Origin of the sequence: Nitrospira sp. (assembly GCA_005116745.1) — a bacterium.
Classification (GTDB): Bacteria; Nitrospirota; Nitrospiria; order Nitrospirales; family Nitrospiraceae; genus Nitrospira_D.
Window position 1 is genome coordinate 338,432 of sequence record SWDS01000010.1, and the last position, 57,671, is coordinate 396,102.

The 57,671-nt window shown below is 54.7% G+C and carries 51 protein-coding genes, 1 tRNA gene and 1 pseudogene (1 of these 53 cut by a window edge); 34 read left to right on the forward strand and 19 right to left on the reverse strand.

The features are described from left to right. Positions 1-295: 295 nt before the first annotated feature. Complete coding sequence (locus E8D52_16440) at positions 296-1,273, reverse strand: transposase family protein (protein ID TKB65970.1); 978 nt, start codon at positions 1,271-1,273, stop codon at positions 296-298. Between E8D52_16440 and E8D52_16445 the strand changes: the two genes are divergently transcribed. From E8D52_16445 to E8D52_16460, 4 genes are all read left to right on the forward strand, one after another. Then, the gene (locus E8D52_16445; GenBank protein ID TKB65971.1) at positions 1,240-1,452 is read left to right on the forward strand and encodes a hypothetical protein; all 213 of its coding nucleotides are present in this window, start codon (positions 1,240-1,242) and stop codon (positions 1,450-1,452) included. The two genes, E8D52_16440 and E8D52_16445, sit on opposite strands and share 34 nt — an antisense overlap. Positions 1,453-1,504: 52 nt before the next feature. After that, a tRNA-Leu gene (locus E8D52_16450) sits at positions 1,505-1,591 on the forward strand. A gap of 214 nt (positions 1,592-1,805) precedes the next feature. After that, positions 1,806-2,564 (forward strand): hypothetical protein, encoded by a 759-nt coding sequence (locus E8D52_16455; GenBank protein ID TKB65972.1) that lies wholly within the window; start codon positions 1,806-1,808, stop codon positions 2,562-2,564. Between the two features lie 149 nt (positions 2,565-2,713). After that, the gene (locus E8D52_16460; protein ID TKB65973.1) at positions 2,714-2,974 is read left to right on the forward strand and encodes a sulfurtransferase TusA family protein; all 261 of its coding nucleotides are present in this window, start codon (positions 2,714-2,716) and stop codon (positions 2,972-2,974) included. Here E8D52_16460 and E8D52_16465 read toward each other — a convergent pair. Further along, entirely contained in the window at positions 2,938-3,741 is an 804-nt protein-coding gene (locus E8D52_16465; protein TKB65974.1) for an rRNA small subunit methyltransferase 1, read from the reverse strand. The two genes, E8D52_16460 and E8D52_16465, sit on opposite strands and share 37 nt — an antisense overlap. A 62-nt stretch (positions 3,742-3,803) precedes the next feature. Between E8D52_16465 and E8D52_16470 the strand changes: the two genes are divergently transcribed. From E8D52_16470 to mtnA, 14 genes are all read left to right on the forward strand, one after another. Continuing rightward, entirely contained in the window at positions 3,804-4,595 is a 792-nt protein-coding gene (locus E8D52_16470) for a c-type cytochrome biogenesis protein CcsB (GenBank protein TKB65975.1), read from the forward strand. A 31-nt stretch (positions 4,596-4,626) separates the two neighbouring features. Further along, positions 4,627-6,018, forward strand: coding sequence for a glutamyl-tRNA reductase (locus E8D52_16475; protein ID TKB65976.1), 1,392 nt, complete (start codon positions 4,627-4,629; stop codon positions 6,016-6,018). A gap of 33 nt (positions 6,019-6,051) precedes the next feature. Beyond that, a complete protein-coding gene (hemC, locus tag E8D52_16480; GenBank protein TKB66371.1) occupies positions 6,052-6,993 on the forward strand; it encodes a hydroxymethylbilane synthase in 942 nt (313 codons plus the stop codon). Between the two features lie 2 nt (positions 6,994-6,995). Further along, the gene (gene cobA / locus E8D52_16485; GenBank protein ID TKB65977.1) at positions 6,996-8,561 is read left to right on the forward strand and encodes a uroporphyrinogen-III C-methyltransferase; all 1,566 of its coding nucleotides are present in this window, start codon (positions 6,996-6,998) and stop codon (positions 8,559-8,561) included. Further along, positions 8,476-9,003, forward strand: coding sequence for a CBS domain-containing protein (locus E8D52_16490; GenBank protein ID TKB65978.1), 528 nt, complete (start codon positions 8,476-8,478; stop codon positions 9,001-9,003). Before cobA ends, E8D52_16490 begins: the two co-directional genes overlap by 86 nt. Before the next feature lie 8 nt (positions 9,004-9,011). Further along, on the forward strand, positions 9,012-9,983 hold the full coding sequence (gene hemB / locus E8D52_16495) for a porphobilinogen synthase (protein TKB65979.1): 972 nt from the start codon (positions 9,012-9,014) through the stop codon (positions 9,981-9,983). Positions 9,984-9,989: 6 nt separating this feature from the next. Then, positions 9,990-10,937: a riboflavin biosynthesis protein RibF gene (gene ribF / locus E8D52_16500; GenBank protein TKB65980.1), complete on the forward strand. Its 948-nt coding sequence runs from the start codon at positions 9,990-9,992 to the stop codon at positions 10,935-10,937. After that, on the forward strand, positions 10,915-12,390 hold the full coding sequence (tilS, locus tag E8D52_16505; GenBank protein TKB65981.1) for a tRNA lysidine(34) synthetase TilS: 1,476 nt from the start codon (positions 10,915-10,917) through the stop codon (positions 12,388-12,390). Before ribF ends, tilS begins: the two co-directional genes overlap by 23 nt. Positions 12,391-12,409: 19 nt before the next feature. Continuing rightward, the gene (gene hpt, locus E8D52_16510; protein ID TKB65982.1) at positions 12,410-12,952 is read left to right on the forward strand and encodes a hypoxanthine phosphoribosyltransferase; all 543 of its coding nucleotides are present in this window, start codon (positions 12,410-12,412) and stop codon (positions 12,950-12,952) included. Between the two features lie 99 nt (positions 12,953-13,051). Then, a complete protein-coding gene (locus E8D52_16515) occupies positions 13,052-14,863 on the forward strand; it encodes an ATP-dependent metallopeptidase FtsH/Yme1/Tma family protein (GenBank protein ID TKB65983.1) in 1,812 nt (603 codons plus the stop codon). Between the two features lie 221 nt (positions 14,864-15,084). After that, complete coding sequence (gene folP / locus E8D52_16520) at positions 15,085-15,894, forward strand: dihydropteroate synthase (protein ID TKB66372.1); 810 nt, start codon at positions 15,085-15,087, stop codon at positions 15,892-15,894. Next, positions 15,887-17,236, forward strand: coding sequence for a phosphoglucosamine mutase (locus tag E8D52_16525; GenBank protein ID TKB66373.1), 1,350 nt, complete (start codon positions 15,887-15,889; stop codon positions 17,234-17,236). Before folP ends, E8D52_16525 begins: the two co-directional genes overlap by 8 nt. 34 nt (positions 17,237-17,270) lie before the next feature. Next, positions 17,271-19,796 (forward strand): DNA internalization-related competence protein ComEC/Rec2, encoded by a 2,526-nt coding sequence (locus E8D52_16530; protein ID TKB65984.1) that lies wholly within the window; start codon positions 17,271-17,273, stop codon positions 19,794-19,796. A 403-nt stretch (positions 19,797-20,199) separates the two neighbouring features. Continuing rightward, positions 20,200-21,234, forward strand: coding sequence for an S-methyl-5-thioribose-1-phosphate isomerase (gene mtnA / locus E8D52_16535; GenBank protein TKB65985.1), 1,035 nt, complete (start codon positions 20,200-20,202; stop codon positions 21,232-21,234). Between the two features lie 24 nt (positions 21,235-21,258). On the opposite strand, the gene E8D52_16540 is transcribed toward mtnA, so the two are convergent. Together E8D52_16540 and pyk are read right to left on the reverse strand one after the other, a co-directional pair. After that, the gene (locus E8D52_16540; protein TKB65986.1) at positions 21,259-21,693 is read right to left on the reverse strand and encodes a hypothetical protein; all 435 of its coding nucleotides are present in this window, start codon (positions 21,691-21,693) and stop codon (positions 21,259-21,261) included. Positions 21,694-21,844: 151 nt separating this feature from the next. Beyond that, positions 21,845-23,293, reverse strand: a complete 1,449-nt coding sequence (gene pyk, locus E8D52_16545; protein TKB66374.1) for a pyruvate kinase — start codon at positions 23,291-23,293, stop codon at positions 21,845-21,847. 235 nt (positions 23,294-23,528) lie between these two features. On the opposite strand from pyk, the gene E8D52_16550 reads away from it, so the two are divergent. Next, a complete protein-coding gene (locus E8D52_16550) occupies positions 23,529-24,602 on the forward strand; it encodes a MinD/ParA family protein (protein ID TKB65987.1) in 1,074 nt (357 codons plus the stop codon). Between the two features lie 515 nt (positions 24,603-25,117). On the opposite strand, the gene E8D52_16555 is transcribed toward E8D52_16550, so the two are convergent. Further along, positions 25,118-25,567: a hypothetical protein gene (locus E8D52_16555; protein ID TKB65988.1), complete on the reverse strand. Its 450-nt coding sequence runs from the start codon at positions 25,565-25,567 to the stop codon at positions 25,118-25,120. Between the two features lie 297 nt (positions 25,568-25,864). Continuing rightward, positions 25,865-26,332 (reverse strand): hypothetical protein, encoded by a 468-nt coding sequence (locus E8D52_16560; protein ID TKB65989.1) that lies wholly within the window; start codon positions 26,330-26,332, stop codon positions 25,865-25,867. Between the two features lie 456 nt (positions 26,333-26,788). Here E8D52_16560 and E8D52_16565 point away from each other — a divergent pair, with 456 nt between their 5' ends. Beyond that, positions 26,789-27,559: a hypothetical protein gene (locus E8D52_16565; GenBank protein ID TKB65990.1), complete on the forward strand. Its 771-nt coding sequence runs from the start codon at positions 26,789-26,791 to the stop codon at positions 27,557-27,559. Positions 27,560-27,977: 418 nt separating this feature from the next. Here E8D52_16565 and E8D52_16570 read toward each other — a convergent pair whose 3' ends face one another. From E8D52_16570 to E8D52_16590, 5 genes and pseudogenes are all read right to left on the reverse strand, one after another. Further along, the gene (locus tag E8D52_16570) at positions 27,978-28,955 is read right to left on the reverse strand and encodes a hypothetical protein (GenBank protein ID TKB65991.1); all 978 of its coding nucleotides are present in this window, start codon (positions 28,953-28,955) and stop codon (positions 27,978-27,980) included. Between the two features lie 15 nt (positions 28,956-28,970). Continuing rightward, entirely contained in the window at positions 28,971-29,714 is a 744-nt protein-coding gene (locus E8D52_16575; protein ID TKB65992.1) for a hypothetical protein, read from the reverse strand. Between the two features lie 95 nt (positions 29,715-29,809). Continuing rightward, positions 29,810-30,544: a twin-arginine translocation pathway signal protein gene (locus tag E8D52_16580; protein TKB65993.1), complete on the reverse strand. Its 735-nt coding sequence runs from the start codon at positions 30,542-30,544 to the stop codon at positions 29,810-29,812. Between the two features lie 231 nt (positions 30,545-30,775). Next, positions 30,776-31,327 (reverse strand): annotated as a pseudogene (locus E8D52_16585) (hypothetical protein). Between the two features lie 9 nt (positions 31,328-31,336). Further along, entirely contained in the window at positions 31,337-32,245 is a 909-nt protein-coding gene (locus tag E8D52_16590) for a porin family protein (GenBank protein ID TKB65994.1), read from the reverse strand. 36 nt (positions 32,246-32,281) lie between these two features. On the opposite strand from E8D52_16590, the gene E8D52_16595 reads away from it, so the two are divergent. Together E8D52_16595 and E8D52_16600 are read left to right on the forward strand one after the other, a co-directional pair. After that, on the forward strand, positions 32,282-32,686 hold the full coding sequence (locus E8D52_16595; GenBank protein ID TKB65995.1) for a DUF937 domain-containing protein: 405 nt from the start codon (positions 32,282-32,284) through the stop codon (positions 32,684-32,686). Between the two features lie 67 nt (positions 32,687-32,753). Next, the gene (locus tag E8D52_16600; GenBank protein TKB65996.1) at positions 32,754-33,239 is read left to right on the forward strand and encodes a hypothetical protein; all 486 of its coding nucleotides are present in this window, start codon (positions 32,754-32,756) and stop codon (positions 33,237-33,239) included. A 16-nt stretch (positions 33,240-33,255) separates the two neighbouring features. Here the strand turns inward: E8D52_16600 and E8D52_16605 are convergent, their stop codons facing one another. The 3 genes from E8D52_16605 to bioF form a co-directional block, all read right to left on the reverse strand. Continuing rightward, complete coding sequence (locus tag E8D52_16605) at positions 33,256-34,431, reverse strand: PilT/PilU family type 4a pilus ATPase (protein ID TKB65997.1); 1,176 nt, start codon at positions 34,429-34,431, stop codon at positions 33,256-33,258. A 24-nt stretch (positions 34,432-34,455) separates the two neighbouring features. After that, positions 34,456-35,514 (reverse strand): type IV pilus twitching motility protein PilT, encoded by a 1,059-nt coding sequence (locus E8D52_16610; protein TKB65998.1) that lies wholly within the window; start codon positions 35,512-35,514, stop codon positions 34,456-34,458. 117 nt (positions 35,515-35,631) lie between these two features. Further along, complete coding sequence (bioF, locus tag E8D52_16615) at positions 35,632-36,792, reverse strand: 8-amino-7-oxononanoate synthase (GenBank protein TKB65999.1); 1,161 nt, start codon at positions 36,790-36,792, stop codon at positions 35,632-35,634. Positions 36,793-36,945: 153 nt separating this feature from the next. On the opposite strand from bioF, the gene E8D52_16620 reads away from it, so the two are divergent. Further along, entirely contained in the window at positions 36,946-37,716 is a 771-nt protein-coding gene (locus E8D52_16620; GenBank protein ID TKB66000.1) for a tetratricopeptide repeat protein, read from the forward strand. A 61-nt stretch (positions 37,717-37,777) separates the two neighbouring features. On the opposite strand, the gene E8D52_16625 is transcribed toward E8D52_16620, so the two are convergent. Then, positions 37,778-39,079, reverse strand: a complete 1,302-nt coding sequence (locus E8D52_16625; protein TKB66001.1) for a LysM peptidoglycan-binding domain-containing protein — start codon at positions 39,077-39,079, stop codon at positions 37,778-37,780. Between the two features lie 271 nt (positions 39,080-39,350). Here E8D52_16625 and E8D52_16630 point away from each other — a divergent pair, with 271 nt between their 5' ends. From E8D52_16630 to E8D52_16670, 9 genes are all read left to right on the forward strand, one after another. Next, positions 39,351-40,493 carry an alanine--glyoxylate aminotransferase family protein gene (locus E8D52_16630; GenBank protein ID TKB66002.1) on the forward strand — a complete coding sequence of 381 codons (1,143 nt, stop codon included), beginning with the start codon at positions 39,351-39,353 and terminating at the stop codon, positions 40,491-40,493. A gap of 32 nt (positions 40,494-40,525) precedes the next feature. After that, entirely contained in the window at positions 40,526-42,109 is a 1,584-nt protein-coding gene (locus E8D52_16635) for a phosphoglycerate dehydrogenase (GenBank protein TKB66375.1), read from the forward strand. Between the two features lie 22 nt (positions 42,110-42,131). After that, positions 42,132-43,526, forward strand: coding sequence for an ATP phosphoribosyltransferase regulatory subunit (gene hisZ, locus E8D52_16640; GenBank protein TKB66003.1), 1,395 nt, complete (start codon positions 42,132-42,134; stop codon positions 43,524-43,526). Then, positions 43,523-44,875 (forward strand): replicative DNA helicase, encoded by a 1,353-nt coding sequence (gene dnaB / locus E8D52_16645; GenBank protein ID TKB66004.1) that lies wholly within the window; start codon positions 43,523-43,525, stop codon positions 44,873-44,875. Before hisZ ends, dnaB begins: the two co-directional genes overlap by 4 nt. 77 nt (positions 44,876-44,952) lie before the next feature. Continuing rightward, positions 44,953-46,800 (forward strand): tetratricopeptide repeat protein, encoded by a 1,848-nt coding sequence (locus E8D52_16650; protein ID TKB66005.1) that lies wholly within the window; start codon positions 44,953-44,955, stop codon positions 46,798-46,800. Positions 46,801-47,220: 420 nt separating this feature from the next. After that, a complete protein-coding gene (locus E8D52_16655) occupies positions 47,221-47,853 on the forward strand; it encodes a prepilin-type N-terminal cleavage/methylation domain-containing protein (protein TKB66006.1) in 633 nt (210 codons plus the stop codon). Between the two features lie 112 nt (positions 47,854-47,965). Further along, positions 47,966-48,898: a hypothetical protein gene (locus E8D52_16660; protein TKB66007.1), complete on the forward strand. Its 933-nt coding sequence runs from the start codon at positions 47,966-47,968 to the stop codon at positions 48,896-48,898. Positions 48,899-48,905: 7 nt separating this feature from the next. After that, positions 48,906-49,868, forward strand: a complete 963-nt coding sequence (locus E8D52_16665; protein ID TKB66008.1) for an ABC transporter ATP-binding protein — start codon at positions 48,906-48,908, stop codon at positions 49,866-49,868. Then, a complete protein-coding gene (locus tag E8D52_16670; protein TKB66009.1) occupies positions 49,865-50,626 on the forward strand; it encodes a hypothetical protein in 762 nt (253 codons plus the stop codon). Before E8D52_16665 ends, E8D52_16670 begins: the two co-directional genes overlap by 4 nt. 99 nt (positions 50,627-50,725) lie before the next feature. On the opposite strand, the gene ilvD is transcribed toward E8D52_16670, so the two are convergent. The 3 genes from ilvD to E8D52_16685 form a co-directional block, all read right to left on the reverse strand. Next, entirely contained in the window at positions 50,726-52,399 is a 1,674-nt protein-coding gene (gene ilvD / locus E8D52_16675) for a dihydroxy-acid dehydratase (GenBank protein TKB66010.1), read from the reverse strand. Positions 52,400-52,416: 17 nt separating this feature from the next. Then, positions 52,417-53,043 carry a periplasmic heavy metal sensor gene (locus E8D52_16680; GenBank protein TKB66011.1) on the reverse strand — a complete coding sequence of 209 codons (627 nt, stop codon included), beginning with the start codon at positions 53,041-53,043 and terminating at the stop codon, positions 52,417-52,419. Positions 53,044-53,147: 104 nt separating this feature from the next. After that, entirely contained in the window at positions 53,148-54,206 is a 1,059-nt protein-coding gene (locus E8D52_16685; GenBank protein ID TKB66012.1) for a J domain-containing protein, read from the reverse strand. 424 nt (positions 54,207-54,630) lie between these two features. On the opposite strand from E8D52_16685, the gene E8D52_16690 reads away from it, so the two are divergent. Together E8D52_16690 and E8D52_16695 are read left to right on the forward strand one after the other, a co-directional pair. Then, positions 54,631-55,287: a hypothetical protein gene (locus tag E8D52_16690; GenBank protein ID TKB66013.1), complete on the forward strand. Its 657-nt coding sequence runs from the start codon at positions 54,631-54,633 to the stop codon at positions 55,285-55,287. Between the two features lie 34 nt (positions 55,288-55,321). Next, positions 55,322-56,713 carry a Do family serine endopeptidase gene (locus tag E8D52_16695; GenBank protein ID TKB66014.1) on the forward strand — a complete coding sequence of 464 codons (1,392 nt, stop codon included), beginning with the start codon at positions 55,322-55,324 and terminating at the stop codon, positions 56,711-56,713. Positions 56,714-56,718: 5 nt separating this feature from the next. Here the strand turns inward: E8D52_16695 and E8D52_16700 are convergent, their stop codons facing one another. Further along, positions 56,719-57,671 carry the final stretch of an elongation factor G gene (locus tag E8D52_16700; GenBank protein TKB66015.1) on the reverse strand. Its footprint extends 1,150 nt past the window's final position, so only the last 953 of its 2,103 coding nucleotides appear in the window; its start codon lies beyond the right edge, outside the window; it ends in the stop codon at positions 56,719-56,721.

Here is a 57,671-nt window from a genome sequence, read left to right on the forward strand (position 1 = left end):
GATCCGGTCGGCAACAAGACCCAGCAGAGCTACGATGCGGTGAGTCGGCTCACGGTGTCCCGTCCGCGTGTCCGCGATGGGGGGACACTGCAAATGGGAAGAGTTTTTTGATGAGTGGGCGAGCGGAATAGGTGTCATGACCAGATTTTTGAGAGCGGAGCGACAGCGCACGACCCCCTGTCTGAACATTTGTTCTGACATATCGGGGATTTTCCTTGTGGCGGACATGGTTCATCCCCGCAGCGACGGTTCGCCGCGCGGACGGCACTCTTTCAGTGCAGGAGACTCCCGGTCGTTACCCTGGGCCATGAATACTCAGCTCAGTGAACTGTTCCCACTGCCGCTCCCACCGTCGCAGCCAGCGACGGCTCTGGCGCGTGGGCGCGAACACATCGACCCCTGCCCAGACTTCGGCGGGCGTGCGCCCGTACAGATGCTGATGCGGCCGGAGGTGGTTATAGACCGTTCGAACCTGCTGCAAGGCTCGATCACACGACGCCGCATCAGTGATCGCATAGTGAACCAACAACTGTTTCAGGGTTCCGATCAGGCGTTCGACACGGCCGTTCTGCCACGGGCAGCCCGGCTCGCTGTGTTGCAGGCGAATACCCACACACGTCAGCGCCAGACGAAGAGCCCGCGACGTAAACACCGCCTCGTTATCCGTGCGCAGCACGCGCGGGCAGCCATACTGACGACAGGCGGTGACGAGATGGTGCCAGATCGTCCACGACGACTTGTCCGTCAGGCGCTGGACACACAAGCCGGCGCGGCTGGCATGATCCACGATCGCCAACGCCAGATGTTGTCGGCCATAGGTATCGGTTGTGGTCAGCAGGTCCATCCCCCAGATCAGATTGCGCGGCACGCGATGCTTCAGTGTTCGGCGCCGATGCAGGATAGTGTACTGCTGGCGTCGAATGGTGTCGGCGACGTAGGTTTTGCCGACGGTCATCTGCCGACGGACCGCGAAGCGCCGGTTGAAGGTGTGCATGATCGTGCGGCAGCCCGCATGGGGCATGAGGGCTTTGAGCCGAACGATCTCGTCTCGCACCCAACGCGGTTTGGGTGGCGCCTGCGGCCGGCGGCTTGGGCCGCTGGTGCGGGGACTGGACCAGGAGGTCCGTGGTCGAGGCTGTATCCATCGACGCAGCCAGTGCCACAGCCCACTACACCATCGAACGAACCAGCGCAGCCCCTGCAACAGCATAGTCCTCCCATGATCTTTTGGATAACCGAATGGATGGCAACGTGATGACGATGCTTCTCGCACAGTGGCTTCGGTGTTTCCTCATCATGGCGCTCGGCCTCACACTGCTGCAGCCAGTGCCGACGATCGCCGACCAGGCGCACTACATCTACGACGACCTGGGCCGCCTCTCGCAGGTGATCGACGGGCAGGGGAATGTCGCGACGTATACATATGATGCCGTTGGGGTTGATCCCGATTGACCCTCCGGCGGCGGCATGCTAAAAACACACCAGTCGTGAAGCGTAACTGTGTGCCCGGATGGCGGAACTGGCAGACGCGCCGGACTCAAAATCCGGTTCTCGCAAGAGAGTGGGAGTTCGACCCTCCCTCTGGGCACCACACAATATGTCAGCTTTATGTGTGTGGCGATGTTCTCGATTTCTCCGAATAGATGGCAACGGGCTGTCGGTCTAGGTTGTTGTAATTCTTATAAGATTGTGATAGGGACAACGATAAGATCCTCAGATCTCTGGACATGAAAAAAGGCACGTACTGAATTTGGCCGGATTCTTCACAATGGTGTATTCCTTCACTTCTATTAAGGAGGCAGCACATGCGTAACGTGTTGGCACTGGGAGCCGCGATCCTGTGCATCGGCTCTATGAATGTTGCAGTGGCCCAAGAACGTCTGCAGCAGTCTGGTGGCTCGGCCATGGGGGTCGGAGCTGGGGTCGGTGACGTGTCTGGAAATGCAAACCGTGTTCAGGCTTTCGATCGGAATGCTTTCCTTGATCGGCTTTCCCAGCCGGAGACCGTGATGGGGCGTATCTTCGCGCTTGATTTGCCGCAGCACCGACTCATGATTGAAACGGGTGGGGCTGGCCGTATGCAAGACGAAGGTCAGGAAGGCAAGGCAGGCTATGGTGCGCGGACGGTCATGACACTGCATCTGACTGATCGATCGAACATGCAAGCCATTCGCGAGCTCAACGTCGGAGACGAAGTGACCGTGCAGGTCAGGGAAGAAACGACTGAACAGCAGCCGTTCGGAACTGGAAGAAAATTGGTGTTGGAGGCTTCCGTGACCAATGTCGTCGCTACGAGAAAGGGGTTCGGCGGACTGGGACAGCGGCCTGACCCGGCCAATGACCGCGCGATCGTGATGAATGGCGGTGGGGTGACCGGTGGTGTGCCAGGTGCAGTCCTTCCAGGAAAAATCACTGGGACCATTGATACGACCGTTGGTGAATTTACCGGTGCAGCGCCTTGCTGGAATTGTGAGCCGCAACCGGGATGGGGATATCAGACGCAGAACAAGTCCGATTATGGGACTGACGCCTCAAAGCCAAATCTGGTTAAGGGGATGGAGTGAGTTGATTCGGCGAGCCGAACGTTGCTTGGTGAAAGGGGCAGCGATCGCTGCCCCTTTTTTTTATGTGGGCTGTGGCCTGATATGCAGTGTCTCATCATTCTTGGTAGGGTCATGACACAAACTTCTGTTGCGTTGGGCAAATGGACACGATGAACGAGCATCAGAATGAGTCGGATACACCGGTGTCCGAACTTGATCTTCGCGGCGTGATTTGTCCCTATAACTTCGTGAAGACGAAACTCAAGCTGGAGACACTGGAGCAGGGGCAGGTGCTGTCGGTGCTTCTCGATGATGGAGATCCCATCCGCAATGTTCCTCGTAGCGTCCAGAATGAAGGCCATACGGTCTTGTCGCAGGAGCGAGTCGACCAGGCCTATCGGGTCTTGATCCGTCGAGAGGAGAGCGATTGAGCACGGCGCATGTCTTGATCGTCTGATTCTGTCCCATCTTTCCCTGCAAGAACGAGTGTCACGTCCCGTCCCCGAGTCGAGCCGAGTTTCTTACTGACCTCACCAGCCGTTCCACGAATGAAGTGCTCATTCGGCTTCGTTAAATCGTACGCCACAACTACAGTGCATTGAGGAGCGATATCACCAAGGGTCTTCAGTATGTGCGCGACCACTGTCTCAGTGCAGAAGGCCACGGTTGGACCATTTCTCTTCTGGGAGTCCAGAAGGCGTTGGGTGATACGTGAGGAGGCGCTCGGCAGATGTCCAAGAAAATAGAAGGAGTCGCAGGGAAGTCCTGCGGCAGTCAGGGCTGCGATAATCGCAGAAGGACCGGGGACTGGAACTACCGGGATGCCATGCGTATGGGCAGCGGCTACGAGAAGGTGGCCAGGGTCGGAGACGAGAGGGGAGCCACAATCCGATACGAGTGCAACATGACTGCCTTGCTGTAACCGTTGCAAAAGAACCGCTGCTTTTTCTTGGAGATTTCTGGGCCCGTAGCTCGTCACGGTGGCCTGAATGCTATGATGCATCAGGAGTTGTTGCGTCACTTTTGGATCTTCGGACGCGATTAGGTCTACCGTGCTGAGGATCCGAAGGGCGCGCACGGTCACGTCGTCGGGATGCCCAATGGGGACTGCGACCACGTAAAGCGTTCCGCTCCGATGTGACCGGCTGACCGAAGTCATTGCCGCGCCGGCGTTTTGTTGACTCTGTTTGGTCGGCATCGATATAATTCCATGCTTATCTTGTCGAGGCTCGGTCTCTAGTCACTGCAGGGGTATTCCCGATGGCAGCCGTTTGTTTCATGGTCACCATGGTCCTGTACTTCGTGGCCACGATGTCGTTTCTCGCCTATTTACTCCGACGCTCCGAAGCCTTGTCAAATGTGTCATTAGCGATTACGGCGGTCGGCTTCATCTCCCACACCGTTGGCCTCGTTATCAGAATGGTTGAGGTCTCATCGACAGTGCCGCCCAGCTTTTCGGACGCCCTTTCGTTTTTCTCCTGGATGATCATTCTTGTATTTGTGCTGGTCGAGTTTCGCCATCGGATTCATGTACTTGGGTCCTTCATGGTGCCCTTAGCCCTGGTCTCCTTGGTCTCGTCCGCAGCCCTTCCGGAAACGGTCCCCACGCTTCAGCCTGTGTTCAAGACCTTGTGGTTTCATGTCACGCTCAGCATGTTGGGAACAGTGGGGTTTACCGTCGCCTTCGTGGCAGGAGTGATGTACTTGATTCAGGATCGGCTCCTCAAGTCGAAACAGTTCAATGTTCTCTACAGCAAATTGCCGGCGCTCGACTTTCTCGATCATCTCAATCAGCAATCCATTGTCTTGGGGTTCCCCTTGCTGACCTTGGGAATCGTCACGGGAGCCATCTCGGCCGAGTTTGCGCGTGGATCCTATGTGAGTTGGAACCCTGAGCAAATCTGGGCACTTGTCACCTGGGTCTTCTATTTCGTCGTGTTGCTTGGACGGCTGACCGTCGGGTGGAGGGCGAAGCGCGCAGCGTATCTGACGGTCATCGGGTTCGCGTGCGTCATTCTCACATTAGTCGGTGTGGTGCTGAAAGAAACCTAAGGCCTGGTCAATTTATGTGGTTGTTGGTCACATGCATCTGATCGTCGTAGGGTTGAGTCATAAGACGGCTCCGGTCGAGATTCGAGAGAGACTGGCGGTTCCCGAAAGCCGTCTTGGCGAGGCGCTCACTCGTCTCTGTTCGTACTCTGGGGTCAAGGAAGGCATCCTGCTCTCGACCTGTAATCGAGTGGAGGTCTACTCCGTTGTCGATGACGTCGAAACCGGCTATGGACGTATTCAGGAGTTTCTTGCCGACACCCATCTGTCGTTGTCTTCCGAGCAGTTGACCCCTCACCTCTATTGGCATACCGGCGATCGAGCGATCGGTCACTTGTTCAGAGTCGCTGCCAGCCTCGATTCGATGATTATCGGGGAATCTCAAATCCTGGGACAACTCAAGGGTGCGTATGAAGTCGCGCTGGCCCATAAAACGACCGGTGTGATCATGAACAAGGTCGTGAAGAAGGCCATCTCGGTGGCCAAGCGGGTGCGGACCGAAACGAAAATTGCAGAAATGGCGGTCTCGGTCAGCTATGCCGCTGTCGAGTTGGCGAAGAAGATCTTTTCGGATCTTCACGAGAAGACGGTGTTGTTGGTCGGTGCCGGTGAAATGGCGAAACTGGCCGCGCGCCATTTGATTGCTCACGGTGTGAAGCATGTGCGCATTACGACAAGGACTCCACAACATGCGGTCGATCTTGCCGCGAAATTCGGCGGGACGGCCGTTCCATTCGATCAGTTCAAGGATGACATGGCTTCGGCGGATATCGTGCTGGTCTCGACGGGTGCGGCCCATTATCTTGTCGGCGCGGAGGATGTGCATCGTGCGGTCGAAGAGCGCATGAACCGTCCGATGTTCTTGATCGATATTTCAGTTCCTCGGAATATTGACCCAGCCGTTCGCCACGTCGACAATGCGTTTCTCTTCGATATTGATGATCTCACACAGCGGGTTGAACAAAACCGAGCCGGGCGCGTGCAGGAGGCCGAGAAGGCCGAGCGGATGGTTGTGGAAGAAGTGACCACCATGCTGGATTGGATGAAATCCTTGGAGGTCACTCCGACGATCGTCGCGCTCAGGAGCCACGTCGACGACCTGAAGCGGGCGGAGGTCGACAAGGTGCTTGCGCGATTGCCGCATCTGTCTCCTCAAGACCGTGAACTGGTTGAAGGCCTCGCCTCCTCGATTGCCAATAAATTGATTCATCGCACGATGGTCACCCTCAAGGCCGAAGTCAATTCTTCGAGTGGTCCGGCGTTCGTCGAAGCGGCCCGGCGATTTTTCTCTCTCGACCAACCGGCTGCGCCTGTTCAACAGATCGAGCCTTCTAGAGAGTCGCTGCGGTATCATCCTGAGAGCGCTGCAGAGTCGGGTGCCGAGGATCCGGTTTCAGAAACAGCAGTCCGTAAACGAGCCCGCTGATCGACGGGTAACGAAAAGAGTGTCATCGTGTCGATACCGAACGGCCAACGCGCAACCTTGGTTCTGGGAACGAGAGGAAGCAAGTTGGCGCTGTGCCAAAGTGAATGGTTTCAGTCCAAGGTTCAGGACGTGGTGCCCGAGGTTCGGGTTGTGCTCAAGAAAATTCAGACGTCCGGCGACAAGATCGTCGACGTGCCATTGGCAAAAATCGGGGGGAAAGGTCTGTTCGTCAAGGAAATTGAGGACGCCTTGCTCGCTGGTGAGGTCGATTTTGCGGTTCACAGTATGAAGGATGTTCCGGCGCAATTGCCCGAAGGTCTCGACATCCTCTGTGTGCCTCCACGTGAGGATGCACGTGATGCATTGATCAGCCGAGAAGGGCATTCATTCAGCACGCTCCCCTTAGGGGCGACGGTCGGGACTGCGAGCCTTCGACGCCAGGCACAACTGTTACAAGCCAGGCCCGATCTAAAGATCGCGATGCTGCGCGGGAATCTGGATACGCGATTAAAGAAACTCAAAGAGGGCCAGTTCGATGCCATCGTCTTGGCCGCTGCTGGTCTGCATCGGTTAGGGTGGTCTCAGGCCATCACGGAATATCTTTCTCCTATCCTCAGTCTGCCTGCAATCGGACAAGGAGCCCTTGGGATCGAAGGTCGGACGAGCGATGCCTTCGTGCGTTCCGTCTTATCTCGGCTCAATCATCAGGCCACCCATACGACTGTGACCGCAGAGCGAGCCTTCCTGTGTCGCCTAGAAGGAGGCTGTCAGGTGCCCATCGCAGCCCACGCAACCCTGTCCGGAGAGCAGTTGGTCTTGGATGGTCTTGTCGCCACGGTCGATGGGAAGACCGTTCTTCGCGACCAGATTGAGGGGACAGCTCAGCAGGCGCACGCTCTCGGTGTCCAATTGGCGGAACGATTACTGACTCGTGGAGGGGACAAGATTCTCCGGGAGATTTACGGATCAGCGTGAACATGGTACGACGAAACAAGAAGGGCAAGGTCTATTTAGTCGGAGCTGGTCCGGGAGATCCTGGTCTGTTGACCCTTCGAGGAAAAGAGTGTCTTGAGCAGGCTGACGTGGTCCTCTACGATTATCTGGCTAACCCCGCTCTCCTTGCCCATGCCCGAGAAGAAGCCGAGCGGGTGTATGTCGGACGGAGAGGCAAAGGGAAATACCCTGAGCAGGATGCGATCAATCGTCTGCTGATTGAACGAGCCAGCGCAGGCAGCGTGGTTGTGAGGTTGAAGGGAGGCGATCCGTTTGTCTTTGGGCGGGGAGGAGAGGAGGCGGAAGCGCTCGCGTCGGCCAAGATCGAATTCGAAATCGTTCCTGGGGTGACTGCTGCGGTTGCCGCCCCTGCCTATGCCGGTATTCCGGTGACTCATCGAACGTTGGCGTCTACGCTGACGATTGTGACCGGACATGAAGATCCAGAAAAGCCTTCGACGGCCCTGGATTGGTCGAGGCTGGCGACGAGCCAAGGGACGGTTGTCTTTCTCATGGGCATGAAAAATCTTTCGATGATCGCCGCGACCTTGTTAGCCGAAGGGCGAGCGGGGTCTACGCCCGTGGCGATCATTCGGTGGGGAACGAGAGCCTCCCAGCAGACCGTTGTCGGAACATTGGCTGATATTGTGGAGAAGGCCGAAGCTGAAAAAATGGAGCCGCCAACCGTCATTGTCGTAGGGGAGGTCGTTCGACTTCGGTCGAAGCTCAACTGGTTCGAGCAGCGCCCGCTCTTTGGCATACGTGTGCTCATGACGCGCGCGAAAGAACAGGCTGGTGAGTTGGCTACCCGCTTGGCCAGCTATGGTGCTGAACCGGTCGAGGCTCCGACGATTACGATCGTTCCCCCTCCAGACTGGGCGCCTGTGGACCACGCGATTTCCGAGATTAGGACGTACGATTGGATTATTTTTACCAGCGTCAATGGCGTGAGCCGTTTCATGACCAGGCTTTTCGCTCGTGGGCACGACTCACGCTGCTTAGCCGGACGGCAGCTATGCTGTATTGGGCCACGCACGGCTCAGGAGTTGGAAAAGTTTGGAGTCAAAGCGGATGTGGTTCCTGCAGAATATCAGGCAGAAGGAGTGTTAGCCGCACTGAGTCGGCAGGATGTAAAAAACACCCGTATCCTAATCCCTCGGGCCGAAGTGGCCAGAGAGCTCTTGCCGGACGAACTTCGTGCGGCCGGGGCACAGGTTGATGTCATACCCGTGTACCGAACGCTCACACCAGGCCAGGATTCCGTGGGGTGGCGGCAGGAGCTCATGGATCATCGGATTCATGTCGTCACGTTTACGAGCTCTTCCACAGTCCGCAACTTTGTTACGATGCTCGGGGGTGCGGAAGCGGTGAAGCCGCTCGTGCAATCCGTCATGATCGCGTGCATCGGACCCATTACAGCCAAGACCGCAGAGGAATATGGTTTGACGGTCTCGATCATGCCCGATGAGAATACGATTCCTGCACTGGTGGATGCAATCGCCCACCATTATGAAAGCCGTGAGCAGGTTGCCACGGGAACGCTGCAGTAATGAGCGCACACACCATGTGCGATGGCCTTATACACGAAGGGAGAGCGAGATGGTTCCTGTTAAGTCGTTCATGATTCCTCGAGAAAAGTTCGTGACGGTGCCTCGTGATACCGATACACAAACGGCTGCCCGCATCATGCGTGACCGTGGGATCGGCAGTCTGTTCGTGACCAACGACCGTGAGATCATCGGCATCATCACGGACACGGACATGATGCGCCGGGTGGTGGCGGCCGGGACAGATGCCACGAAGACCACGGTCGAGCAAATTATGTCCGCGCCGATCATGACGATCGAGGAGAACAAGACAATCTTGGATGCCAATGATCTCATGGCGAAATCCCATCTTCGTCATTTAGGGGTGACACGCGAGGGCGTGCTGGTCGGGCTCATCTCTGTTCGCGACCTGGTCGTATTCTTGACGAACCTTCCACGAAAGTAAGGTAGATCATGGGGTTTCCGATCCAGCGCCTCCGACGTCTGCGGCAACATGAATCGTTGCGTCGAATGGTACGTGAAACGACGCTGTCTCCGTCAGATTTTATCTATCCGCTGTTTGTGGTCGAGGGACAGGGGCGCCGTGAAGAGATTGCATCGATGCCCGGCCAATTTCGGCTCTCCATCGATGTGTTGGTCAAAGAAGCGGGAGAGATTCTGGCCTTAGGGATTCCGGCCATCATTCTTTTCGGCATTCCAGCGCGCAAAGATGAGCGTGGTAGTTCCGGATGGGACCCAAACGGGATTGTGCAGCGGGCGATCAGAGCCGTCAAACAACAGGTGCCGGGATTGCTTGTGATCACAGATGTCTGTATCGACGAGTATACCGACCATGGACATTGCGGAATCGTCAAAGATGGAAAAGTTCTCAATGATGAGACGCTCGAATGCCTCACGGTGATGGCCCGCACCCATGCTGAGGCTGGAGCCGATATGGTTGCGCCGTCGGATATGATGGATGGTCGTGTTGCGGCGATCCGACGCGAACTAGATCGCTCCGGGTTCTCTGAGCTGCCGATTCTGGCCTATGCGGCCAAGTTTTCCTCTTGTTTCTATGCCCCGTTTCGCGACGCGGCGTTTTCCAGTCCTCAATTTGGTGACCGACAGTCCTATCAGATGGACCCGGCGAATGCGCGCGAAGCGCTTCGCGAGATCGATCTCGATGTCGAAGAAGGTGCCGATATCGTCATGGTCAAACCGGCGTTACCGTACCTGGACATCATTGCGCTGGCCCGCGCTCGTACACTCCTCCCTCTCGCTGCGTATCAGGTGAGCGGTGAGTACAGTATGATTAAGGCGGCAGCAAGGGCGGGGTGGCTTGATGAGTCACGTGCCATGATGGAATCGCTGTTGGCAATCAAACGGGCAGGAGCCGATCTGATCTTGTCGTACTTTGCTAAAGACGCTGTCAAGCTGCTTCGTTGACCGACGATGAACGTGACCCGCGGATATTCGGATGAGGTCGTGCGGCCGTATCCAGTGGGGACCATCGGGAATTTCGATGGGCATCATCTCGGGCATCATGCGCTCTTGAAACAAGTGGTCGAGACGGCTCGCGCTGCTCGGGGAACTGCCGTCGTCTTGACGTTCGATCCTCACCCGGTGAAAATTCTTGCGCCTCACGTTGATCTGCGGTTCCTGACGAGTGCGGACGAAAAACGTGCTCGTTTCGAACAAGCGGGAATCGATGAAGTGGTCTCCCTGGAGTTCACGCAAGCCTTTGCTGCCTTCTCTCCGGAGATATTCGCCGAGCAGGTTCTTTCCAAGGGACTTGGGCTGAAAGAGGTGTTTGTTGGACAACATTTTGCCTTTGGCCACAAGCGAGTAGGGAAGATCGATGATTTGATTGCGCTCGGCAAGCAATTCGGTTTTGTTGTCCATCCGACTCCTCCGGTGATGATCGATGGAGGAGTGGTCAGCTCGACGAGAATCAGGCAGCTGATCAACGCCGGACAGGTTGATCAAGCGGCAGTGTTACTTGGCCGACACTATGCGCTGAGCGGAGTTGTCGCTCCGGGCGAGGGGAGAGGGCGAAGGCTTGGATGTGCGACTGCGAACCTTCGACTGCCTCCAGGCCGTGTGGCTCCGGCTGACGGGATTTATGCTTCCGTCACGATCCTGAATCAGGAACGGTATGATTCCATCGCCTATATCGGTACGAGACCCACCTTTGATGGTGGTGAGCGGGGATTGGAGGTTTCCATTCTGGATGGGACTCACGAGCTGTATGGACGCACGCTCTCGGTTGAGTTTATCAGTCGTATCCGAGGCGACGCACAGTTTAATAGTGGAGAAGCGTTGAGCCGACAGATCGCCTCCGACGTGGATTCTGCGAGGGGCATCCTCCGTCGATATCATGAAACAATCGGAAAGCGATAAATCCCTGAACCTGGTCTTGAGCAGATCTATCAATACAATGGCCTGGCCTCCGCTCGTGCATCGGGTGGTTCGAACGATTCGGTCCAGAAGCCTTTTCCAACACGGGCAGCATATAGTGGTCGCTATCTCGGGTGGCCCGGACTCCGTCGCATTGTTATCGATCCTCTCTCATCTCCGGTCAAGTTGGGTGCTGACCTTGTCAGCCGTCCATTGTAACTATGGATTGCGAGGGGCTGAGTCTGAGGGGGACCAACAATTTGTAGAGGCGTTTTGCCAAGAGCTCGGAGTTTCTCTCCATGTTCGACGGGTTGGATTACAGACCGAAGGGCGCAGGGTATCCGTGCAGGCTATGGCCCGTGACATCCGCTATCGGGTGATGCAGGAGGTTGCTGAGCAATGTGGTGCCGATCGCATTGCCGTGGGCCATACGGCAAACGACCAGGCGGAGACCGTTGTGCTCTGGATGCTTCGTGGTGCGGGACTGACTGGGTTGTCCGGCATGCCAGCGTTCCGGGATGACAATGTGATTCGGCCTTTGTATGAGACGACGCGGCAGGAGATTCTGGCGTATCTTTGCAAGGCGGGCGTGTCGTTTCGTGAGGACTCCAGCAATGTCAAACCGCAGTACCTGCGGAACCGAGTGAGGAGGGAGGTCATTCCTGTTCTGACTCAGCTGGTCCCATCGAGCGTCAATGCGCTCTGTAGGCTCGCAGAGATCTGCAGGGAAGACGATCGCTATTTGGATCAACAGATTACCGCCCTCTCCTCGTCTGCTATGGAACGAGCATCCGACGGAGGCTGGACGATCGATCGGGTGTCTCTTCTTGAACTTCCAGTATCTCTTCAACGGCGTTGTGTCCGAAACCTCTTTCGGCAGACTGATGACCAATTTCGCTCCCCCAGTCTTCGAATGGTTGATCGCATCATTCGCCTGGCCTCAAAGAGGGAAGCTGGTTCAAGTCTCGATGTGAAGGGGGGGCACGTTGTTGTCAGTGATCGCCATCTACGATTTGTTCCGCTTCAAGCACGAGCGATCTCCCATGTTGGACAACCGCACGGCAGCTGTCAGGAATTCTTATCTGTGCCTGGAGAGCTTCTATGGTCTGGAACGGGTCAACGACTTCAGGTACAGCAGCAGGCAGGTAGCCAGCTGTGTACTCCTCTCGGAAAAGATCGGATTCTGGTGGATGCCGATCAGGTGTCTTTGCCACTGATGGTACGGAATTGGTTGCCGGGAGATCGATTTCATCCCTCTGGCATGGGAGGACAGTCAAAGAAGCTCCAGGATTTTTTTATGGATCTGAAGATACCGATTGCAGTCCGATCGCGTATTCCTCTGGTGGTGGCTCCCGAGGGAATCCTGTGGGTCGTTGGCTATCGACAGGATGAACGCTGGGCGTCCACCACTACTACGAAACGCTGTCTGGTCTTCACGTGCGAAGATCTAGCATGAACGGAAGGAACTGAGTCAGATGGAACGTATGTTTGGACGTCCGATCGTGACCCAAGAGCAGATGCGAAGCCGCATCCGTGAGTTGGGCCGACAGATCAGTGCTGACTATGCTGGCAAGGATCTTGTGCTTGTCGGTGTGCTCAAGGGGGCTTATGCGTTTTTTGCTGATTTGGCACGCGCGATTCGAATTCCAGTGCGGGTCGATTTCATCATCGTGACGAGCTACGGAACGCAAACGAAGACGTCCGGGAAGGTCAAGCTCGTGACCGAGCTGACCGAAAAGATCAAGAATAGAGATGTGCTACTCGTTGAGGATATCGTCGATTCAGGATTGACGATTCAATATCTTACCAAGGCCCTGGCCAAGCAGAAACCGAGAAGCATTAAGGTCTGCACCTTGCTGAGTAAGCCAGAACGCCGCGTTGTTGATGTCCCGTTGCAGTATATTGGGTTCAGAATTCCGGACCAGTACGTCGTGGGATATGGACTTGATTATCAGCAACAGTACCGGAACCTTCCATACCTCGCCGTTCTCGACCAGCGAAACCAGCAAGAGGAGTAGAGTTTTCTCACGAGCTGTTGGCAATTTGCATAAGGCTATGGTAACATCACCACGGTTTCTACATACGTGGCCTCCAATGCTGTTGCGAAGGAGAACTGGATGAATTCCCGGGTCAAGAACCTGCTTTTTTGGGTGGTGGTCGGCTTGTTCATGATTCTCCTGTTCAATCTGTTCAGTGTGCCGACTCACGCGCCTGAAGAAGAAGTGATATTCAGCGATTTTATGGCAAAGCTCGATAAGGGTGATTTTGAAAAAGTCATCATCAAGGGTAATCATATCAGCGGGGTCCTGAAGGACAAAACTCGCATCCGTACCTATTCCGCTGACTATCCTGAGTTTGTGAAGGTCCTTCGTGAGAAAGATGTTCAGATTGAGGTGAAACCACCGGAAGAGAGTCCGTGGTATATCACGTTCCTGGTTACGTGGGGACCATTTATCCTGTTCCTTGGTCTCTGGTTTTTCCTGATGCGTCAGATGCAAATTGGGGGGAACAAGGCTCTGTCATTCGGAAAGAGTCGCGCCCGAATGCTGACGGAAGAACGAAAGAAGATCACATTTTCAGACGTCGCTGGTGTTGATGAGGCAAAAGAGGAAGTTCTCGAAATCATTGAGTTCCTAAAAGATCCTCGTAAATTTCAGAAGCTTGGTGGGCGCATACCGAAGGGTGTGCTGGTCGTCGGCCCTCCAGGAACAGGAAAGACCTTACTTGCGAAGGCAATAGCAGGAGAAGCTGGAGTGCCATTCTTCAGCATTAGCGGATCTGATTTCGTAGAGATGTTTGTAGGTGTCGGAGCTTCGCGGGTCAGGGATTTGTTTGAACAAGGGAAGAAGCATGCCCCCTGCATCATTTTTATAGACGAAATTGATGCGGTTGGTCGTTTACGGGGCGCAGGCCTCGGTGGTGGGCATGATGAACGGGAACAAACGCTCAATCAGTTGCTTGTGGAAATGGATGGCTTCGATACAACCGAGGGAGTCATTTTGGTCGCCGCGACCAATCGTCCTGATGTACTCGATCCGGCCTTGCTGAGACCTGGACGCTTTGACCGGCAGGTGATGGTTAATCGCCCGGACCTCAAAGGCCGGTCAGAAATCTTGAAGGTCCATACGAAGAAAGTTCCTGTCGCTACGAATGTCGAATTAGAAAAAATTGCCAGAGGAACTCCTGGATTTTCAGGTGCTGATCTGGAAAACCTCGTGAATGAAGCGGCACTGTGGGCGGCTCGCCAGAACAAGAAGGAAGTCGAAAACATAGACTTCGAGATGGCGAAAGATAAGGTGATGATGGGGGCCGAACGGAAGAGTATGTTTCTTACCGAAGAGGAAAAGAGGATTACTGCCTACCATGAAGCCGGCCACGTATTGATGGCGAAGCTCTTACCAGGGACGGACCCGGTTCATAAGGTGACGATTATTCCAAGAGGTCGCGCTTTGGGCGTGACAATGCAACTGCCGACAGATGATCGGCACAACTACTCGAAGGAATTTCTCTACAATAACTTGGCGATTCTTATGGGTGGACGTGTCGCTGAAGAGCTTGTCTTCAAACATGTCACAACAGGAGCCGGCAATGATCTGGAACGTGCAACGGATCTTGCCCGTAAGATGGTATGCGAGTGGGGTATGAGCGAGAAGTTGGGTCCTTTGACCTTTGGCCAAAAGGAAGATTCAGTGTTTCTTGGGCGAGACTTTGCTACGAAACGGGATGTCAGTGATCAAGTGGCGCTTGAAATCGATCTTGAGATCAAGCGCTTTGTCACGGAAAACTATGAACGTGCGAAACGTGTACTCACTGAACAGATGACGAGTCTGAAGGCTGTAGCGGAGGCACTACTTGAAAAAGAAGTGCTTGACGCACTAGAAATTGATCAGATTCTGTTGCAATCCTCCTCTCAAACAGTTCCAGCCTAAGTATCGTGCCAACGCTTGTTTGCGTTGGCACCGTTGCCCCCGTTGTGCTGTATATATGCTCTGCACTCTGTCTAGTTTCTCCAGAGGAACTGGAATGACGGTTTGCATGCTTCTTTCATTGGTGGAATAGATTGGATCGAGTCTTACCTAAGGCCCTTACGTGGCAACCGTGGTTCTCTGCTAAAGGGCGAGAAATTCATTACAAACGGCGTCCACTTATTATGGGCGTCGTGAATGTCACGACTGATTCTTTCTATGATGGTGGACGCTATGTCGAGTCTGAACGAGCCATTGCCCACGCACTGGAACTTGTCGAGCAGGGTGCGGACATCATCGATCTCGGGGGAGAGTCCACTCGGCCAGGCGCCTGTCCTGTTAGTGAACAGGATGAACTGGCTCATGTTATCCCAGTTGTGAAGGGTCTAGTCCATCGGGTGTCGGTCCCAATCTCGATCGATACGAGCAAGTCGCGAGTCGCTGAAGTCGCCCTGGATTATGGAGCGTCGATCATCAACGACGTGAGCGCACTGCGGCAAGATCCTGCCATGGCGTCGGTCATTGCCCGCTTCGATGCGGCAGTTGTTCTGATGCACATGCAAGGGACTCCGCAAACGATGCAACAATCACCACAGTATTCCGATGTGGTTGGCGAAGTCGTGCGCTTTCTTGAGGGACGTGTGCAAATGGCTCTCCGTGCAGGGATTGCCGGAACGAACATCCTGCTTGATCCAGGCTTTGGTTTTGGTAAGCTGGTGAATCATAACCTTGACCTTCTTGATGGGTTATCTGCTATCGCAGCATTGAACCGTCCCGTATTGGTCGGTCTGTCACGAAAGGCGTTTATTGGGAATGTTGTTGAACGGCCTGTTGAACATCGAGAATGGGGGACTGCAGCGGCGGTGGCACTGGCAGTTGATCGCGGTGCTCACATTCTGCGTGTTCATGATGTTGCCATGATGATTGACGTAGTCAAGATGGCTGCGGCGCTGAATCCACGCTGGTCATCTTACAGACAGGAGCATGATGCGTAAATTATTTGGAACCGATGGTGTCCGAGGGGTCGCCAATCTCGATCCCATGACTAGTGAAATGGCGATGCAGCTCGGACGGGCCGCTGCGCATATTTTCATGCGACGAGCGGGCCGCCATCAGATTGTCATCGGTAAAGACACCCGTATCTCAGGGTATATGCTCGAATCTGCATTGATGGCAGGAATCTGTTCGATGGGGGTGGATGTGCTGCTGGTTGGGCCGATGCCTACGCCGGCGATCGCATTCTTGACTAGAAGCCTACGGGCAGATGCAGGAGTGGTCATTTCGGCCTCGCACAATCCGTATCAAGACAATGGTATTAAGTTTTTCTCAAAGGACGGATTTAAGCTCCCAGATGAAGTCGAAGCGCGTATTGAAGAGCTGATCGTATCAGATGAAATCAGCCATCTTCGTCCGACGGCAGACCTCATCGGGAAAGCCTACCGCATTGATGATGCAGCGGGGCGCTATATTGAATTTGCAAAGCGGTCCTTACCCAAGGACTTGGATTTTCAGGGGATCAAGCTCGTCGTCGATTGTGCAAATGGCGCGGCATACAATGTGGCTCCGATGGTGCTCAGAGAATTAGGCGCCACGATTGAGGTCATTGGCAATAAACCAGACGGGATGAATATCAATGCCAGGTGTGGCGCCGTTCATCCTGAGTTGCTTCAGGAGCAAGTGCTTCGCCACAAAGCCGATCTTGGAATCGCATTGGACGGCGATGCCGATCGAGCCGTCTTTGTCTGCGAGCAAGGAACGGTCATTGATGGCGATCATGTCATGGCGGCCTTAGGCCTGGATCTTCATCAAAGCGGGCTCCTTGTCAAGCAAACCTTGGTGGGAACCGTGATGAGCAACTTTGGGCTGGAGTTGTCGATGTCGAAAGCGGGCATCAAGCTGATTCGGACGCCGGTTGGTGATCGATATCTGCTCGAACGAATGTTGGCGGAGGGCTATAGCTTCGGAGGAGAACAATCAGGACATTTCATCTTTCTCGACCATAATACAACCGGAGACGGCCTCATTTCGGCCCTGCAGATCTTGTCCTTGGTGAAGCGAACCAAGAAGCCGTTATCCGAGTTAGCGAAGGCGATGACGGCCGTACCACAAGTGTTGGTGAATGTGCAGGTCACGAAGAAGCCGAGATTGGAATCGATTCCCGATATTGATTGCGCCATCCAAGCGAGCGAACGTCGCCTGAACGGATGTGGGCGAGTTCTCATCAGATATTCAGGGACAGAGCCACTGTTGCGGATCATGGTGGAAGGAGAACAGTCTACCATGGTTAAGGAAGTGGCTGATGAGCTAGCCAGGGTCGTACGAAAGCATATCGGCTGAGTCTTCCCTCCTCCCCAGTACATGAGGGAAATTCATGCTCCCGTCCCTCGCGGCAGTGTTTGTCCTCGGTCTTTTGTACGGGTCACAGTTCTCCTTTTTCCCGCTCTCCATCATCGCCCTGCTGGCCGGCATCGCCGTTGGATTCAGCCTTCTTGAGCGAGGCGGCCATATCGACTCACGCTTCGCACTGCTCCTGTATTCTTCTCTCCTCTCGGGAGTCGTCTACTGGAGTCTTGCCACTCCGACGTCGGAACCTCGTCCGATGTTACCGCCACTTCATGAGACGGTTCAGGCCTCGGTCAACGGTCGGGTTATCGCTCCAGTCCAACACGGTGTAAGGCGTCAGACGATCTTGGTTCAAACCGATGAGTCTGATTCTCCAGCCAAACGTATACGCCTTGTCTGGCGTGACCCGGGTATCACGCTTCATCACGGTGACCATATTACGTTTCGGGGAAAGCTTCACCGTCCAAGAGGGTCCTTGAATCCTGGCGGATTCGATTATGCTGCCTATGTGGAACGTCAAGGTATCGACCGTATGACCACAGTGACCGGTGCTCAGGCGGTGACGTTGTTAGATACAGAGACCCCAATTGGGTTGTGGCGCGTATGGAGCCGGATCGATCATTGGAGGGCTTCGATACGTGCGGCAGCGCTCAGCACATTGAGCCAACCCACGCGAGGGCTGTTTCTCGGCATGATCATCGGTGAACGAGGCTATCTTGACCCAGAGCTCCAAGATTGGTTCATGGTGACCGGAACAGTTCATTTGCTTTCGATCTCCGGTTCACATCTTGGGCTGGTGGCCATCGTGGCATTTTGGTTGGTGAGAAGACTTGTGCTTGGGCTTCCCGCTGCTCTCTTATTGTCCCTTTCTCGAACCGTCACGCCATCGAAGATTGCCATCCTGTTCGCCTGGCCGACCGTTGCACTCTATGCCTTGCTGGCGGGAGCCGAGTTAGCGACTATGCGGTCACTCGTGATGATTACGTTGGCAATGATCGCCATGTGGTTCGGGCATGAACGCCATCTGGGGCATGCGATGGCGGTGGCTCTGTTGGCGATCCTCTTGCATGATCCCCGTGCCATCTTCGACATTTCCTTTCAACTGTCCTTTGTATCCGTACTCGCAATGGTCAGAATGATCATCATCACACCATCATCATCAGCAAACGCTGATGTGGCAGGGGGCGACAGTCATCTGAGAGGCCGTCTCATGAGCCATGGGCTCCAAATGCTATTGATGAGCGGGGCTGTGACCGTGGCGACGTTGCCATTGGTTATGCTCTATTTCAATCAGGTTCCGTGGATGGGCATCATGACCAATCTGATTGCTGTCCCGTTCACCGGTATTATCTTGGTGCCCGTGGGCCTGTTTGTCGCTCTGTGGGCGATTATGACGGGGGCCGAGTCTTTGATCCTTGGCCCAGTGATGGAGCAGTTGTTCGGATTGCTGGTGCTTGGATTACAGTGGTGTGCTCGCTTCCCAGGAGGGGAATGGCATGTGGCCGCACCGGCAATACCAGCGCTCGCTCTATTTTATGTCGGGTTACTCCTGACAAGCTTTCAGACAATACCGTGGCGCGTCCGAGTTGCAAGCGCTGGGCTGACGATGCTGTTGATCGGTTGGTGGCTGAGTCCATCTGCGTCGCAAGCGGACGGCGATCGGTGGCGTGTCACATTTCTTGATGTTGGACAAGGAGATAGTGCTGTCGCTGAGTTGCCGGATGGTCAGACCGTTTTGATCGACGGCGGCGGGCGATATGAACGATTTGACATGGGGAGGAATGTCGTCGCACCCTTTCTGTGGAGTCGTGGAATTCGTCATCTTGATCATGTCATCGGCACACATCAACAACTCGATCATGTGGGTGGGTTGATTTGGGTGCTTCAGCATCTGTCAGTCGGACAATACTGGGGTGGAGGGATAGAACGTTCCGAACAATTTGTTGAAGATCTCACTGCAGCTCTTCGTGATCAGCGGATCGATCATCACATCGCTGTGCGAGGCCAAGACCTGTTACGGTCCGGTCAGTGCCGACTCAGCATTCTCAATCCGCCTGAAACATCAGTGGTCCGTGAGTCGACTCAGACCCCTACGGGGACACTCTTGAACAATCTGTCTATTGTCTCGCGACTGCAGTGTGGAACCTCCTCCATCCTTTTTGCCGCTGATATTGAAACAGCTGGTTTGAAGCGATTAAACGAGGGAGTATCCCAGCCGGTGACCGTCCTGAAAGTACCCCATCATGGGGCGCGTAGCTCGCTTGATGTAGACTGGATTCAGCAAATTCACCCGCGATATGCAGTGATCTCAGTTGGTGCGGCGAATCCGTATGGACACCCGGTCGAATCGGTACTGCATGCGTATCAAGATCAACACAGTACGGTCTTTCGTACGGATTATGATGGAGCGATTTGGGTCACAGGTCGGCTCTCAACATCCGAGCTCACGGTGGCTCGTATGCGCGACCTTCTCGTGCAACCAGTCGACTTTCCACGTTGCCGTTGGCGTTGTGAGTATCTGAATTGGCGCCGGCTTTTCCTCCAATTCTCATAACGACACACCGTTCTCTTTTATGGTTTCAGTCTTCCCTTCCTCCGAGAGGGCTTCCTTGCAGTACAAGACAGGAAATGAACGACAGCTGGTGGCTCTTTCTGTGGCTGGGATGCTGGGAGCGTCTGGTACAGGTTGTCAGCTGGAGCCATTCAGTTTGCGAAATTGATGTCGAATCTGCTTCTGTTTGGCCTGTGCCCCCATCAAGCTGTCGGAGAAGTGATACGCAGGCAACTTGAATCCACGTTGGACTACGTGGGCCAGAACCATCGCCATCACCGCCCTATGCGGACGGATGGTTCTTCTAGGCCGGCTTGCTTGCCGCAATGAGCACTGTATTGGAAATCAGCGGTCGTGGTCGATAGGGACTTGCACTCCTGCTCCATTCCCGTTACAAGATTCCTCCATGGTGCCAACCGTTGAATGGAAGGATGGAGCTGTTCGGCTGCTCGATCAAAGCCAACTTCCAGGAGTAGTGGAGTTTCTCGACTGTCGGGACTACAAGGCCGTCGCGGACGCGATTCGCACGTTGAAAGTTCGTGGAGCGCCGGCCATCGGCGTGACGGCAGCGATGGGTGTCGCCTTGGGTGCGCAGGCCATTCGTGCGACTGACTACCCAACCTTTGCTCAGGCAGTCCTCACGATCTGTGACGCCTTGGCCGCGACCAGGCCAACGGCAGTCAATCTCTTCTGGGCTCTTGAGCGGATGAGGCGGAAGCTAGAGTCGGCACAAGCTCAGCCGGTCTCGACGATTAAGCAAATCCTTACTTCTGAATCTCAAGCGATACTTGAAGAAGATATTACGCTCTGCAAGACCATGGGGCGCCATGGGGCAGAGCTGATCCGTGATGGACAGACGGTTTTGACGCACTGCAATGCCGGTTCACTCGCGACAGCAGGCTATGGAACGGCACTTGGTGTCATTCGTGCTGCGCATGAACAGGGTAAGAATATCAATGTGATAGCTGATGAAACTCGTCCTGTACTTCAAGGTTCTCGCCTCACAGCATGGGAGCTGATGCAGGATCACATTCCTGTCACATTGATCACCGACAATATGGCTGGCTCACTCATGAGGCAGGGAAAGATTCATCTCTGCGTCGTCGGCGCTGATCGCATTGCAGCGAACGGAGATGTGGCCAATAAGATCGGCACCTATTCGGTAGCAGTCTTGGCGAAGGCGCACAATATTCCGTTCTACGTCGCAGCTCCCTATTCAACCATCGATCTTCAAACGAAGTCCGGTGATCAGATTCCAATTGAGCAGCGAAATCCATCAGAAGTGACGAGCATCCATGGCAGCCACCCCATCGCACCCAAAGGTGTGGCCGTCTATAATCCTGCCTTCGATGTCACACCGGCTGAACTGATCACGGGCATCATCACCGAGCGAGGTGTCTTCAAGCCTAGTGAACTCGCATCACAGTTTCAAACCAAGTAGGTTGCTTTTCCCCGTACGGTACCATCAGTAGTACGACCCCTTCCTACACGCCGCCTCCCACACACCTTGATTCAGACTTGTTGGTTCAACAGCGATCCAGTGGCCTTCGCTGGTGTGTCCGCCACCACCAATCACCTCGCCTGTCCCCATGTGGCCGTAGAAATCGGTGTTTGCCAGATTCCGAACGCGTTTTTCGACACAATCGAATTGCTTGGTCGTCTTGGTGGAATAAAATCGAGTAGGGGACCTGTTGCCCTGCATCCACTTCCAGTCGATCAACGCGGAAATGGTCACCAGATTCCCTTTTCTGTGTCTGGTAGCAGCATCGACATACACCGTTTGCAATGGGTGTAACTGATACTGGGCATCGAGAGCCACCCATTCAGCATAGAGAGGCGTCGAGCTGAGAATAGTTAGGAATATAGCCAGGAGCCAGACAAATCGACGAGACGTCAGCATCTCTGTGTCCTCCCGTTCCAACATCATTGTATCACCCGAGGTGTATGAAGAGAACGGGATCTCTCTTGATCTCCCGAGAGAAAGGATCATTTAGAGAAGAAGGTGGGGAGGGGAAAGTCGTATGGTTATGCAAATCGGGTGGAGAGTGGAGTTAGCCGACTTCATGCAGTTTGAGCAGATTGGTTCTTCCCGGTTGCGACGCAAGTGTACCGGAGACGATGACGAGCCTGTCGCCAGCTGTGACCAACCCCTCCGCCTTGAGCACGCGTTCGGCTTCCTTGATCCGCGCATCCGTCTGCTCAACTTGCGGCATGGTGAATGAACGGACGCCCCAATAGAGTGCCATCCGCTGTCTGACCGACTCATGAGGAGTCAGGGCCAGAATCGGTGCGGTCGGGCGTTGCTTTGATACCAGCCGAGCTGTGGCACCTCGCTCGCTGAACGCCACGATGGCACGTGCATCGATTCCCCTGGCTGCAGAAGAGGCCGCAGCGCAGATGGCCTCTGGTATGGACAGATTGTCCAGGTCGGCTTGCCGCTTGCGCAGGATGCCAGGTTCGGTACCCTCTTCTGCCGCACGAATGATGCGATCCATGACTGCAACGGTCTCGGTAGGATGCGCACCGATGGCTGTTTCGGCTGAGAGCATCAAGGCGTCGCTCCCGTCGAAGATCGCGTTCGCGACATCGGAAGCCTCCGCTCTTGTTGGGCGCAGGGCCTGTGTCATGGATTCGAGCATCTGCGTGGCAGTGATGACAATGCGCCGCCGCCGGTTGCCTTCTAGAATAATCCGCTTCTGCAGAACTGGCACCGCTTCAGGTCCCATCTCGACACCTAGGTCTCCACGGGCGATCATCACTCCGTCCGCTCGTTCCAAGATGTCGTCTAACGTCGTCACGGCTTCAGCCCGTTCGATTTTGGCGATGAGTGGGATCGTACTTCCATGCTCGGCCAAGACAGCCCGTGCCGCGTCAATGTCCTGTGGTCCTCGCACAAAGGAGAGGGCGATATAGTCCACGCCATGCTTGACGCCAAAGCGAATGTCTTCCCGATCCTTCTCAGTCAAGGTCGGGGCGCTGACGGCTGTTCCTGGCAGGTTGATCCCTTTGTGTGAGGTGATCATGCCCCCGGTTAGGACGGAACAGTCGATCAGATTGTCTGTAATACGCGTGGCTTGTAGCTCGATGAGTCCATCATTGATGAGTACGCGTGATCCGACCCGGAGATCGCGAGTGAGTGACGCATAGGTGACAGGGATCTCGGGAAGAGTGACGGGAACGGAGGTGTGGCTATCACGCAGTTCCGCCGATTGAGCCGATGTCCGCAACCGCACGACCTGGCCAGCGCGGACTTCAATGCCTTCTTTTGGCAGCAGGCCCACGCGAATTCTTGGGCCTTGCAGATCCTGGATAATCGCGACCGCTGCTCCGCGCCGTGCGGCTGCGTCTCGGATGGCGGTGATGGCGGTTGCATGAGATTCATGCGTGCCATGAGAGAAATTCAGACGAGCAGCATCCATGCCGGTTTCAATCAATCGGTTCAAGACGGCCGGCGAAATACTTGCCGGTCCGATGGTGCACACGATCTTCGCCTTCCGCATGGTCATCTGGCAGCCTCCTGAGCGTTATCTCATCAAAAGATAAGGAAGCAGAATAGCACAGATCCGTTTGTTGGATAGTGGATAGCGACTTTGTTGTCATGTAGTCCGGCTGTTCGAAATCCGCCATTTTGCTTTTCATTTTTTTGACAACCGATAGAATGACGTCATCACTGACAACCGTATCCCGACAGACCCTCGACGCGCACCTCTCATCGATAACGAAACGGCAGGTACCATGGCAACGCTCATTTCAGTAGCATCCGGAAAAGGCGGCGTCGGCAAGAGTGTGGTGTCCGCTAACCTTGCGTTGGCGCTGGCGAAGCGCGGACGACAGGTCATCCTGGCCGATCTCGACGTGGGTGGGGCCGATGCCCATATCATGTTCGGAGAATTGAATCCGTCGGTGACCTTGACGGATTTTCTGAACAAACGAGTCAACCGGCTGATCGACGTCGCCATTCCCATCACCATGCATCCGAACCTCCGTCTCATTGCCGGGACGGGCGACACGTTGGCGACAGCCAACATGGCTTATGTCAGAAAGAAGCGGCTGATGAAACAGTTTCGTGAGCTTGAGTCCGACATTGTGGTGCTCGATATCGGGGCCGGCACCAACCTCCACGCGCTCGACTTCTTCCTGATGGCGGATCTCCATGTGGCTGTGGCGACTCCCGAGCCGACGTCCGTGCTAGACCTCTACCGATTCATTAAGTTAGCCGCGATCCGCCGTGTATTGGCGTGCTTTCTTGCGAGAAGCCCTATGTCGGAGGTGCTCTCCAACCGAGACTTCACGAGTGTGGAGGAGGTCATGGACATTGCGGGTGCCACTGATACGGCGGGACGTGATGTGGCGGCTGCCGCATTGCAATCGTTTCGGCCTGGACTGATCGTCAACCGGGTGTCTGACAGATCGCAGGTCAACGTCCTCTACCTCCGTAAGATTCTCCATCAATACGTTGGCGGTGATCTGACGCTGCTGGGTGAGATCCCCGACGACCCAGCTGTGAGCCAGGCAGTTCGGAAGTTCCTGCCGGTTATTGAAGCGGCTCCTGAGTCTCCGTCTGCCAAAGGTCTGCTCGCTATCTCGGATGTTGTCGAACAGCTCGTCGCCACGCGGATCAGAAACCACATAGAACAGACGAAACAAACAGAAGAGAAGCAAATCAGAGTCCTGCTATCCAATCCGACATCTTCAAAAGAACCTTTGACCTCTATCGCTGAGCAATCTGATATTCCACCACCTTCACCTGAACCACGACAACCTACCTCCACCACGGTCATCAAAAACTCCAGCGGGCTTGTCGCCTAAAATGCGGCTGGACCTGTTGCTGCTTGTCACCAGCCAGACTCGTTCAATCAATAGTTGGAGTCAGATCTTGAATCGTGCATCGAGATGGCGCGTGGCTGCCCGGTTGAGGGGTTGACGAGAGCGGAACGTGGGCGGCTCAGTCCCACGCCCTTCTCATGGCATTCGGGGCAGTCGGCGGTCGCATCGCGGATGTGGTGGGGGGCTCGGGTTTAGCAACGCGCGTGTTCGGTGCGCACCCTAGCGGCGACGAACAGACGAAGCGGGACTGAACGCTATGCAAGAAACAAGATCTGACCTCAATTCTTTTGTTTGTCGGATGGCGCAGAATAAGTCAATTCTCATGTCAGAACATCCCGCTAGAAATTGCAAGAGCATGTTTTAAGCGGGGGCCAGTTGTTAAATTCCGTGTCGACACTCCCAACTTCTTCAGCATGACTTGCAGAAACGATTATTGTGCAAAACAGTAACATGGTCACAAATAGGTTTGTCTTCATGTATTATTCTCCTTCCATCGGTTAGCGTGAACTCCATGTACGGTATAACTCACCTCTGATCTCGGTGCGCATGGTGCCATTCAGTTTGGTGATATCCGCGATTCTGATGTCGGTTTTCGGGTCGGAATAGACGATCTCGCCAATAAAGACGGCGGACACGCCGTATTTCTTCCCGATCTTCGTCATGGTCTCGGCGTCGAAGGTCGTCCCGCCGACGGCCGCCAGCACAGCGTCTTTGCTCCCGAGTTCAAGAATGGGCGTTCCCGGGTTGGCTCCCTGCACATGTTCTTGAAACTGCTGTGTCGCGAACGCATTCATCGTGGAGTCGGAGTTCGTCGTGAATTGGATCAGTCCGATGGTGCCATACTGTTTGAGATCCATGCGCGGTGGGACAGGCACCAATATCGTGTTAGAGCAGCCCCACAACAGTGTCAGAAGCCATAAGGCCATGAGTTTGCCATACGGTCGCATGAGATGTTCCCTCCCATTTACAACAGACAGCGTCTCTCAAGTATAGCTGAGTGCTTTTGCAGGCCAATGGCGGGGAAACGAGGTTCGTGGCTGCCTTGAGGCGCGCAACGGAGAAGAAAGTGGTGTCAGGAACTATTGTTTGAAGTACATTTTGTGCGCGGAGGTTCATGGAGAGGAAGACCGTTGCGTCCCACGTCAGCTGATGGAGTGTGGCACGTGCTCAGTCGTACGAACGCGCGTGGTGAACAATGGTTCCTGACACCATTGTCTTTCTCTGTTAGGCAAGTCTCCTGGCCCTTATTGACTTGACCAGGATTGGATCGGCACGGTGGAGATGGCATTCTGTGGCGAGCCCTCGATCACTCGGTCGCTATAGGCGAGATAAATGTACGTCTGCCGTTTCTTGTCGAAAAAACGGACAACTTGTAAGGTCTTGAAAATCAGGGAGCGACTCTCACTAAATACCTTTTCCCCGTCTTTCAACTCACCTGTAAGGCGAACAGGACCGACTTGGCGACAGGCTAGTGAAGCATCTGAAGTTTCCTCGGCCAATCCGACCATGCCTTTCAAACCACCTTTTTTTGATCGACTCAGATAACATGTGATGCCTTCAATCTTTGGGTCGTCAAACGCTTCCACCACAATTTTGTGATCTGGCCCCAACCATTTAAATTCCGTGTCGACACTCCCAATTTCTTCAGCATGACTTGCAGAAACGATCATTGTGCAAAACAGTAACGTGGTCACAAATAGGTTTGTCTTCATGTAGTATTCTCCTTCCACCGTTTAGCGTGAACTCCATGTACGGTATAACTCAGAGAGGCTCGAACGCAAGGACTGCTGGCTCGGGACGTCCTGGCGAAGTGAGCGAAATACCTGTCGAGTGCCTCCAGGTCACTCCCAAAGAGTCTCTGCTCAGAAGCGCATTGCAGAGCAGTGTAACCGTGGGTAGCTGTGGCCGTTCTTCGACGGGATTTTTCAACGAACTCAAGACAAGCAGGCAGAGGGAACGGGCTGGAGGGCGTGGCGTTGGCTGGGGCCCTTCGGCTGGCTTGCTTGAACAAGCTCCGCCGACCCCTTTTCTTGTCCGACTCTCTCGACTCTATTGCTTGCCGCCCTGACGCAATAGCACTCCACTCGCCCGGATAGAGATCCCGGGATTGCCTCACCTTTTATTATTCAAGTAGGATGCCCATCCCTTACTGATGTGGGAGATATAGCATGCGTCAGACGGTTATCCTTTTGCTGGGTGGATGCGTTCTCTCAGTGCTTCTTATGTCTGCCCCTTCTCACAGGGCTTTGGCAGTAGACGAATGCTGCGCGACGGAGGCGACAGCCAAGCCCGCTGCGGTGCTCGTCGACCGTCCTGAATATCTGGCCTGGAAGAACTTCAGACCTGGTGCGAAGGTTGTGTACGCCGCTCGGTACTGGAATCTGGCCGGCTCGAACAACTTCCTGGCCGGTCCAATCACTTCTCTCAATGCCTATCAGTTGCGGGTCATCAACGCTGAGGGCGTCAGGCTGTGGTTCAGCCAAGCTCCCACTGATCGGTATGGGAGGCCCATGCCTCCGAATGAATGGGAAGAGACCATCGCCGCTCAGTATGATTCCAATGTCGGCCCATCGGTGAATCAATCCCGTTATGCCCAACTGCTGACTGTCTTCCAGCAAGCCGGCAATCTTGCGATGGGTGTTCAACCAAAGCCCCGACCGATTGAAACCGGTGAAGATACGATCGAGCTCAACGGCGCGCGGATTGCGACGCAGTGGGAGTCTGCGACGTATGAGTATGACGCGTCGGTGTGGCCGACCTTCAAAAATTGCCGCCTGGTCATCAAGCTCTGGACCAGCACCGCCGTTCCGACGGGGTTGGTTCGCAAGACCGAAGAGAGAACCTGCCCGCTGGGAGGAGATCAGTTGGCGCGAGTCATGGTTGAAACGTATCTCCAGTCATTCGAGGGGTTTACGCCGACGACGAGCACGTTGCGCTGATGCTTCGCCTGGCAGGCCAGTAAGGGATAGCAAGCGATTCAGAAGTGTGAAACAGCCTTTCGGTGAGTGACCGGCTAGTCCTTTGGACTGCGCGCGTTCTTGTATTACCTTCCTAAGTAATGGGGACAGTTGACCCCAATTCTGACCCTCAAGATCCTCAGGCCCCTAGCCCTCTACAATCAAACCTTCCGCCTCCTTCAATCGAACCGAGACAGTCTACCTGCACCAAGACCATAGAAAACACCAGCGGGCTCGTTGCCTAGTGCAGTGAGGGTATGACCAGAGGTAAGCCCTTGAGGTTGTCTCTATTTGAATAGGTGGGGTAGCGGGAAATAGCGAAGAGTGGAACCACATAGGTGGAATCGGTTAAGGATGAGGCTGTCTAGAGCCAGAGAGCAAAATGAGGATCGAGTACGTGTCAGAATCCGAGCTCTTTTTCGAGGTCGGCTTTCTTCTTATCAAATTGCTTTTGGTCGGCTTCGCTCTTCTGGGTGAACGATTTTTTCAAGCTTTCCCCAGCCTTTTCCACGACTTGCTGAGACTCCTCACTCTTTTTCTTGATTTGCGCAGCCAAACCCTTCGCCTTCGGCGAACCGGAAAACTCGTAATAGATCATGGCTTGACCCTGGGAGAAGGTTGGATCCGGCCGCTTCATGATGGTATCGCCTCGCTGTTCAGCTCGATCTCTGGCTGGTTTGTCTCCGCCCGGCAGGAATTTCATCCACAGTGACGCGTTCCTGAGTTTCTCGATCGACTGCATGGTCGACTGACCCAACTCGCCGATATTGCCGGTGAGACCCTGGGCATTTTTCTCCTCTGATTTCATCAGTCGATCGGCATTGACCGATGCCACCTTGGTCAGTTCTTGCCGGAATGCCGGTGGAGAGTTGTACGGCTGTCTTGATCCGGTAGTGCCATCGACCGGGCCGTAGCGGCCATTATCGATATTCCAGGCGGCCTCGAACAGGTGCAGGTCTTCAGGCTTGGCTTGAATGGCCTTGATCAGGACCCGGTTGGCGTCCTGGTGGTCGCCGATGGCCTCGTAGTACTGAAAGGCTGCTGTTTGCCCGTCGGCCCGTACCGGTTCGCCGGAATACAAAGCGCCTTTTGCTTCAGCTGCCTTGGCCAAATCCCTCCCCAGTTTGGGCAGGTTTGCCTTGGCCTTTCCCGCTGCGTTCTTGTCATAGCGGTCGATGCACTCGCTTGCTGCCACTCTCATGTACGCGACGAAGAGCGCGGCGGATTGTCCGGCTTGTTCGGCCTTCTGCAACGCAGCCGACAGGGCCAGGGCAGCTTTCTTTTCATCGTCGCCCAGGCAAGGATCATCCGCATGAACGGCGGGAACTGCGAGGGTCATGAGCATGAGCGAATATCCGACTACTTTCGACAGGCGCATGGGCGGTGATCTCCGTTATTTACCAAAGAGTCCCTTCATCATCTTATTGACATCGGGAATCTGCTCGCCCAAGCTCTCGCCAGCTTGGCCCTCACGAGGTTGTTTTCCACTGGACTGACGCTGGCGCGAGTTCTTTTTCATCTCCTCCATATTGGGCATGCCGCCCATCCCCATCATGGCACTCATGTCGTTCTTGGTATATCCAGCGGGGATTTCAAAGAGGGCGGGGTTTTGCTTTTCGATCTTCAGATTGGTCAGTTCGCTGGTCATGCGCAGTTTTTTGTCGCTTTCTTTCGACAGCATGTCCATCTTGACGGTGATCCCTTCTTTCGTGGTCCAGAAAAAACCACCGAATTTTCCTGAGCCGTCTTTCTTGACCGCGACAATCTTGGACTTCGTGGCCTTGATGCCGTTGATCGTTTCCTGGCCCACTTCAGCCTGCTCGACGATGTCAAATCCGTCCATGCCGGAGGTATTGGAGCTATCCATCGGCATTTCCATATACATATCGCCCATCAGTTGCCACACGACCTTCTTATCCTTCCGCGTGATCGACGTCATACCATCCGATCCACCCATCTCCATCCGGTCCTTGTTGACCGTATGATAGATGCGTGACTTCATCGTCATGCCGCCTTCGGTTTCCATCGTACTGTCGGCCGAGTAATCGACTTGTACCTCAGGCGGAGAGGTCGCACCAGTCGTGAGCGGGGCAAGGATCATACAGATCAGCAGAGCGACATGACGCAACAGATTCATACGCAGGTCCTCCTAGCGAAAAGGTGTACTGGAGCCACGCAGGGTATCGGGATTCGCCACAGGCCGTCAATACGCAGAAATTCGAAGGATGGGGGTCATGAAAGTTCAAGCCCAATGGGAAAGGTTGCCGTATAGCCACCGGTGGTTGGGGATGGCTGACATAGCAATTGATCACCACCATCACGGAAGATGAAATCCTGCTGATTGCGTACGCGACGCCGTCCTTGTGACGTGTAGGGAAGAGCGGTATGCACGTGGTCGGTCAGTTCATCGGGAAAGTACAATTGGGAGGTAAATTCATAGCGTTTCTCTGCCGAGGGTGCTGTGCGGATTTTGAAGTGAATATGTACTGTTCGTATAGGGTACCAGCCAGGATAGATGGTTAGGAACCGTGCGGTTCCTTGCGTATCGGTCATCTGATATCCGCGTAAAAACTTCCGTCCCACCGTGCTGAAGCCAGGATCTCGGACATCTGAATAGACCCCCATGGCGTCACAATGCCAGACATCGACCTGGGCATTCGGTAGGGGATGGCATTCTCCGGCGCGAACACGAGAGATGTGAAACGTCAGGGCTAACTGTGTACCTGGCGTGACTCTCCCGTCAGTCGGATCGGAGCGAATGTCCATCCGATGCAAACGTTCATCAACGAAATAGGGGCCTTCCGTTTGCTCAGGGCGGAGGACACACAGAGCCTGCGGTGGGCTGGCAACTGAAGAATTCGTGGTCAAACGGTCACCCAGCATCCAGCCGACTCCCGTGGCACCAAGGAGTATCAGCCCCTGGCGGCGGGAAAGGAGGGCCCCTCCCTGCGTGTCATGGTGTTTCATCCAGTCCACACGCTCTCGTTTTGTGAAAACAGGAACAAGACTCAAACACTACCGACCCCTCATTCGTGGATGAACGCTTGCAGGTGGCGGAGGTGACGGCCCTGGTGAAAAACCTCCTCCAGGGGGGCCATAGAACCCACGCCCTCCATAAGAGCCGCCATACCCACCGTATCCGCCATATCCACCAAATGGTCCCCCCCAACCACCATACCCATAGCGAGAAAATCCGCTATATCCATAGGGTGGATAGTAGGCACCATAGTATGGACTTCGGTCTCTTCCTCTCTGGGCTGCAAGACTCTTCCAATCAATAATGTGTTTCACCTCAAGGATAGGGTAGGTATAGTCGCTCTCATCAAGTTGTCTTGTGGTCTCACCTTTTACGGTGCCGATTATAGTAATGGGCGTACCTTGCGGGAGGCTGGCAGGGTCGAGAAATTGTTCTCGAAGCGCCAGGAATCGGCCTTCTGATCGAAGACGCTCTTCAGTCAACGTCCCTTCTTTCTCAGTCGGCAGTTGCAAGATTTCCACTTCGGTTCCTGCTTCTGTCCGTTTAGCCTTAATCACGTTCCCGCCGATCATGACTGTTCGCCCGACATATTCACCCGGAGATCTCTTCAAGTCTGCAAAGCTGACGCTGGTATCGATCTCCTTTTCCAATCCGAAAGGAATGCCGAGCAGCTCCGTATCGCGTTGGACTTGATGGAGAGACTCTGCACAAGCAGACAACATTACGGCAGCACACAACAAGGGAGCGAGGACGGTCAGGCGAGACATGGTCATTCTCCTCTCCTAAAAGTGATACGACAGCCCACCAAGGAGAAGCTGTGCTCTGTAATTACCGCTGAATCCACCTAAGTCACCGAAGGCTCCATCGAACTTCAGGGTCGCTCCGGTGTACTTATACTCGCCAAAGACGGCAATTTTTGGTGTGATGAATGTGCGCAGGCCGGCGAGGACATTCCACGCTGGGGCTATTGCAGAGTCACTTCGCACGGTAGCCGTATCACCGATGTGGGCGATGGCCGCTCCGATGCCGGCCCCCACATATGGCTGGAGTGTGCGGCCTGGATATCGGGCAATAAAATTGACTCCAACAGTGGTTACCCTCATATGGATCCCTGGGTCTTGTGCCCCTGGTCCGAGGTCCAGTTGCTTGATATGTGGGGTACTATGGAAGACTTCTCCCTCTATTCCATACCAACTATGTCCAGGGAAGTAACCGACCTTAGCTCCGTAGGTGATCGAGTTTTGCAGATCAAAGTCTGGATCAGGGGCAGGGTTGAGATTGGGAACTCCTGCGGAGGCACCCGTTCCTGCAATGCTGTTGATCCGATCCGCGAAGTTCACACCGGCCTGTCCTGCCACATACATCTCTGCGGACACGAGACTGGGAATACAGAGAGAGATGAATGAGCACCCTGCCATCAAACAACTTGTAACGAATGGAGCGTTCTTTTTCATCGTTGTTCTCCTGAACCATATCATCATAACAAATAAAAGTTGGTTGCATAGCCCCTCAAACTCGTGAAGTTTCCATTTATGAAGACCGTCAGCTCGAATCATCACGTATCCGTTGTATTCCAAAGTAATGATCATAACTGACCGGAGAAGTCCGTAAGTGTCCATTGGATTGTGGCTCATATCTGTGGTACATCCTCCACTACAGATGACGCGGGCAAAGTGATCTTTTGCTGACATCTACTTATTTATTTACTGAAGGTAAGGAGCAAATCAATGGGACTCATGGATCAATTGGGGCAAGCGGTGGGTGGTATGTTGGGTGGACAGGGAGGGCAGAATCCTCTATTGCAAGCCGTGACCAGTCTCCTTGGAAAGGACAGCGGTATTGGAGGACTTGCCGGGCTTGTTCAGGCGTTTCAGAAGAACGGGCTCGGTGAAATTGTGAATTCCTGGGTGAGCACGGGCCAGAATCTGCCGGTGACCCCAAACCAGATTGAACAAGGCTTAGGCAGTGATTTGCTGAACCAACTGGCCGGTAAGGCAGGACTTTCCTCTGGAGCGGTGGGTTCACAGCTGGCTGGCCTTCTTCCTGATCTGATCGACAAGCTGACGCCCAATGGCAAGATCGAAGCGGGTGGGCTCGAACAGCTTATGAAACTGGTCCAAGGGATGAAATAGGCGTCGAACGAAGCGGCTGGCGATTAGATTTTAGGTGTTGGTTCCATCATCCAGCCAGAATATCGGCATGCGCATCAGGGACCGGCTCGTAGTCTGGATTGCTATCGGTCTGGTCTTGCTGTCGGTTGTGTGGGCGCTTCGTGATCTCCGGGGCTCCAGCCCGGAACCAACTCAACCTAGGAATCTCGCACTCACGCCGGAAGCGATATCGCTGGTGACGGGCGATGAGCCTATCGTCGAGGTGTTGACCAGACCTGGCTGTCCGGTGTGCCACATCATTCCAGGAATTCCTGGGGCCACAGGCCAAGTCGGGCCGCCGTTGGTGCTTGGCACGACCGGTGAGCGACGGCTTAAAGATCCTGACTACCGTGGGGAAGCCAAGACGGTGCATGAGTACATCGTTGAATCGGTATTGGAGCCGCAGCGATTTGTGGTACGAGGGTATCCAGAGAAGACCATGCCAGCGTGGTATGGATCCAAACTGAGTGCGCTGGCTCTTGAGAAGATAGCGTCGTATCTTGAGCGCCAGACTGAAGGGAGTTCAGCTCCCTGAGGGTGGGGCTGTGTGACTAGCGCTTGCGGATCGGCGTGACGTTTCCTGAAGCGCCGCCCTGAATCTTAAAGGCATCGGCCCCCTGTCCCCCCATCTGTTTATCAAGCAGGGCGTTCACGGCATCATCGCCTTTCAGCCCTTCAAGCTTGATCTTGAGGCGTAAGTTATTCGCGCTATCGGCGTTGATGAGGGCCTGCTCCAGCGAGATCTTGTTCGTCTTGTAGAGCTGAAACAGGACATGATCGAAGGTCTGGCACCCTTCGTCGATGCCTTGCTCCATGGCTTCCTTGAGTGTGTCGACCTCAGCCTTCTTGATTAGATCCTTGACGCGCGGCGTGTCCAGCATGATTTCCAGGGCTGGGACGCGTTTGCCGTCGAGCGACGGGATCAATCGTTGGGAGATAATCGCGCGCAGATTGAGGGACAACTGTAAATAAATCTGAGCATGGCGCTCGACCGGAAAAAAATTCATGATGCGTTCGATCGCCTGATTGGCGTTGTTGGAGTGCAGCGTTCCGATGCAGAGGTGACCGGTCTCGGCAAAGGTAATTGCTGCTTCCATAGTTTCGGTGTCGCGGACCTCACCAATAAGAATCACATCCGGAGCTTGACGGAGGGTATTCTTCAGCGCGTTTTGAAAGGTTAAGGTGTCGAATCCGACTTCGCGTTGCGTGATGATGGACTTCTTGTGCTGATGAACGAACTCGATCGGATCTTCCACCGTAATGATATGGCCCTGGTGGACGGTATTGCGATGGTCGATCATGGCGGCCAACGATGTCGACTTTCCCGACCCGGTTGCGCCCACTACCAGCACCAGACCGCGTTTGGTCATCGCGATATCTTTGATGATCGGAGGGAGTTCCAACTGCTCGACGGTCTGAATCTCCGCTTTGATGTGACGGAAGACCAATCCGACATTACCCCGCTGCCTGAAGATGTTGACGCGGAAACGACCCAACTCTTTGTAATAGAGCGCCAGGTTCATCTCCATCTTTTCTTCGAATTCGCCGCGCTGTTGTCCACGCATCAAGGTTAATGCCAGTGCTTCGAGCTGTTCGTTGGTGAACAGGGGAGCGTCGGTTGGTTGAGTGGCGCCATGGATGCGGTAGATCGGCGAGGCGTCGACAGTCAAATACAAGTCCGACGCTTCGCGGTCCACCATCACTTTTAGAAGACTTCGAACATCCATCGGCCGTACTCCGTCGCGTGTGTGTTAGGCGGCTCCGGTCATCGGTGAACCGAAGAGATTGGGGTTCATACTCCGGGACTGTGCTTCGGCCTTATGAACGATTCCCCGCGTCACGAGATCGACCAACGCCATGTCCATGGTTTGCATGCCGTCCTTTTGGCTTGCCTGCATGATCCCCGGGATTTGGTGCAGTTTGGCCTCACGGATAAGATTACGTACGGCCGTTGTCGCCATCATGATTTCGAGTGCGGCGACGCGTCCGCCGGTTTTCTTCTTCAGTAGCGTTTGGGTCAGCACGGCTTCCAAGGCCTCCGAGAGCTGTGTTCTGATTTGTGCCTGCTGCGCCGGCGGGAAGGCGTCGATGATGCGGTCGATTGTTTTGGGCGCGCTCGAAGTGTGGAGGGTGCCGAAGACCAAGTGTCCGGTTTCTGCGGCGGTCAAGGCTAACTGAATCGTCTCCAAGTCCCGCATTTCGCCCACCAGGACGATGTCCGGATCTTCGCGAAGCGCCGACTTCAGGGCATTGGCGAACGAGAGCGTATGGACGCCGAGTTCTCGTTGATTGACCAGGCATTTCTTGGATTTGTGAACAAATTCGATGGGATCCTCAATGGTGATGATGTGACCTTCGAATGTGTTGTTCAGATAATCCACCATCGCCGCGAGCGTGGTGGATTTTCCTGAGCCTGTCGGTCCGGTCACCAGGATCAATCCCTTTTCCTTGTCGCATAGTTGTCGAAGAATCGGCGGCATGCCGAGTTTTTCCAACGGGACAATGGTGGTCGGAATGTTCCGAAAGACGGCGCCCAATCCCCGTTGTTGCACAAACACGTTGACGCGAAAACGGGCGATGTCTCCAAGCTCGAAAGAAAAGTCACATTCTCGCTTTTCCTCAAACGTCTTTCGTTGAGAGTCGCTCATCATGTCGTAGATGAGGGCGTGTGTTTCGTCAGGAGTCAGGGGAGGGTGGTCAAGTTTTTTGAGATCGCCATGAATGCGAATCATCGGAGGTTCGCCGGCACTGATGTGACAGTCGGAGGCACCCTCCTTGACAGAGAACGTCAGCAGCTTCGAAATATCCATCGCCCGTAATCCTCGTGTGATGGGTTGTTTGTGTGGTGAAAATCTTCCGTGATCATGCCATAGGACAACATGAAAGCAAGAAAATAGCCGGAAGGTGCGGGCTGATAAGGAGGTGGGCTAGAGGAGGCCGGTCTCACGACCGGCGAGGTCTAGTGCATGAAGTGCTTCGTCGATCTGCTCCGTCGTGTGTTCCGATGTCACCGTGAAACGTATCCGACTGGTTCCATCCGGAACAGTCGGTGGCCTGATTGCGGAAGCGTAGATTCTATGAGTGAGTAGCCGTTCGGCGAATGCTAATGCAGTGGCGGCATTGCCCACCAGGATTGGTAGAATTGGACTGACGGTCGGAGTCATCCGAAAACCAAGCGTCTGTATTCCATTGAACAGCCGTTGTCGATTTGACCAGAGCCGCGTCCGACGTTCGGGCTCACGTTGAATGACCGCGATCGCAGCCGAGGCTGCCGCTGCGATGGAGGGTGGAAGTGCTGTTGTGAAAATGAACGGACGGGTCACGTTGACCAAATACTGAATCAGGTCGTTGGGTCCAACCATGTAGGCGCCATGGCTTCCCAGTGCTTTACTGAGTGTCCCCATGTGAAACGGGATCCGCTGCTCCAAACCAAAGTGCTCGATCGTTCCCCGACCGGTCGGCCCCATGATGCCGGTCCCGTGGGCATCATCGACATACAACGTCGCCTCGTATCGCTCGGCCAGCGAGGCCAGATCAGACAACGGAGCGAGATCGCCGTCCATGCTGAAGAGTCCTTCTGTGATGATGAGCGTGGGACGACTCGCGCTTCGTCGTCGAAGCAATGACTCCAGATGTGCACAGTCTCGATGGCGGAATACTCGAAGATCGGCACGGCTCAATCGACATCCATCGATGAGACTTGCATGACACAGTCGATCCGCTAGAATCAGGCCTCCTTGCCCGATGAGGTTCGGAATGACACCGATATTGGCTAGATAACCGGCTCCGAACAGCAGCGCGGCTTCCGTCCCCTTAAACGTCGCGAGGGAGGTTTCGAGATGCGTATGGGGAGGAAGGGTTCCACTGACTAAGCGAGAAGCTCCGGATCCCGCTCCATACTGTTCAGTTGCATGGATGGCGGCACGGATGACTTCCGGATGGGTTGCCAGTCCCAGGTAATCGTTGGAGGACAGCAAGATGACCTCGCGCCCTGCATGGTGGATCGTCGGTCCTGTGCCTGATTCCAATGGAGACAGTCGGCGCATGAGCGATCGGTCGGCGAGTTGTTGGAGTCTGCGTTGAAACATGCTGGTTGAAAAACTCTTATCAGATCTTCGCTTGTGTCGTAACCCTGTGAATGAGTTCGTTCTGATTACATTGACAACGGGAATTCATCCTTAGTATAAAGCATCGGTTCTGGGGCAGAAAGCTGGTTCTCAACCATTAGGTGATGATTTCTGATGACATATCGAATTAAAGTTCCACCTCGGACGTTGCCAGTGGATGAAGCTCACCTCGTGAGCGGGCTTGAGCACTGGATGCTTAGACTGGCGACCTACCGCTGGTCGATTGTGGTTGGGTGTGTGCTTCTCCTTCTGATGGGGGGAGGAGTCTGGGGTGTCTTGTGGTTTGACGCACAAAATGCCGAGAAGGCGCAGGATCTTGAACGAGAAGCGACCGTCCATCTATTTGCCCGTGCGGCCAGTGATCCGCAGAAAGCGGCAGCCAATTTAAAAGAAGCGATTGCCCTGTATCAGCGGGTGGTCAATGAGTATCCGCGCACTCCGACGGCCCCGCTCGCGCAATTCAGCCTCGGCAATGCCTATCTTCAGTCGAACGATCTTGCGTCAGCGATCGAGGCGTATAACCGGTTTATTTCTACGTATGGGACTCATGTGTCGCTTCTCGGTCTCGTGTATCAAAAACTAGGTTATGCGTACCAGCTCAAGGGGGACCTTGAGCAAGCGGTCAAAGCCTACTTGGCGATCCTCGAGATTCCAGGCGCAATGAATCGGGATCATGCGCTCTTCGAGGCTGCCAGATTGGAAGAGAATCGTTCGAAGTCCGATGAAGCTTTGAAACATTATCAAGAGCTGATGAAGACCTATCCAAACTCTCCGCTGACGAGCGAATCCGCCATGCGTGTGAAGGTGATGGAGGCGAAGAAAAATCCTGAGCCAACACCGGTCGCTCCCGCTCTTTCAGCACCCATCAAGCCCGCTAAACCATAGGCTACTTACCCTCTCGGTTGGCGAGCAGCAGGTGCAGCAATCTTTGCGGGAAGGCTAGTTGCTACCGACCGATGTTCAGCAGTTCACCGGTTTTAAGAACAGGACCCGAAAGGTTATTGTGGGACTTGAGGGTCTTCATGGGAATCCTGAATCTTCGAGAAATCTTTTCAAGCGTATCGCCCCCTCGGACTCGATACCAGTGAGCAGAACCAGTCTTGGCCTGTCGAACCTGTCGATCCTGAATTACTGGCAGGGGAGGAAACTTGTATGTGGGAACTCGTTCAATCAATTCCAACACTTTTGCACTCATTCCAAGAGGAATTTTGAGATGGTAAGCCGTATCGCCTGGAGGTGTCGCATCTCGCCGAAGCTCCGGATTCAGTAGCCGAAGCTCGTTATAAGGGATGCCGGTGACGTTTGAAATAGCCCGGAAATGCAATGGTCGGGTGACGACGACCTCTTCGAATTCATGCAAAGGAGCAGGATCTTGCTTGAACCCGTATTGGTCGGGGTTCTTCGCAATGATCGTCGCAGCCATAATTCGGGGAACGTATTGCTTTGTCTCTAGTCGAATGAGCTTCGTTCGTGAGATCTCTGAGAAGGATTCGACCTGCGCTTTGTGAAGAGCCCGTAGCACCTTCCCTTCGCCCGCATTGTAGGCCGCCATGGCCAAAGGCCACGCGCCGAATATATCGTAGAGGTCTCGCAGGTACCGGGCTGCAGCTACGGTGGATTTGATCGGGTCGCGTCGTTCGTCAACGTAGTGATCGATCCGCAACCCATAGAGCAATCCGGTCCCTTTCATGAATTGCCATGGGCCCGTGGCTTTTGCCCGTGAATAGGCGTACGGGTTGAACCCGCTCTCAACAAGGGAGAGATTCACGAGGTCACTCGGAAGATTAAACTCGGCAAAAATGTTTTCGACCAGCGGGCGATAGCGGCTGAAGCGCAGGAGCCATTGTTCAAAGCGACTACGAATAGAGGTATTGAAAAAATGAATGTGGCTTTGCACGGACTGATCCATGACGACGGGAATGTTGTAGACGGTGCCCAGATTGTCCGTATTCGTGGTGCCTTGAGCGGTTGCGTCTCCGAGCTGTTCGGGCTTGTCCTCGGTGGAAGATAAATCAGGGGGCGAGAGCGTCAGCTCAGGCTCCAACGGGACGAGGTTTGGATCGACATCGTCCTCCTGCAAGGGCCCCACATCGGGAGTTGAAACAATGCTTGAAGGAAGACCTGGGGGAATGTCGTCTGCCCAACTTCCACATGGGTGCATCAACGCACTTGTGCCGATGATCCAACATGCAACGACCATTGTTCTGGTGACTGATTGTGGGGATCGCGTAGACATTATGAGCAGCATCTGTGTGAAGTGAGCCTATCCATCCATCGCAGACTTGTCAAGAAAGGAGGAGGGAAGGCCTGGTCTTCTTGTGTCATATCGGGAAGTCGAAGGGCGATGACGGGTGAGCGACTGAAAGATGTTCCATCATGTCCCCGCGAGAGGAAAATTCCTGATGTGGGCTTCGTTTGCGTGGGTCGATTTCTTGACAGTCTCCCGGCGCAAATGATAGCGTACCGCCTCTCCTAGTGGTACCCCACCAGCAATTGCAATTGTGAAGGAGGATCGATCGATGTTGAAGCGGTATCTCTTGGCTCCCGGCCCAACGCCCATCCCCCCAGAAGTGTTGCTGGCGATGGCTCGTCCAATGATCCATCACCGTGCACCAGAGTTTGATCCGATCTTCGCGGAGGTTCGGGAAGGACTAAAGTGGCTGTTTCAAACGCGGAACGATGTCCTGATGTTGGCGGCGTCCGGTACGGGCGGTATGGAAGGGTCCGTATCGAACTTTTTGTCACCCGGCGACAAGGCGCTGTATGTCAACGCAGGCAAGTTTGGGGAACGCTGGGGCAAAATCTGTAAGACCTTTGGAGTCCAAGCGACCGAGCTCAAAGTCGAGTGGGGACAGGCCGTTAATCCACAACAGGTGGCCGATGCGTTGAAGAAAGACCCGTCAATCAAAGCAGTATATCTGCAGGCTAGCGAGACGTCGACTGGGGTCTCCCATGATGTCAAGGCGCTGGGTGAACTCATAAAAGGCTATGACAATACTATTTTGGTGGTTGATGCCATTACGGCGCTGGGCGTGTTTGATATCAAGACTGATGCCTGGGGCTTGGATGTCGTGATCACAGGCTCTCAGAAGGCTCTGATGCTCCCTCCCGGTATGGCGTTTGTCAGTGTCAGCGACAAGGCTTGGGCTCTGGCTGACAAGGCCAAGAATGCCGCCTTCTACTTTAATTTCAAAAAAGAGCGTGAAACTCAAACCAAAAACCAGACTGCCTGGACCCCAACGGTCTCCCTCATCGTTGGACTTCAAGAGGTCTTCCGAATAATGAAGGCGGAGGGGCTGGAAAACATGTTTGCACGGCAGGGACGGCTGGCTCTGGCGATGCGAGAAGGGGTGAAGGCCGCCGGAATGTCGCTGTTCGCGAAAGAATCGCCGAGCGATGCCTTGACGGCGGTCTGTGCCCCTGATGGAATTGATGGACAGGCGATCTATAAGAATCTCCGTGTACAATACGGCATGACGGCGGCCGGCGGCCAGGATCACCTGAAGGGGAAGATCTTTCGACTGTCTCACATGGGGTATGCGGATTCGTTTGACGTGATCGCCGCATTGGCCGCCACCGAAATGGTCCTGAAAGGACTCGGTCATTCTGTGAAGCTGGGAAGCGGTGTCGGAAAAGCGCAAGAAATCTTAATGGCAAAGTAATCACGGCGAGGATGCACATGGCCGCAGCGGGAATGAAGATTCTGATCAGTGACAGCCTGTCGAAACAGGGTGTTGAGGCGCTTGAGAAAGCTGGATTCACCGTGGTGGTGAAATCCAAGATGTCGAAGGACGAGCTATTTAAAGAGATTAAGGATGCCGACGGGCTCATCGTGCGATCCGGCACCAAGGTGACCGCGGAACTGATCGCGGCAGCAGAGAAACTCAAGGTCGTCGGAAGGGCTGGGTCCGGCCTGGATAATGTCGACACGCCTGCCGCGACCCGTCGCGGCATCGTTGTCATGAACACGCCGGGAGGCAACACTGTCACTACGGCTGAACATACGATGTCGATGATCTGTGCGATGAGTCGGCGCATTCCCCAAGCCACCGCGTCGGTGAAGGCCGGCAAATGGGAAAAAGACAAATTTATGGGCATCGAGCTCTACAATAAGGTGCTCGGCATCATCGGCGCAGGGCAGATTGGCAGTCATCTGACCAAGATGGCCCAGGGGATCGGCATGAGCGTCGTCGCGTTTGACCCGTACTTGGCGGCCGAGCGGGCCGAGCGAATGGGTGTGACGATGCTGGATCTCGAAGAACTATTCAAGCGGGCGGACGTTATTTCGGTCCATACGCCGCTGACCCCGGAGACACGTGGGATCATCAACGCGCAGGCCATCGCCAAGATGAAACCCGGCGTGCTCATCGCAAATTGCGCCCGAGGCGGTATTATCAATGAACAGGATTTATGCGAAGCCTTGAAAACCAAGCGCGTCGCCGCCGCTGCCTTTGACGTGTTTGAAGAGGAACCGGTCAAGCCTGACAATCCGCTCCTTGCCTTGGATAACTTCATCTGCACCCCACATATCGGAGCCCAAACGATTGAGGCTCAGGAAAACGTTGCGATTGGCATTGCTGAGCAGCTGGTCGACTACTTTACGAAGGGAGTGGCGAAGGGGGCCGTCAATATTCCGTCGGTCGCTCCGGAGTTGTTGCCTCGGTTGCAACCATTTCTGGCGCTGGCAGAAAAGCTCGGTGCGCTTCAAACTCAACTTGTTCAAGGGGGAATCGAACGAGTGACGGTGGAATACAGCGGGGAGGTCACCACGCTTTCCATCGCACCGTTGACCATCGCCGTCTTAAAAGGCCTGCTCAGTCCGATCATGGAACATCCGGTGAACTATGTGAATGCCCCGATTGTGGCGAAAGAGCGAGGTATTGAAGTCAAAGAAATTAAGAGCTCCGATGCCGGGGATTTCACGAGCTTGATCCGGGTTCGGGTTGAGGCTGGCAAGGTTTCGCATCAAGTCGCGGGGACGCTGTATCATAAGAAAGATGCCCGCGTGACGGAGATCGAACAATTTAAGGTTGAAGTAGTGCCTGAAGGACATATGCTGTTGATTCATAACGTTGACCGTCCAGGGGTTATCGGTATGGTTGGAAAGGTCCTAGGGGATCAGGGTATCAATATCTTACGGATGCAGTGTGCCTTGGAGAAGCGAGGAGGGGATGCGTTGCTGATCATTGGTTCCGATACGGAATTCCCATCTGCGGTCCTGGATCAGATTCGTTCCAGCTCGAATATTTTGTCCGTCAAGGTCGCCAACCTTTTATAACGGTTCTCGCGACCAGGTACTTATGGCCTCTGCTCCTCCGGTGCGTAGGACTTCTTCGGGGCAGCCCCCTTCTTTGCGTGAGCATTCATTGGTTCCGGTTGGGATGGCCACCATCCTCCCGGAGGCTGCCTGCCAGGTTCGGCACCTGGAAGCTGAATTGCTGGCGTCCTGTCATCGTTTTGGGTACGACGAGATTATCCTTCCGACGTTCGAGTACCTCGATGTGTTGGCACCTGGCCTCGAACTGACGCTATTAGAGAATTCCTATAAGATCGTTGACCGGACGACCGGCCGTATTCTGTTGTTGCGGCCAGACGTCACGGCGCAGATTGCCCGTTCTGTGGCGATGGGCATGGTGGGCACGCACTTTCCGTTGCGCCTGTCGTACCGGGCAACCGTCTTTCGGTATGAACCGGAACATGCCGGCCGAGATCGTGAAATTTTTCAGGTTGGCGCTGAGTTGATCGGGGCTGATGATGCGTCCGCCGATAGTGAAATCATCATCCTGTTGATCGAGTGCCTGCGACAGGTTGGATTGCGTTCATTCAAGATTTCACTGGGGCATGTCGGGTTTTTCAAGGGGCTTCTCATCCGTGCAGGACTGTCGCCGGAAGGGCAGAAGCGGGCCGAACACGCAGCGGCAAGAAGAGATCTACCGAGGCTGGGAGAGATCCTGTCGCAGGAGCGAGTGACCAAACGATCAGCTCACAGAATTTTGGACGTGCTGGAGCTGTGTGGACAAGCTGAAGTTCTCTCGAAAGGACGCACATTAGCCAAGGGTGAACGGCCACTGGTCCAAGCGTTGGACCGACTGGAGAACGTGTACCAGTTGCTCTGCGCAACGGGGTTTCAAGAGACCGTTTTGTTGGATCTTGGAGAATTCAGAGGGTTCGACTACTATGACGGGATCGTCTTTGACGTCTTTACCGAGGGTATTGGCGTGGAGTTAGGCGGTGGTGGACGCTATGACCAGCTCATCGGACGATTTGGTCGGAACCTTCCATCGACCGGATTTGCCCTCACTGTGGACCGACTCTTTCGCGGACTGAGCCTTCCAGATAGGACAAAGTCTGTGGGGCCAGAGGTCTTGGTCGTCGCGCCTCGTGGATTGTCGACGCGATTAGTTTCGGTCGCACAACAACTTCGCCAGGCGGGGATACGAACGGTTCAACAAGCGGTAGATCCATCGGGACGGGACTTGGTTGATATTGCGGCCAAGGCTGGTCTTGAAGCGAATATCGGTACCATTATAGTCATCGGTGTGGACCGTTCCAAGCCTGAGCAGGTCGTGGTGCTCCATCCGGGGGACGGGCGAGGAAGCGTAGGATCGCCCGGTCGCGCTCATCTTCGCAAGAGAACGGTCTCGATCGCAGGCCTCATCGCAAGCCTGCGTGCCGACTTTGAAGGGGCCGTATGAAATCCACCGGGATGGTAGATCTCTCTCAACCAAAACTTCCTCCACAGAACTTGGAGGCAGAGCAGTCGGTGCTCGGTGCCATCCTCCTCGATAACGCCGCCATGCCGAAGGCGATGGAGCTGCTGGTAGAGGAAGATTTCTATCGGACAGCCCACAAGAAAGTCTTTCAAGCTATGCTTGAGCTGTCCGACACCGGCGAAGTGATCGATCAGATTACGCTGACCGAGCGATTGAAATCTCGCGGTGAACTTGAAGCGATTGGAGGCGCTGCTTTCCTCGCTGAACTAGTCCAGATCGTTCCCAGCTCAGCCAATATCCGGTATCACTGTAAGATTGTTCGGGACAAAGCAGTGGCTCGTCAGTTGATTAGTACCTCTACCGAGGTGCTGACGAGAGGCTATGAAGGCACCGCCTCAATCGATGATCTGCTGGATTTTGCCGAGCGATCGGTCTTCAGCATTGCGCAAGGCAAACTGGAACGGTCGTTCAGCCCGATCAGCCAGGTCATCAAGGAAAGTCTTGATGTCATCGATAAACTTTCCAAGCGAAAGGAACACGTCACGGGGGTTCCCACGGGGTACTACGACCTCGACGATATTACCGCCGGGCTTCAGCCTTCGGACTTGGTGGTGGTGGCTGGGCGGCCAAGTATGGGCAAGACAAGTCTTGCGTTAGGGTTTGCCACTCATGCCGCCATTCATGCCAATACGGTGGTCGGCATCTTCAGCTTGGAAATGTCCAAGCCCCAGATCGTTCTGCGCATGCTCGCGTCGGAAGCGCGGGTGGATTCGCATGCGTTGAGGACGGGGAAGCTTCAAAAAGAAGACTGGTGGCGATTGGCAGAGGCAGCCGGCCGGTTGGAGCTTGCGCCGATCTATATTGACGACACGGGCGGCATCACAGTCCAGCAAATGCGAGGCAAAGCCCGCCGGCTTAAAGCTGAGAAGGGGCTTGATCTCCTCATCGTGGATTATCTCCAATTAATGCAAGGGCGAAGCGATTCGGAGTCTCGTCAACAAGAGATCTCAGATATTTCCCGCTCATTAAAGGCCTTGGCGAAAGAATTGAATGTGCCGGTGGTTGCCCTTTCCCAGTTGAGCCGAGCGGTGGAGGCCCGTAAGCCGCCGATCCCCATGCTGGCCGATCTGCGGGAGAGCGGAGCGATCGAACAAGATGCCGATGTGGTCATGTTCATTTATCGGGAAGATGTGTATGACCAGAATTCAGAGCGCAAAGGGATTGCCGACATTATTGTCAGTAAACACCGTAATGGACCCATTGGGAAAAAAGAGTTGTTTTTTCAGGACCGATTCGCCAAATTCGAAAGCCTCGATCTTCGCGAAGCCTAGAGTCGTTTGCGCATCGCCCGGACACTCGGTATAATCGAATCATCGACTCACCTTTTACGTGTCCTAACCTAAAAGAGATGCGGAACACACGAACGATCTTCGACAATCGGTTGCTCAGACTGTATGGGAGGCCCTTGTTAGGGACGATACTGCTCTTTCTGTTCTTTTCCGGCATCATGGTCGCCTGCGCAGCCGCACCTCAGCCGCGGGCAACGCTTCCTCCACCAGCCACAACGCCGCCACCTCCGCTACCGGCTCCGGAGTCCGATGCGACCTACCATTTCATGATGGGACATCAAGCGGAACTCGCGCAGGACCTCGACGGCGCGTTGAAGGAATATCATGCCGCTCTGAAGGTTGATCCAAAATCTCGCGAGGTCAAGTCTCGTTTGGCCGCACTGTATTTTGCGTTAGGTGATGTAACCCAAGCCGTGCAGTATGCGGATGAAGTCGGAGAAGGAACGGGGCAGGAACCTCAAATGTTGACCCACATGGCCGGCATCTTGGCCAGCGCGGGGAAGCCGGAGCGTGCCGTGGAGTTATTGGACAAGGCCATTGAGAGTAATCCGGAACGAGGCGAAACCTACTTCCCGAAGGGACTCATTCTTCTGAATCAGAAGCGCATCGCCGAGGCGGAACAAGTCGTCAAAAAAGGATTGCAATATACCGCAGATTCGCCGATCGGCTATTACTATTTGGGCCGCATTTCGATCGAAGCGGGAAACAGCGAACAGGCCGTGGCGAACTTCGAGCGAGCCATGACCATCAACCAGTCGTTCGAGCCCGCGTATTTAGCCCAAGCGTCGGTCTACGAATCACGCCAAGAGAAAGACAAAGCGATCGCCGTGCTCAAGAAGTATCTTTCACAAGTTAACCCTCGGAACCGGGATATTCGACAACACCTGGTCCAGTTGTATGTCGCGACCAAAGATTACGCCGGAGGTCTTGCCGAACTGGAAAAGCTGCTGGAAGACAACCCTGGCGATCTCGATGCACAGTTGCGCATGGCGCTCATCTATGGAGAGAAGAAAGAGTTTACCAAGGCGATCAGCCAATTGACCGAGATCTTGAAGGCGAAACCAGCTGAGCTCAAAGTGAGAGATTATCTCGGGTACTTGTACGAAGAGACTAAGGACGTCTCCAAGGCAATGGAGACCTATCGCTATAATATTCATCTGGATCCGAAATTTGTCGACAGTCATATTCATCTGGGTGTGCTCCTCTATCGACTCAAGCAATTTCCTGAGGCAGTGACGCATCTCCATGAAGCCGTCCGTCTCACGCCAAAACAGCCAGAACCGCATATTGTCCTCGGGTTGGCCCATTTCCAGAGTGAGCAATTCGAAAAGGCATCTCAGGCGTTTGAGGAAGGGATTCGGCACAATCCCAAGAACGCCGATCTCCACTTCAACCTTGGCACGGCCTACGACAAGTTGAATCGGTTTGACGAGCTGGAGCGTGCCATGGAAACGGTGCTCTCCCTCGACCCGCATCACGCCGATGCCTTGAACTATCTTGGGTATAGCTATGCGGAGCGCGGCATCAAGATTGATCAAGCCTTGTCCCTGACGAAACGTGCCGTCGCACTTAAGCCGGAGAACGGTTACTACGTCGATAGTCTAGGATGGGCCTTGTATAAAACCGGTTTGCTGGCCGAGGCCCTTATGGAGATCAAGAAAGCTGTGACGCTAGTCGGTGATGACCCCGTCATCTACGAGCATCTGGGAGAAATTTATTTGAAGCAGCAGAAAGTGTCCGATGCGCGTGATGCCTGGCTCCACTCACTGGAAATTGATCCATCCAATGACAAGCTGCTCCAACGCTTCCGCGAACAGGGTCTGGCCAATTCAGCCAATGAAGACCGCATCCAGCAAGCCAAGCGCCGCATATCAGAGAAGGTGCCCAGTCCAATAGCTACTCCGTAAGTCTATTCCTGACCTCCGTCACCAGTCTCTCCTTTCTTATCATCTCAGCGTACTGTTGGGGACAGGTCCCTTCGTCCTGGCGCCTGCCCCCCGTTCGAAAGGGACAGACACCACGCGCAGACCTACCCTCCGCCAGGCAGGCGGGCGAGCGAGGGGAAGGGTGTCAGTCCTCCAGGCAAAAAAGTGTCAATTCTTGGCTATCGGGAGCAGATTACGGAAGGAACGTGGCCTTCTTTCTGATCGATCACGCGCTGATTTCTCCTAAGTTGTTGCATCATCAGGGATCGATGGTACGCTAGGCCTTGTCATTGATCGGCACCAAACCTGCTAGAGCAACCGGTAGGCGGCAACAGAAGCGCCGCAGGTTATGACAGGGTAGAAAACGGGCCGTCAGTGAACCATCAACCAGGAGGCAGGACGATGTTGAAGGCAATGCGGAAACAAGAGGGGTTTACCCTCATTGAGTTGATGATCGTCGTGGCGATCATCGGGATCTTGGCGGCCATCGCCATTCCCAACTTCATTCAGTACCAGATGCGGTCGCGCACCTCAGAAGCCAAGACTAACCTGAGCGCGATCAAGACAGCGAACTTCGCCTTCCAGGCAGAGCAGCGCTGCTTCTTGAGCGCTACTGCGGTTCCTGTCGGTGGTGCTCCCCCGGTAAACGGTTCGTTAGTGGCCTGGCCTGGAGGGGTTGGTGGTGCTGCGGCCCCAACGGTTGGTGGTGCCGTGTGGTGTTTCACCAATGCGGGAGCTGCATCGACTGCCACAGGAACTTATGGTGACATCGGTATGGTTCCGGCTGGTGCTGTTCGGTATCAATACCACTTGGCTGCCAGTGTTGGAGTAACGCCGCTCATTGCTGCCGTGCCGGTTCCTGTAAAGGGCGCTTGTGGTAGTGCGGCTCTTGCCGCTGGTCCTGCTACCTCCCCGACGCTGGGATTCGTCGCGCAAGCCCTTGGTGACCTGGACGGTGACGCTGTCCTCGGTGACTTCAAAGTGTCAGATTTGGGCAACGTGGTGAACTGTCTGACGAACGAAAGCATATTCTAAGCGGTTCGTGAGACCGAAGTGTCCGGTCAGGGCTCACAGAGCCCTGACCGGCTTGTTTATTTTTCAGCATTTTGTTTCTCAAAATCTCACCACTCGGTATGATCATCCTGTCATGAGTTTCGAAGCGATTAGCGCAAGACGCCGATACCTTCTTTCCTTTCTAGCTCTCGTCCTATTGCTTGGCGCTAGTCTGTCTACACAATATCTGCTGGAACAGCGCAGTCATGGTCGCGCCGCTAAGCTAGAGCAACTTCGACTCCTGCCGAAAGGGGAGATTTTACGGCCAGCTCTCTTGGGCTATCACCAGTTGGGAGCAGACTTGCTTTGGCTGCGGGTAGTACAGGTTTTGGGTGATCGGGTGGTCCGCGACAAAGATTATGACTGGCTCTATCACGCCCTCGATATCATTACCACTGTGGATCCCAAGTACGTCTATGCCTACGAAGCGGGAGGGGTTGTACTGGCTGAATTGGCGGGGCGGGTCGACTTGAGCAATAGGCTGTTGGAAAAGGGTCTCGCTCCCAACCCGGCTTCATGGCAGATTCCGTTTCGACTAGGGTTTAATCATTTTTTTCATCTCGGTGATCATTCCCGAGCTGCTGAGTACATGGTGCAGGCGGCTCGAATCCCTGGGCTGTTTCCCATCGGTCCCCCTCATTACACCGCGAGACTGGCCTCTCGACTCTATGTCCAGGGGAAGAACCCTGAGGTGGCGCTTGAGTTTCTGGAGGCGATGCTTGAGCAGACAACCGATGAGTTGGTTCGTGAGAAGCTGCAGCGACGAATCAGGCGGGTGAGCCTAGAACGAGATCTTCAAATGCTGGAGCGGCAGATCCTCCAATATGCCGATTTGAAAGGAAAGAGACCAGCTTCGCTTATGGAGCTAGTCTCGGCCAGGTTGCTTCCCGGTATCCCGCTTGAACCATATGGTGGTGTCTATCTGTATGATCCGAAGACTGGAAAGGTCATGAGCAGCACCCACGATGAGCGGATGGGAGTCTACGTGCCGGCTGATTCTCTTGCAACACGAGGCGATATCGAATAGGGGTTGTATGGAACACTCGGACAGCATTCTCAAGACTGCAGGGCTCCGAAAAACGTTCAAGGTCGGATTCTGGGGCCGGTCGGTGACGGCACTGGAAGGTCTCGACCTTGAGGTCAGGCAGGGAGAAGTCTTTGGATTTCTCGGGCCTAATGGGGCCGGCAAGACGACAACGATCAAGATGCTGATGGGATTGATCTATCCCACAAGCGGACAGGCCTGGCTCTTTGGTCGCCCCATCGGGGACCAGGAGTCAAAGGCTCGGCTTGGGTTTTTGCCGGAATCTCCGTACTTTTATGATTACCTCACCGGTCTTGAGTTCCTCCGATTCTATGGCCATCTCTTCGGCCTTCGCGGCGTGGCGTTAGGGAAACGTATTGATGAGCTGTTGGAGCTCGTCGGGATGTCCCATGCCCGCGATCTTCAATTGCGAAAGTTTTCCAAAGGGATGCTGCAGCGGGTGGGGATTGCCCAGGCGCTCATCAACGATCCGGAATTAGTGGTGCTGGATGAGCCAATGTCAGGCCTGGACCCGGTTGGGCGCAAGGAAATCCGAGATCTGATTCTTCGCCTCAAGGAGTCGGGGAAAACCATTTTCTTCAGTTCGCATATCCTGCATGACGCAGAACTGCTGTGCGATCGGGTGGCGATTATTCTCAAGGGTAAATTAGTTGCCTGCGGGAGTGTTAGTGAACTGATTGATGAAGGTGCGACCCACTCAGTAGAAGTTGTGGTCGAAGGGCTTGGCCCTGAGGGACTGGCGCGTCTGCGCCAATCGGCTGATCGCGTTATCGTTCAAGGCACTCAGGTCTTGGCGGTGTTGCCGAGCAGCCAGCACGTGGGGCCGGTGCTGGAGATCATTCGAGGTGCCAGGGGGACACTCGTGTCGCTGACTCCTCAGAAGGGATCGCTGGAAGATCTCTTTATTCGAGAGGTCAAGAATAAACAGCCGGAGTTGAGGGAAGCCGTATGAGAATTCTCTCCATCGCCGTCAACACGTTTCGCGAAAACCTTCGCGAGAAGCTGCTGTACAATCTATTGTTTTTTGCCTTGCTCATGATCGGGAGTTCAATTCTTCTCTCCAGAATCACGTTGGGAGATTACCATCGTTTGATTTTGGATCTTGGGCTTGCCAGCATCAATCTGTTTGGCGTGCTCATCGCGATTTTCGTAGGGATCGGGCTCGTCAGCAAGGAAGTCGATCGAAAGACAATCTATACGATCGTGTCGAAGCCTATTCCTCGATATGAGTTCCTGCTGGGCAAGTACTGTGGGTTGGTCATTACATTACTGGCGAATACCGTGGTGATGGTGGCGGGCTTATTGATCGTGCTGCAGGTCATGGACGTGCCAATCACCAGTTTAGTTTTTAAATCCCTGGCCCTCATTTTTTTGGAGCTGATGGTCATCACCGCCGTCGCCGTTCTCTTCTCCACGTTTACGAGTGCGACGTTGAGCGCCATTTTTACCCTTGCCGTGTACGTGATCGGGCACTTGTCCGGTGACCTCAAGGAATTTGCGAAGAAACTAGACGAAGTTAGCCAGATGGCTGTCAATGCCATTTACTATACGCTTCCCAACCTCGAACGATTCAACCTCAAGGGGCATGTGATTCACCATCTCGACTTCGGCATGGCTGATATGGCTCTCACCTTGGCGTATGGGTTGACCTATGCGGCGTTTCTGCTCCTCTTGGCGAGTGTAATCTTCCAACGACGGGATTTTCAGTAACAGATCAAGAGGCCCTTCCTCAGCGAGTACATGCTTGATGACGTGAGGAAGGGCGAAGACTATCTTCTGAAGGTTAGATGAAGATGGATTCGATCAAGCCTAGCTCGTAATGGCACCTTCCGAAGCAGACGAGACATGTCTGGCATATTTCCCCATCACGCCTGAGGTGTAGCGCGGTACCGGTGGTTTGACCTTCTTCAGCCGAGCGGCGATTTCTCTCTGCGAGAGGGCCACATCCAATCGACGTTTGGGAATATCGAAGGTAATCGTGTCGCCGTTCTTGACCGCCGCGATCGGCCCCCCTTTCACGGCTTCAGGGGCGACATGGCCTGCCATCAATCCATGAGTGGCTCCTGAGAAACGGCCATCAGTGAGCAGGGCCACAGAGTCGCCAAGGCCAGCGCCCACGATGGCAGCCGTCACGCCCAACATCTCGCGCATGCCTGGTCCTCCAGACGGACCTTCATACCGAATAACGACGACATCACCAGGCTTGATCTGCCCCGCTTTGACTGCCACGAAGGCATCCTCCTCCCGCTCATAGACCTTCGCCCGTCCCTGGAACTTGGTCATTGAATGGCCGGCAACCTTCACGACACAACCTTCCGGCGCCAAATTACCCTTCAGAATGACCAGACCGCCTGTCGGTTTGATGGGGGAGGCGAGGGGACGCAAGACTTGTTGTCCTGGCGTTTCACGAGCGTTCGCTGCTTCTTCACCGATTGTTCGACCGGTGACGGTGGGCTGATTCCCATGAAGGAGCCCGGCCTCGAGTAATCGTTTGGCCACCAGAGTTGTACCACCTGCTGCGTAGAGATCGGCGGCAGCAAATCGGCCCCCTGGTTTGAGGTCGGCCAGCAGAGGGACCTTGCGATTGACTCTGTCGAAGTCATCGATGCTCAGTTTGATTCCGGATTCACGGGCGATGGCAAGGAGATGCAGGACGGCATTCGTCGAACCTCCGGTCGTGGCGACGGCGGCGATGGCGTTCTCCAAGGACTTTCTGGTGATAATCTGACGAGGGCGCAGATTCTGCTTCACGAGCTCCATCACCATCTTGCCGCACTCAAAAGCAACATCGTCTTTCCGACCGTCCATGGCGGGTACTCCATTGCGCCCCATCGGTGACATACCGAGGAATTCAAACGCAATGGCCATCGTATTAGCGGTGAATTGACCTCCACAAGCTCCAGGCCCCGGGCACGCGTGATCTTCTAAATCTTTCAGCTCGGCGTCGGTCATCTTTCCTGACGCATGTTTACCGACTGCTTCAAAGACATCCTGAATGGTCACATCATGTCCTTGAAACTGTCCCGGCATGATCGAGCCGCCATAGAGCATGAGCGACGGCAGGTTCAACCGAGCGAGAGCCATGACGGTGCCGGGAATTGTCTTGTCGCATCCGGACAGGGCAACGACGGCATCGAACAAATGTCCACGTGCAACGAGCTCGATCGAATCCGCGATGACTTCACGGCTGATCAGGGACGCCTTCATTCCTTCGGTCCCCATTGAGATCCCATCGGATACTGCAATCGTGTTGTACTCGATTGGAGTCCCGCCGGCTGCTCGAATTCCCGCTTTCACTCGCTCGGAAAGCCGTCGCAAGTGAAAATTGCAGGGCATGACCTCGATCCAGGTATTGGCCACGCCAACGAGGGGTTTCGACAGGTCATCGTCCGTAAAACCAACGGCTTTTAACATGGCCCTGGCCGGCGCGCGGTCGGCTCCAACGAGGAGATCATGACTCTGGAGCTTCATTGCTTTTTTCATCGGTCTTTGTGACTCCATTACTGTACAAACATGTTGCTTGGTGGTGCAGGGGCTGCCTCATGGGGGTTCTTGCCGTGGGGAGTGGCACCATGGGGATTCGTACCGTAGGGCATCACGCCTCCATGTGGAGTGCCATGGCCCTTGGGCTGGCCCATCATCTTGGTGTGCTCTGACTGCTCCTTCGCTCGTTGTTCCGGAGTCAGCAAGCCCATCACCTCGAGACGTGTCTTAATGGATGTCATCCGCAGCCCGACTTGCAAATCTTCGCTTTGTCTCAGCTTGGTCTCGATCGCGGTGAGATCGGACTGGTCATTGTCAGTCAGCGCCTTCAGTTCACGTTCCGCAATTTGGATGTCGGCTTCGGCCTTGATCCGTGCTTTGTCAAGATTGAGCTGTATGTCCTTCAGCTTGGCGACCTGATCTGCCGTGAGTCCAATATTCTTGTCGTGCTTCAAGAGATGTCGGATTAGATGGCCGGTCCCGCTATGCATCACTCCTTTGCCATAGCCGTGGGCCCCGCCGCCGTGTCCCCCTCCAGCATGACCATAACTCGGATCATTGGCCCACAGACTTGGTGTGTTCACCATGAACAGACATGCCGACGCGACGACAACAGCTACCGTCGTCTTTGTGAGAGATATCATGAATTCCTCCTTGGTTGAGAGGCCCTGGAGTCGAAGATTGCCATAGCAGTCCGCGTAACGCAAGCGAGGGGCTTGGCGTTGCCAAGATCGATCATGCTTCTGGTTTAACGCCGTTGGGCGCTATGGAGAAGTTCCATTCGCGGGTCTGGATGCCGTTGTGTGCTCAAACGTTCGTACAACATCCGTTCGTCTTCGCTGACGCTGGCTGGTATGACAATCTGCAACGTCAGGAACAGATCGCCATGCCCGCCTGTGGCCGAGGGAAGCCCCTTCCCTTTGAGTCGGAGTTTCCCGTCGGCTTTGCTGCCCGGTGGAACCTTGACCTTCACCGGTTCCGCTAAGGTTGGCGCAGTTACCTCTGCCCCGAGCATGGCTTCCCAAGGATAGACGGGCAGACTGACATGCAAGTCCGAACCGTGTCGGCGAAAGATGGGATCAGAGGGGATGACCACATGCAGATACAGGTCCCCGCGCTTTCCGCCATGCGTTCCAGGCTGGCCTTTTCCAGCAACCCGAACCCGTGTTCCGTCTTGCACGCCAGCGGGAATCCGCACTTCAATGGTCTTGGATTCGGTTGTCATCCCGGAACCCTGACAGGTAATGCACGATCGGCTACGCACGGTGCCGCTTCCTTGACAGGTCGAGCATGTTCGAGGCTCACGCAGATTGACGCGCCTCGTCACACCGGTGAGCACCTCGCGCAGCCCCAATTGGACGTCGGTCTCGAGGTCCTCTCCCGGCATTCCAGCTCCACTGCGTCCGGCTCCGCCGCGGTCGCGGTTTCCAAAGATGTTTTCAAAAAAATCGGAGAATTGCTCGCTCCCGGCTCCGCCGCTTCCTGGACGGTTGTAGCCTCCATCGGAGCCCCATGGTCCGCCAAACCCTTGTCCTCCGGTCTGCTGACGAGCTTTCTCGAATGCTTGCGCTTGTTCCCAATCGGCTCCGTACTGGTCATACTTCTTCCGCTTCTCCGGATCGGTCAGGACTTCCTGCGCCTCATTGAGCTCTTTAAATTTCTTTTCCATCTCCGCCTTCTTCGCCCCGGCATGGAGATCGGGATGGTACTGGCGGGCGAGTCGGCGGTAGGCTTTTTTGATGTCGTCGGGCGAAGCCGTGCGCGGGAGGCCGAGCACCTGATAGTAGTCGCGTGGGGTCGTTGCCATACGTGATTTAGGAGATGAGAAGCATCATCGTCTGGATCAGCTTACGGAGTGTAGACCTGGTTTGCAAGGGCCGAACGGATCAGCAAGAAGTCGAATTTTTATCCCGTGGCATGAGCCTAGATTGAGGGCAGATCTCGCATGCGGCTAGCCAGGCACAGATGTCTTCAAGTGATGGGCCGAGATCAATAGTTAAAGTAATACTTTATTAGTATGGGCGCGCAAACAGCATCAGCGGACAGCGTGAGAGAATTGAAAGGTCATATGTGCTTAACGGGAGATTCTGCGGAGCTTCCAAAATCTCCTGCGCGATTGACCTCCGAACCACGATCCGCTATGAAGTAGGGATAACCGATGCGAGAGACTCGAGTGATGGACTGGCGATAAACGAAGAGTTGAAAGTTTACATAATATATCTTATCAGACTATGACATTTGAGCTGCTTGGCCGAGTACATAAAGAGCTTTCAATTACCGGACATGCGTTCTACGAAACGATTCTTTCGATTTCCGAACTCGTGAATCGAAAGGTTCAGATTATTCGGCTCCATTGGCAGGCGTCTACGTTGCTTCAGCGCATTGACGATGTTACGGCTGAGGTCGGCCAACAAATCGTTGTGCAGGTCTCTGATCGACTTCAGGACCAGAGTCACCCCGATGCGGTTGTCGGCGTGATCGATCAGACTCTTGCCAATGCCATTTCTCGTGTCCAAGAGTTGAAGCAAACGTTGATCGGGGTTGATGCCGAGATTCGCGAGCTCAAAATCGAGACGGTCCATCAGGATTTGCTCTCTCTTCAACAGGATTTGGCACTTCGTTCAGGAGGTATCGAGCGGCTGACCGTCGTTCGAGGGGCGGCCGCGGTGGGACAGCTGCTCAGTGCGCTTCCGCAGTATTCCTCCACTTCTGTGGCTGCCGTTTTGCGAGGGCCTTTTCTATTGGCTCCGACCCAGGATCTTCAGTTTCGACCAGGCGACATCGTGGTGTTGGTTGGTGCGCAAACGGAACTCGATCAACTTGTCTCCTGGTTTGCCGGCCAGCGTCCCCTCGCTGCGTCGTTCACGAGAGTCGGTGTAGAGGAGTAGGCACATCGACAGAGATCAGATACAATATCGCCCAATGCTAGCTCGAGCATTACCAGCAGTATCTGTGCTGTTCTATTGTATCGCTCCCCTCCTTTTAGCTGTCATCGGATGTGGGGTAGCTGAGGCCGTATCGCCGGACTCACCCGGCATTCGCATGCTTGAAGAGATTCAAGCCGTCATTACCGAACTCGCTGAGCAGGCCAAACCTTCCGTCGTCAATCTGTTTCCCATCACCAGCACGAGTAGGCTTCACGAAGGGTCCGGTGAGCGTACGCCGAATGCGTCAGGCTCCGGTTCGGGCCTGATCGTCGACAGTGACGGCCATATCGTGACAAACCATCATGTGATTGGTGACGCCACTGAGATCGAAGTGCGGTTTTCTGATAAGACGAAGCGTATCGCTCATGTAGTCGGCAAAGATCCGGACACCGATTTAGCAGTGCTCAAGGTGACCACCGATCGACCCCTGCCCAGCGCGCGATTTGGTGATTCTGCCGGCGTCAAGGTCGGTCAATGGGTGTTGGCCGTCGGAAATCCATTCGGACTGGACCGGACGGTGACGCTTGGCGTGGTCAGCGGCATCGGTCGAGAAAATATGAACCTCTCACGGTACGAAAACTTTATCCAGACCGATGCCTCGATCAACCCTGGAAATTCCGGGGGCCCGCTCTTTAACCTACGTGGTGAGGTGATCGGCATCAATACGGCGATCATTAATTTCGCTCAAGGCATCGGATTCGCCATTCCCTCCAATATGGCCAAGCAGGTCATCGAACAGTTACTTGCAAAAGGCAAAGTCGTGCGGGGCTGGCTCGGCGTTGGGATTCAACCGTTGACGGCTGAGTTGGCGAAAAAATTTGGAGTCACCGAAGGCGAAGGGGTACTCGTGAACGAAGTCTTCGAGAAAGACCCCGCAGCCTTGGCTGGGATCAAGCCGGGCGATGTCATTGTCCGGATCGACGGCGCCGTTGTTGATTCACCAAATAAGCTGTCTCGTTTGATCGCGACGCTGATTCCGGGCACGACCTCAACGATTGAAGTCGTCCGGGATCTGAAACGCTTGACGATGGACGTTCCTCTCACCGAGCGGCGTGATACAGCTGTCATTGCATCGCTTCCTCAACAAGAGGAGAAGTTGGAGGTGAAACTTGGCCTTGACCTCCAAGACCTGACGACCGCCCTGGCGGAGAGGTTCAAGCTTCGTGAATCGAAGGGTGTGCTCATCACAAAGGTTGAACCCAACAGCCGTGCTCAAGCGGAAGGCCTCCGTGAAGGTGACCTCCTTAAAGAGGTCAACCGTCTGGAAGTGTCTTCCGTCGCAGAATTTATATCAGCCATTGCACGGTCTAGGCGTGGCGATACCCTGTTGCTCCGTGTGCTTCGGGAAAGCCGCGCATTTTATGTCGTGCTCAAAGCCTACGACTGACGGTCTCAATGGGCCGTGAAGGCTTGTCCTTCTGCCTTCTGTCGCTCGATGACCTTTGTAGCCAACTCTCTTGGTACTTCATCATACTGGGCGAAATCCATGACATAGCTGCCCCGCCCCCCCGTCATGGCGTTGAGGGCCGTCGCATAGCGAAGCAGCTCAGCTAGTGGAACCAACGCTTTGATTTGTTCGGCATGGTCTTGTGCGTTGACAGCCACAATACGACCTCGTCGGGCATTCAGGTCCCCCATGACGGCTCCGACCGCGTCGGTCGGTGTGTCGATTTGGACCGTCATGACCGGTTCAAGCAACACGGGATGCGCGGTCTCTATCGCTTTCTTAAATGCTATTGATCCTGCGACCTTGAACGACATCTCGGACGAATCCACTGCATGATAGGATCCGTCATAGACGGCCACCTGCACATCGACGACCGGGAACCCGCTCAACGGTCCCTCATGCATGGCATCCAGAACTCCTTTTTCCACAGCGGGAATGAAATTTCGAGGAATCGCTCCTCCAACCACGCGATTCTCAAACGCGTACCCATGGCCGCGCGGGAGCGGCGCCACTTCAAGCCAACAATCGCCGTATTGCCCATGCCCGCCGGTTTGCTTCTTGTACTTGCCCTGTGCCTGTGATTTCGTCTTGAGCGTTTCTCGGTACGGGACTTTCGGCGTGTGCAGTATGACATCGACTCCAAACTTTCGATGGAGCTTTTCAAGGGCCAAATCGATGTGAAACTGCCCCATGCCGCTGAGCACCATCTCCTTGGTTTCGGCATTGCGCACGAATTCCAGCGTGGGGTCTTCTTCGATGAGTTTGTGAAGCCCAAGGCCTACCTTGTCGATGTCTGTCTTGGACTTGGCGTCAATCGCAAACGACAAGATCGGCTTTGGTAGGCTCAGTATGGGGTAACAGATGGGAGCCGTCTCTTGACACAGCGTGTCACCGGTAT

What these genes read in the sequence shown, in the direction of transcription:
- mtnA (TKB65985.1), top strand. Translation starts at nt 20,200, where the DNA reads ATGGTGCCAACCGTTGAATGGAAGGATGGAGCTGTTCGGCTGCTCGAT.
- folP (TKB66372.1), top strand. Translation starts at nt 15,085, where the DNA reads ATGGGCGTCGTGAATGTCACGACTGATTCTTTCTATGATGGTGGACGC.
- E8D52_16630 (TKB66002.1), top strand. Translation starts at nt 39,351, where the DNA reads ATGTTGAAGCGGTATCTCTTGGCTCCCGGCCCAACGCCCATCCCCCCA.
- E8D52_16670 (TKB66009.1), top strand. Translation starts at nt 49,865, where the DNA reads ATGAGAATTCTCTCCATCGCCGTCAACACGTTTCGCGAAAACCTTCGC.
- E8D52_16445 (TKB65971.1), top strand. Translation starts at nt 1,240, where the DNA reads ATGGATGGCAACGTGATGACGATGCTTCTCGCACAGTGGCTTCGGTGT.
- E8D52_16575 (TKB65992.1), bottom strand. Translation starts at nt 29,714, where the DNA reads ATGAATCTGTTGCGTCATGTCGCTCTGCTGATCTGTATGATCCTTGCC.
- E8D52_16660 (TKB66007.1), top strand. Translation starts at nt 47,966, where the DNA reads ATGAGTTTCGAAGCGATTAGCGCAAGACGCCGATACCTTCTTTCCTTT.
- E8D52_16685 (TKB66012.1), bottom strand. Translation starts at nt 54,206, where the DNA reads ATGGCAACGACCCCACGCGACTACTATCAGGTGCTCGGCCTCCCGCGC.
- E8D52_16650 (TKB66005.1), top strand. Translation starts at nt 44,953, where the DNA reads ATGCGGAACACACGAACGATCTTCGACAATCGGTTGCTCAGACTGTAT.
- E8D52_16595 (TKB65995.1), top strand. Translation starts at nt 32,282, where the DNA reads ATGGGACTCATGGATCAATTGGGGCAAGCGGTGGGTGGTATGTTGGGT.
- E8D52_16635 (TKB66375.1), top strand. Translation starts at nt 40,526, where the DNA reads ATGAAGATTCTGATCAGTGACAGCCTGTCGAAACAGGGTGTTGAGGCG.
- E8D52_16475 (TKB65976.1), top strand. Translation starts at nt 4,627, where the DNA reads ATGCATCTGATCGTCGTAGGGTTGAGTCATAAGACGGCTCCGGTCGAG.
- bioF (TKB65999.1), bottom strand. Translation starts at nt 36,792, where the DNA reads ATGTTTCAACGCAGACTCCAACAACTCGCCGACCGATCGCTCATGCGC.
- E8D52_16540 (TKB65986.1), bottom strand. Translation starts at nt 21,693, where the DNA reads ATGCTGACGTCTCGTCGATTTGTCTGGCTCCTGGCTATATTCCTAACT.
- E8D52_16690 (TKB66013.1), top strand. Translation starts at nt 54,631, where the DNA reads ATGACATTTGAGCTGCTTGGCCGAGTACATAAAGAGCTTTCAATTACC.
- dnaB (TKB66004.1), top strand. Translation starts at nt 43,523, where the DNA reads ATGAAATCCACCGGGATGGTAGATCTCTCTCAACCAAAACTTCCTCCA.
- E8D52_16665 (TKB66008.1), top strand. Translation starts at nt 48,906, where the DNA reads ATGGAACACTCGGACAGCATTCTCAAGACTGCAGGGCTCCGAAAAACG.
- hemB (TKB65979.1), top strand. Translation starts at nt 9,012, where the DNA reads ATGGGGTTTCCGATCCAGCGCCTCCGACGTCTGCGGCAACATGAATCG.
- E8D52_16470 (TKB65975.1), top strand. Translation starts at nt 3,804, where the DNA reads ATGGCAGCCGTTTGTTTCATGGTCACCATGGTCCTGTACTTCGTGGCC.
- E8D52_16515 (TKB65983.1), top strand. Translation starts at nt 13,052, where the DNA reads ATGAATTCCCGGGTCAAGAACCTGCTTTTTTGGGTGGTGGTCGGCTTG.
- ribF (TKB65980.1), top strand. Translation starts at nt 9,990, where the DNA reads ATGAACGTGACCCGCGGATATTCGGATGAGGTCGTGCGGCCGTATCCA.
- E8D52_16550 (TKB65987.1), top strand. Translation starts at nt 23,529, where the DNA reads ATGGCAACGCTCATTTCAGTAGCATCCGGAAAAGGCGGCGTCGGCAAG.
- E8D52_16560 (TKB65989.1), bottom strand. Translation starts at nt 26,332, where the DNA reads ATGAAGACAAACCTATTTGTGACCACGTTACTGTTTTGCACAATGATC.
- E8D52_16570 (TKB65991.1), bottom strand. Translation starts at nt 28,955, where the DNA reads ATGCGCCTGTCGAAAGTAGTCGGATATTCGCTCATGCTCATGACCCTC.
- E8D52_16625 (TKB66001.1), bottom strand. Translation starts at nt 39,079, where the DNA reads ATGCTGCTCATAATGTCTACGCGATCCCCACAATCAGTCACCAGAACA.
- E8D52_16695 (TKB66014.1), top strand. Translation starts at nt 55,322, where the DNA reads ATGCTAGCTCGAGCATTACCAGCAGTATCTGTGCTGTTCTATTGTATC.
- E8D52_16655 (TKB66006.1), top strand. Translation starts at nt 47,221, where the DNA reads ATGTTGAAGGCAATGCGGAAACAAGAGGGGTTTACCCTCATTGAGTTG.
- hisZ (TKB66003.1), top strand. Translation starts at nt 42,132, where the DNA reads ATGGCCTCTGCTCCTCCGGTGCGTAGGACTTCTTCGGGGCAGCCCCCT.
- E8D52_16465 (TKB65974.1), bottom strand. Translation starts at nt 3,741, where the DNA reads ATGCCGACCAAACAGAGTCAACAAAACGCCGGCGCGGCAATGACTTCG.
- E8D52_16600 (TKB65996.1), top strand. Translation starts at nt 32,754, where the DNA reads ATGCGCATCAGGGACCGGCTCGTAGTCTGGATTGCTATCGGTCTGGTC.
- E8D52_16565 (TKB65990.1), top strand. Translation starts at nt 26,789, where the DNA reads ATGCGTCAGACGGTTATCCTTTTGCTGGGTGGATGCGTTCTCTCAGTG.
- tilS (TKB65981.1), top strand. Translation starts at nt 10,915, where the DNA reads ATGAAACAATCGGAAAGCGATAAATCCCTGAACCTGGTCTTGAGCAGA.
- E8D52_16620 (TKB66000.1), top strand. Translation starts at nt 36,946, where the DNA reads ATGACATATCGAATTAAAGTTCCACCTCGGACGTTGCCAGTGGATGAA.
- E8D52_16455 (TKB65972.1), top strand. Translation starts at nt 1,806, where the DNA reads ATGCGTAACGTGTTGGCACTGGGAGCCGCGATCCTGTGCATCGGCTCT.
- E8D52_16610 (TKB65998.1), bottom strand. Translation starts at nt 35,514, where the DNA reads ATGGATATTTCGAAGCTGCTGACGTTCTCTGTCAAGGAGGGTGCCTCC.
- E8D52_16680 (TKB66011.1), bottom strand. Translation starts at nt 53,043, where the DNA reads ATGATATCTCTCACAAAGACGACGGTAGCTGTTGTCGTCGCGTCGGCA.
- E8D52_16590 (TKB65994.1), bottom strand. Translation starts at nt 32,245, where the DNA reads ATGTCAGCAAAAGATCACTTTGCCCGCGTCATCTGTAGTGGAGGATGT.
- E8D52_16530 (TKB65984.1), top strand. Translation starts at nt 17,271, where the DNA reads ATGCTCCCGTCCCTCGCGGCAGTGTTTGTCCTCGGTCTTTTGTACGGG.
- E8D52_16490 (TKB65978.1), top strand. Translation starts at nt 8,476, where the DNA reads ATGAGAATACGATTCCTGCACTGGTGGATGCAATCGCCCACCATTATG.
- E8D52_16525 (TKB66373.1), top strand. Translation starts at nt 15,887, where the DNA reads ATGCGTAAATTATTTGGAACCGATGGTGTCCGAGGGGTCGCCAATCTC.
- E8D52_16605 (TKB65997.1), bottom strand. Translation starts at nt 34,431, where the DNA reads ATGGATGTTCGAAGTCTTCTAAAAGTGATGGTGGACCGCGAAGCGTCG.
- pyk (TKB66374.1), bottom strand. Translation starts at nt 23,293, where the DNA reads ATGCGGAAGGCGAAGATCGTGTGCACCATCGGACCGGCAAGTATTTCG.
- E8D52_16555 (TKB65988.1), bottom strand. Translation starts at nt 25,567, where the DNA reads ATGCGACCGTATGGCAAACTCATGGCCTTATGGCTTCTGACACTGTTG.
- ilvD (TKB66010.1), bottom strand. Translation starts at nt 52,399, where the DNA reads ATGAAAAAAGCAATGAAGCTCCAGAGTCATGATCTCCTCGTTGGAGCC.
- E8D52_16460 (TKB65973.1), top strand. Translation starts at nt 2,714, where the DNA reads ATGAACGAGCATCAGAATGAGTCGGATACACCGGTGTCCGAACTTGAT.
- hpt (TKB65982.1), top strand. Translation starts at nt 12,410, where the DNA reads ATGGAACGTATGTTTGGACGTCCGATCGTGACCCAAGAGCAGATGCGA.
- cobA (TKB65977.1), top strand. Translation starts at nt 6,996, where the DNA reads ATGGTACGACGAAACAAGAAGGGCAAGGTCTATTTAGTCGGAGCTGGT.
- E8D52_16580 (TKB65993.1), bottom strand. Translation starts at nt 30,544, where the DNA reads ATGAAACACCATGACACGCAGGGAGGGGCCCTCCTTTCCCGCCGCCAG.